This window comes from Macrococcus sp. DPC7161, assembly GCF_004117835.1.
GTDB lineage: Bacteria > Bacillota > Bacilli > Staphylococcales > Staphylococcaceae > SDSC01.
In genome coordinates this window covers 1-57,671 of sequence record NZ_SDSC01000005.1, presented here as the reverse complement: position 1 = coordinate 57,671, position 57,671 = coordinate 1, and the positions used below count along the sequence as shown (strand labels likewise).

Here is a 57,671-nt window from a genome sequence, read left to right as displayed (position 1 = left end):
AAGCACGTGGATTAACAAGCTCAAATATGGCAAGTAGCTATAATAGTGAAGCATTTGAAACAGGCCTATTAAATATCAGTAAAAAACAATTTTCACCAGATGATTATTTGTATAGAGATGGTCAATTATTAACAAAAACTGAAGTCGAAAGTTACTTAGAGCCACAATATACTAAGGAAGAAATCGATAAAATGAGTAAAGATGAGCGTATTGAAAAGAATGCATATGCTAACTTTGGTTTAAATCCTTCACGTAAAGGTGAAACAAACCCAGAAAAGATTGCAGAAAATTCACCAACTTATTTATCACATATTCTCGAACAAGATTTCTTCACAGAAAAAGATGCTAAAAGTGAAACCATTTCAGGGATGACAATTGGTCTTGCCATGAATAGTGTTTATTACTATCAAAAGGAAGAATATGGTGAAACATATAGTAAAAAGTTAGACGAAAAAGAAGTTGAGAAAAAAGGAAAAGAAATGGCTAAAGAAATTCTTTCAAGACTTCGTGTAAAACAATCATTAAAAGACATTCCTATTACTTTTGCAATCTTTATTCAATCTTCAGCTGAAAGTATTAAGCCTGGTCATTTTGTGTCTTATGCTGTGAGTAAAGAAGGCAGTAATAAACTAGGCAGTTGGGATAGCATCAATGAACAATATGTATTGTTACCATCATCTGAAGCAAGTGATTTAGACAAAAAATTAAACAATAACTTCAAACAATTTAATGATCAATTACAACAATACTTTCCTAATTTTACACAATCTATCGGTACAGGTTATTTTGTAGATAACGAATTAAAGTCAATGTCGATTAATGTGCCATTAGATTATTATGGTAAAGCAGAAGTTGTAGGTGTAACACAATACATCGCTGACCTTGCTATGAATCATTTTAGAGGCGTAGATGATGTTGAAATTTCAATTGTGGATAATGATAAACCTCTTGCATTGATTGTAAAAGAAAAAGGGAAATCAGATCCATACATTCACGTATATGGCCAATAATTTAAATCAAATAAACTGTTTTTAAAGCAAAGTAAAAGGAGCGAGATTAGTCTCACTCCTTTTATTTATGTCATATTATGATTTTAAAATTTGTTCCATTTCATCAAACTCATCTAAAATACGTTGTTCAGGTTGTTTAGTTACTAATGATACTAACACTGTTGAAACTAAACTTACGATAAATCCTGGAATGATTTCATAAAATTCAAAGATACCAGGGTTATCTTTAAAGATACCTTTCATAACAATCCAGAAGATAACTGTAGCAGATCCTAATAACATACCTGTAATGGCACCGTATTTTGTTAGACGTTTCCAGAATAATGATAATAATACTAAAGGTCCGAATGCAGCACCAAATCCTGCCCATGCGTTACCTACTAAGTTTAAGATTGTATCATTAGGTGTCCAAGCAATTGCCATCGATACAGCAGAAACGATTAATACAGATAAACGTCCTACTCTTACAAATTCTTTTTCACGATGTTTTTCTTGAATTGATGTTTTACGAATTAACATATAGAAATCTTGAGTTAATGAACTTGATGTTACTAATAATTGTGAAGAAATTGTACTCATAATCGCTGCTAAAATTGCTGCTAAGAAGAATCCAGCGATTAATGGATGGAACAACACTTGACTCATCACGACGAAAATTGTCTCAGCATTGTCTAATTTCATACCTGAATCATGAATAAATGCGATACCGATTAAACCAGTCATACAAGCACCGATTAACGATACAGCCATCCAAGAAATACCGATACGTCTTGCTGCTGATAATTGTTTATGTGATTTAATACTCATAAAACGAACAATAATATGTGGTTGGCCAAAGTAGCCTAATCCCCATGCCATTAAAGAAACGATACTTACAAATGATGTACCTTTAAACCAATCTAAATTTGTTGGTTTTAATTCTACGATTGTATCAAATGTATCTAAACCGTTTAATTTTAATAATGCAACGATAGGCACTAATACTAAAGCGATTAACATGATAACCCCTTGGAAGAAGTCGGTTAATGATACCGCTAAATAACCACCAAATAATGTGTAAATAATAACGATACTTGCTGTTAATATTAATCCTACATGATAATTTAATCCAAATGCACTTTCAAATAAAATCCCACCAGAAACCATACCTGCTTGAGTGTATAACGTAAAGAAAACAACGATAACTAAACCAGAAATGATTTTTAACATACGTGTATGGTCAGATACACGTTTTTCAAAGAAGTCAGGAATTGTAATTGCATTGTCAGCTAATTCTGTGTAAATACGTAATCTTGGTGCAACTAAAATATAGTTTAACCATGCCCCTAAAGTTAATCCAATTGCAATCCAAGTTGCAGATAAACCTGTTGAATAAACTGACCCAGGTAATCCCATTAACATCCAACCACTCATATCAGCAGCACCTGCTGATAGAGCAGTAACTAATGGTCCTAAACTTCGACCTCCAAGCATGTACTCATCTAAAGTACTTGTTGATTGTTTATATGCATAATAACCAATCCCAAGTAAGATAAGGAAGTACAGACCAATCATTACATAGGTCATCCATGATGCTTCAATTTTTACATTTTGAAACGTGTGTCCCAAAATAAACATAAAATCCACCCCTTCAATAAGATAATTTAATTATATACCACATTAAAGCGTTTTCAAGACTAAATTTTTTGATTTTTTTGACTGTTTGTGATATGAATTTAAATTTTCGCACATTTATTGATGTTTTTGTACAACTATTTTTAGATTTTTAATAAAAAGTTTGGTAAAATTTAATGATGATATAAAAGTAGGAGGTCACCAATGACAAACATATCAAATGATCAAGTAAAGCATGTTGCGCATTTAGCACGACTTGAAATTACTGAAGAAGAAGCAACAAAGTTCAGCTCTCAATTAGAAGCCATTTTAAATTTTGCAAATCAATTAGAAGAAGTAAATACTGATGATGTTGAACCAACATTCCACGTACTAGATCTTCAAAATGTATTGCGTGAAGATGTTGCTTCAATGAGCTTAACACAAGAAGAAGTTTTATCAAATGCGAAGAATATCGAAGATGGACAATTCAAAGTGCCATCAATTATTGATGGAGGAGAATAAGTATGTCATTAAGATATGAATCAATTCAAAGTTTATCAAACATGATTCAAAACAAAACACTTAAACCATCTGAATTGGTTGAAGATACTTTTAAAAATATCGAAGCAGATGATGCGAAAATCAATGCATTTTTAGCGTTAAATAAAGACGCAGCTTTAGAACAAGCAAAGGCTTTAGATAATCAAACACCAACTGGACGCTTATTTGGTATCCCTATGGGAATCAAAGACAATATCGTCACTAAAAACGTTGAAACAACTTGTGCATCTAAGATTTTAACTGGATTTAATCCTGTATACGATGCAACAGTAATGAATAAATTAAATGCTGAAAACGGTATTTTAGTTGGTAAATTAAATATGGATGAATTTGCAATGGGTGGTTCAACTGAAAACTCATTCTACAAAAAAACTGTGAATCCATTTGACCATACAGCAGTACCAGGTGGTTCTTCTGGTGGTTCAGCAGCAGCAGTAGCAGCAAGTTTAGTGCCATTCTCATTAGGTTCTGATACAGGTGGTTCAATCCGTCAGCCTGCATCATATTGCGGTATTGTTGGAATGAAACCAACTTATGGTCGTGTATCACGTTATGGTTTAGTTGCATTTGCATCTTCATTAGATCAAATTGGTCCAATGACACGTAATGTTGAAGACAACGCGACAATTTTAGAAATCATTTCAGGTCACGATAAAATGGATTCAACAAGTGCACCTGTTGATAATGTTGATTTTACTTCAACTTTAAAACAAGATATCAAAGGATTGAAAGTTGCCGTACCAACTGAATATTTAGGTGAAGGTGTATCTGAAGAAGTGCGTGCAAGCGTGAAACAAGCGATTGCTGAACTTGAAAAAATGGGCGCTGAAATTTCTGAAGTTTCTTTACCAAATTCTAAATACGGTGTAGCAACTTACTATATTCTTTCATCAAGTGAAGCAAGTGCAAACTTAGCACGTTTTGATGGTATTCGTTACGGTTATCAAACTGAAAATGCGAAGAACTTAGAAGAATTATATAAAAAGACACGTCAAGAAGGATTTGGCGATGAAGTAAAACGTCGTATTATGTTAGGAACTTATGCATTAAGTTCAGGTTACTATGATGCTTACTACAAAAAAGCACAAAAAGTACGTACATTAATTAAACAAGATTTCGAAAAAGTATTCGAAAATTACGATATTATTGTTGGACCAACTGCACCAACAACAGCATTCAATATTGGTTCACAAATTGACGATCCATTAACAATGTATGCAAATGATATTTTAACGATTCCTGTAAACTTAGCTGGATTACCATCATTATCAGTTCCTTGTGGTGAATCAAACGGCCGTCCGATTGGATTACAGTTAATTGGTAAACCATTTGATGAAAAATTATTATACAACGTTGCTTATAACTACGAACAAGTGTTTAACTTACAAGAACGTTATAAATCATTATAAGGAGAATATACTATGCATTTTGAAACGGTAATTGGACTAGAAGTCCACGTAGAATTAAAAACAGAATCAAAAATGTTCAGTAATTCACCAGCGCATTTTGGTGCAAACCCAAATACGAATGTCAATGTGATTGACTTAGGATATCCTGGTGTATTACCTGTTGTAAATAAAACGGCTGTTGATTGGGCAATGCGTGCTGCAATGGCATTAAATATGGATATTAGAACTGAAACAAAGTTCGACCGTAAAAACTATTTCTATCCGGATAATCCGAAAGCTTACCAAATTTCACAATTTGATGAGCCAATTGGTGAGAACGGTTATATTGATATTGAAGTTAATGGTGAAACAAAACGTATTGGTATTACGCGTTTACATATGGAAGAAGATGCAGGTAAATTAAGCCATAAAGATGGTTATTCACTTGTCGATTTAAACCGTCAAGGTACACCATTAGTTGAAATCGTATCTGAACCAGATATTCGTACACCTGAAGAAGCGTATGCTTATTTAGAGAAGTTAAAAGCCATCATTCAATATACAGGCGTTTCTGACTGTAAGATGGAAGAAGGCTCACTACGTTGTGATGCAAATATTTCAATTCGTCCTATAGGACAAAAAGAATTTGGTACAAAGGCAGAACTAAAAAACTTAAACTCATTCAACTACGTACGCCGTGGATTAGAATATGAAGAAAAACGTCAAGCAGAAGTATTATTAAACGGTGGCGAAATTCTGCAAGAAACACGTCGATTTGATGAGTCTACAGGTAAAACAATCTTAATGCGTGTTAAAGAAGGTTCAGATGATTACAGATACTTCCCTGAACCTGACTTAGTACCTTTATACATTGATGAAGCTTGGAAAGAACGTGTTCGTGCGACAATTCCTGAGTTACCAGATGTACGTAAAGCGAAGTATGTTTCTGAATTTGGATTACCAGCATACGATGCACACGTATTAACATTAACAAAAGAAATGTCAGATTTCTTTGAAGCAATGGTAGCACTTGGTGCGGATGCTAAATTATCTTCAAACTGGTTAATGGGTGGCGTGAACGAGTATTTAAATAAAAACCAAAAGGATTTATTAGAAACACAATTAACGCCAGAAAACTTATCAGAAATGGTGAAGTTATTAGCTGATGGTACAATTTCATCAAAAATTGCGAAACAAGTATTTGCTGACATGGTGGAATCAGGTAAAGCACCTAAAGTCATCATGGAAGAAAAAGGATTGGTTCAAATTTCAGATCCAGAAACGTTACGTGGGTTTGTAAATGAGGCATTAGATAATAATCCACAATCGATTGAAGACTTTAAAAATGGTAAAGGAAGAGCTATGGGCTTCTTAGTAGGTCAAATTATGAAAATCTCTAAAGGCCAAGCAAATCCTCAATTAGTAAACCAATACTTAAAAGAAGAATTAGAAAAACGTTAAACTGCCTTATTATCATTATAGGATTGGGACAAATGTCTCAATCCTTTTTTACAATGAATATAAATATACTTACTTGCGGTGTATTCATTGAGTTGATATATTTTTCTTAAAGGAGTGATTAAAATGATTGATATCCATAATCATATTTTGTTTGGTATTGATGATGGTGCCCAAACAGAAGAAGATACATTAAATATGGCAAGACGTGCTGTAGAACAAGGCATTACTGATATTATCGCAACACCACACCATAAAATTGGTGTATATGAAAACTTTGGACCAAAAATTATTGCGCTTACCGAAAAAGTTAATACATTATTACAAACACATCAAATCCCATTAAAGGTACATCCATCACAAGAAGTGCGTATATATGGAGATATGATTAAAGATTTAAAAGAAGGTATTGCATTACCTTTAAATTCTAATGCACCATATGTATTAGTAGAGTTCCCTTCACACGAAGTGCCAGTTTATACTGAGCAACTCTTTACACAAATGGCGTTAGAAGGTTATGTACCAATCATTGCACATCCAGAACGTAATAGTGAACTTCAAAAAAATCCAAATAAATTAGCGGAATTGATTGAACTTGGTGCGTTAGCACAAGTTACAGCTGGTGTCGTTATTGGTAAACTTGGTGAATACAATAAGCAAATTGCACATTTAATGATTGAGCATAATATGATTCATTTTGTTGCGAGTGATGCACATAATGTAACAACGAGAGATTTCTTTATGAAAGAAGCCTATGCTCATATTGAAGCGACTTTCGGTGAGGCAATCGTACAAAAGTTAGATGACAATGCTAAGAAAGTATTGAATGGAGAGAATATTCGTTATTCTAGTCCAAGAGAAGTCGCTAAAGAAGATAAAATTGAAAAATCAGATGTGAAAAAGAAGAAGAAAAAGAAAAAGTTTTTAGGGTTATTTTAAATATAATATAAACTAAATATTTGATGCAAAGTAACATATAAAAACCAATCGAATAAATTTGATATGCACCTCCAAAGTTGAAACTTATAAATCAACTTTAGGGGTGTTTATTTTTGAAAAATAGTATGAACTTTACTTTAAATTAGGAAAAAGTTTTAGGAACACGTTCAAAATTGTACAATATAGTCAATTTATAACTGGCTTTTAAAAATAAATCATATAAAATAGAATTTAATCAAGAAAAAATGTTTAACTCAATGTATTTTGGTAATAATATTATTATTTAATGCATTTTTCAAAGGGTTAACGACGTATTATTGTAAAATGTAGAAATTTTACATATTGTGTGGTAAAATACGGATAATATTTAAATAATAAAAAATTTTTCGTATCATCAATCAAAGTGCTACTAAGCATTTTTGGAGGAATTGTATGATAGAGTATTATAATGTCAAATCAAAGTATGAAGCCATGTTTATTGAGGAGTCTAAACAGCTAATTGAAATATTTAGAAATGAAATTGTTGAAATTCATCATTTTGGTAGCAGTGCAATAGGTGATCATACATTAATAGATTCATTAGATATATTACCAGTGGTGAAAGATTTATCACGTGTTTTAGAGTATCAAGAAGAAATGGAAGCGATTGGCTATCAATTAATCCATAATGATTTGGAAAAAGAACGTAATGTAATGTTTGTTAAATCGAGTGGTCAATTGAATACATATATCATCTTAGTGGAACGCCATGACTTCTATGCGATAGATCGTCGCTTAGCAGTAAGAGATTATTTACGTACACATAAAGAAGAACGTGCAGCTTATACAAACTTAAAAGTAAGATTGGCAAAACAATATCCAAATCAATATGATATGTATAAAAAAGTGAAAGACGATTATATTGCTAAGTTAGAACGTGTCGCTATTGAGTGGTATAAATTAAATAAACAATTTAATAAGTAATCAAATCAATCAACCAAAGGAATGAAAATTTCATTCCTTTTTTTGTACGTTAAAAATTGCATAATCAATTCGTTAATGTAAAATAAAAGTATTAACACTAATCAACTGAAAAGAGTGAGCATATGACAGCGATTAATATTGCAAAAAATGATAAAGATATCGTTTTAAATTTACAAATGGCGAATAGACACGGTCTTATTGCGGGTGCTACTGGTACTGGAAAAACCATTACTTTAAAAGTAATGGCAGAACAATTCTCAAAATCAGGTGTACCTGTATTTTTAGCGGATATTAAAGGTGATTTGGCGAGTATCGCAGAAGCTATAACGGTAAACGAGAAAGTTCAAGAGCGATTAACAAATCTTAATATTACGGATTATAATCCACAAACTTTCCCTGTACGTTTATGGGACATTTTCGGTAAAGACGGTACGCCAGTACGTGCGACAATTTCAGAAATGGGGCCATTATTGCTATCGCGTTTATTAGAATTAAATGATGTACAAACAGGCGTATTGAATATCGCATTTAAAATTAGTGATGAAAATGGCTTATTACTTCTAGATTTAAAAGATTTACAATGTTTATTAAAAGACATGGGAGACCATGCAGATCAATATTCAAGCCAATATGGTAATGTATCTAAACAATCAATTGGTGCAATTCAGCGTAAGTTATTAGAATTAGAAGGACAAAATGCTGAAGATTTCTTTGGAGAGCCCGCTTTAAAATTAAGTGACTTCATGCAATTAGATGCATCAGGTAAAGGTGTTATTAACGTTTTAATGGCAAATCAATTGTATACAAAGCCTGTATTATATTCTACGTTCTTATTATGGTTATTAACGGAGTTATTTGAAGAGTTACCTGAAGTCGGAGATATGGATAAACCGAAACTTGTATTCTTCTTTGATGAGGCGCATTTATTATTTAAAGATGCACCAAAATCATTTGTAACGCAAGTTGAACAAGTGGTACGTTTAGTTCGTTCAAAAGGTGTAGGGGTGTACTTTATTACTCAAAATCCAATCGATATTCCAGATGAAGTATTAGGTCAATTAGGTAACCGTGTACAACATGCATTACGTTCATTCACACCACGTGACCAAAAAGCAGTGAAGAGTGCTGCTGAAACATTTAGACAAAATCCAGAACTTGATGTTGAAAGTGTTATTGGCGAATTAAAGACGGGTGAAGCTTTAATTTCAACGTTAAATGAAGAAGGTCAACCAAGTATCGTTGAGCGTGCATTTATTAGACCACCTGAAAGTAAAATTGGAGTTATTGATCCTACTGTACAAAAACAAGTGCTTGAAGGTAATCCATTCCACCAAACGTATTTAAATAGTGTGGACCGTGAAAGTGCATTTGAAATGTTACAAAAGAAATTCGACGAACAAACGAAAGCACAAGCTGCTGCAGAAGAACAAAAAGCACAAGAAAAAATTGAAAAAGAAACGCAAAAGGCAAAAAAATCTGAAAAACCTTCAGAATTACAACGTGTTGCAACTAACATTTTATCATCAGTAGGCCGTCAAATTGGTCGTGAAATTGTAAGAAACATCTTTGGTGGTAGAAGACGTTAATGCGATCGATTGTGTATATTGTATTGATGTTACTGAATTTTGGTTTGATGTATGGTTTATTTATATATGAACATGACGGTACAATGAAAAAAGGGTTTCAAATTGGTATTGTTGTTGTAACATTTATTTTATTTAGAATGTATTTAAAGGATCGAAATATCCTTAAAAAACAGTGATTGAGGTTTACTTATGAGAAAACGTGCAAGAATTATTTACAATCCAACTTCTGGTCGTGAGTTGTTTAAACGATCATTAGCTGACGTATTGATAAAGTTAGAAGACGCTGGATATGAAACAAGTGCATATGCAACAAAGGCAGCTGGAGATGCTATTAATGCAGCACGCTTTGCAGTCGAAGAACGCTTTGATTTAGTGATTGCTGCTGGTGGTGATGGAACGATTAATGAAGTTATTAATGGTATCGCTGAACAAGAACATCGTCCAAATATTGGTGTCATTCCAATGGGTACAGTCAATGACTTCGGTCGCGCTTTATTAATTCCTAGAGATATTATGGAAGCGGTAGATGTCATAATTCAAGGTGATACTGTGCCGGTTGATGTTGGTAAAATGAACAATCGATATTTTATTAATATCGCAGGTGGTGGTAAAATCACTGAAGTGAGTTATGAAGCACCAAGTAAACTTAAGACAGTACTTGGACCACTTGCGTATTACGTTAAAGGACTTGAAATGTTACCAGAAATAAAAGCGACAGATGTCCGTATTGAATATGATGGTGAAGTATTTAGTGGCGAGGCAATGTTATTTTTAATTGGTTTAACGAATTCAATCGGTGGTTTCGAGAAATTAGTACCGGATGCATCGATAAATGACGGTAAATTTACGTTATTAATCTTGGAGAAAGTAAACTTTGCAGAGTTCGGACATGTTATGACTTTAGCTGCAAGAGGAGATCATATCAAACATGCTAAAGTGCATTACCATAAAGCGAGCGACATCAAAGTATCTTCTTTTGAAAAAGTTCAATTGAATGTGGATGGAGAATTCGGTGGTATATTACCAGCACACTTCGTGAACTTAGAACGTCATATTAATGTTTACAGTCAGCTTGAAGTCATCAATCCTGATAAAAAACATGAAATTAAAGAGCAATACGAAACTTATGAAGAAGAGTAATATACACTTCAGTAAATAATTGGATAATAAATAAAAAACCAAACGAAAGTATCAATTGATGTTGATTGTCATTTCGTTTGGTTTTTATTTTTTATATTTCATCCGTAAATGATTCTAACAATTCATCATATTCAAAGTTACGGTGTGAAGGATATAAACTTAACCCGCCATCTGCGACGATAGTTTGTCCCGTTATGTATTTACTTTCCTTACTTGCTAAAAAGGCGGCGACACTTGCAATTTCTTCTGGTTCTGCAACATAACCCATTGGCACAAATAAATCAGCGTCTTTTTTATCTTGTGCTGTTTTAAAATTTTCAGCGTTAATAGGTGTATTGACACTGCCTGGAGCGATATTATTAATGCGAATTTGTACGCGTGCATATTCTAATGCCAAACTTTGCGTCATTAATTTCACGGCACCTTTACTTGCGCTGTAGTGGGTGTAATGAGGCCACGGTATAATTTCATGCACACTAGAAACGTTAATGATATTGCCTTTAAACTTTCGATCCATAAAGTGTTTGAGAGCGAGTTGACAACCAATGAAAGTACCACGTAAATTGACATTGATGACTTTATCAAAGTCTTCGATAGACATTTCATGACTGACGATATCACTTTGAATGCCGGCATTGTTCACTAATATATGAAATGCACCAAAATGGTTAATCGTTTCATTAATTAAGTTCTCAAAGTCATTTTTATTTGTCGTATCTGCTTGTACCATAATTGCATCCACTTTTTTATCTTTAATCACTTCAATTAATGCTTTCGCTTCATCACTTCTTGAACGATAATTCAATACGATATTGACCCCTTCATCTGCGAGTCTTAATGCAATTGCTTTACCTATACCTGATGCACCACCTGTAATGATGGCTACTTTACCTTTTAAATCTTGATACATCATATCACCTCATTTTCCAATTACCCGATATTTACATCATTATGCAATATAATGTGACACTTCTAATGATTTTTTATAGAATAAAAGGGAAAGGTGGCATATTATGTATCAATTATCCATTTTAGCACTGAGCGATGTGCACAGTCATATCAGTTTATACGATTATTTTTTAAATCAAGCATCAATGGAAAATGGCTTAATATTAGCTGGTAGTAAAATGAGGGCAATAAAAAAAGAAAATGAACAAAAAGGGATATTAACACTTTGTTTAGACAATGGCGATGTATTACAAGGGAATATTATTGCAGACTATGCAGCATCCAATGCACTAAAGATTCATCCTATGGCAGAAATGATGAATCAAATTCCGATGGATGTAAGTACATTTGGTAATCATGAATTTAACTATGGATTAAATTATTTAAACGACTATATCCATTCAACAACTTTTCCAATTGTGAATTGTAATGTCTTCGATAAAAATAACGAACCATTAACACAATCTTATACCATTTTAGAACGTACATTCCATGATGGCACACCTATTAAAATTGGGATTACAGGTGTCGTACCTGAAGAAATATTGAAATGGGACAAAGCGCATTTAGAAGATAAAGTGATTGTTAAACCAATGATTGAAGCGCTACAACAAACAACACAGCAATTAAAAACAGCGGGTTGTGACTTGATTATTGGCTTATTACATACTGGAATGAATACAAGTGATTTAGAGAAAACGACAGGTGAGAACTTAGTTTATCAACTTGCTAAAAACAGTGATTTAGATGCTCTAGTATTTGGTCATACACATCAAATGTTCCCAAGCGATGATTACAAAGACTTACCAAATGTAGATATTGAAAAAGGGAAAATCTTTAATACTTTTGCAGTGCAACCCGTTTCATTCGGAAGTCATTTAGGACAAATTGACTTCGAGTTGGACTTTGATAAACAAAGTAAAAAATTCTCTATACAAAATGGACAAAGTAAAGTCATCCATTTAAAAGAAGCGGCACTGCAAATAGATGAAGACTTAGTAAAATTAAATCAAAAAACACATGAAGCATTGTTAGCTTATATCGCACAACCGATAGGACATACAAATGTTCCAATACAAAGTTATTTCTCACAAATTGCACCAAGTCGTGCGGTTGAAATTGTTGCTAAAGCTGGCAAACATAAATTTATGGAAATCACGAAAGAGATGGATTTAGGTAGTGAAGGGATTATAAGTACAAGTGCACCGATAAAAGCAGGACGTGATGGTATTTATGATTACGTCGATATTCCTGCAGGCCCGCTTACTTTAAAGGATGCAATTAGTATATACCGATTCCCAAATACGATGGCTGCATGTAATGTGACTGGCAAAGTATTAAAAGAATGGTTAGAATGGTCAGTATCGTGTTTCAATACACTAGATCAACCATTGATTTTAAAGGAAAATCAATCAACAGAACCAGGGTTTCCAAGTTACAATCAAGACATCTTTTACGAATTATCATATACAATCGATTTAAGTGTGCCAGCAAGATATTCTAACATTGGGGAAAAGATTAACAATACAAATCGAGTAAATGATGTTATATTTAATGGTGCACCTGTAAATGATGAAGCGATTTTTACAGTATTAACAAATGATTATCGATTAAGTTTTTGTCCAATATTACAAGATAATATGACGATAATACCAATAGAAACTTTAGAAGTAAGGCAAGTTGTCATTGATTATATAAAATCATATGGCTTAGATTTTGAACCTAGTATTCCATTTAAATTTAAACATAATGGTCCTTATCCATTTATTACAAGCCCAAATGCTAAAGAAGCATCTAATATACGTGCAACAAATCAAATGCATGGTGAATACCAAGTATTTGAAATAACGAACCAATAGGAGAACACATGAAACAAATTAATTTTAAGAAAAATGATGAATTGCAAGGGAAAGTTGTTGATTTAACACACGAAGGATCAGGTGTCGTTAAAATCGATGATTACCCATTTTTCGTCGAAGGTGCTTTGCCAGGAGAAGACGTTACCATTAAAGTCATGAAAGTCGGAAAGACATTTGGATTTGCTAGATTGGTATCGATTCAAACGGAAAGCGAAGATCGAGTTGCTGAAAAGGATATTAAAGGTCGACAAATTGGTACGATGACATTGCAACATTTATCATATCCAGCACAATTAAAGTTTAAACAGCATTTAGTAGAAAGTGCATTTAAACGTTTAGGTCACTTTAAAAACATTAAAGTCGCTGAAACTTTAGGCATGGAAGTACCTTATGAATACCGTAACAAAGCTCAAATTCCTGTAAGATCAGTGAATGGTATGCTTGAAACAGGATTCTTCCGTAAGAATTCACATCAATTAGTGCCAATTGAGAATTTCTATATTCAGCATAAAGCAATTGATGAAGCGATTGTGAAAGTGAGAGATATTTTACGTAAATATGATATCGTACCTTATAACGAGCGTAATCATAACGGGGAAGTGCGTCATATCGTAGTGAAACGTGGTCATTATACAGGGCAGTTAATGATTATTTTAGTAACGAACAAGAAGCGTCTACAAAATATCGAATCTATTACACATGATATTGTAAATACGATTGATAACGTGGAAAGCGTTGTATTGAATTTCAATAATCAAGAAGGTAATGCGATATTAGGACGTAATAATACTGTGTTACATGGTACACCGTATTATACGGATAAAATGTTAGGATTAGAATTTAGAGTATCTCCAAACTCATTCTTCCAAGTCAATACACCGCAAGCAGAAGAACTTTATAAATTGGCACTTGAAGCGGCTGATTTAAACGGTACAGAAACTGTGTTGGATGCTTATTGTGGTATCGGTACAATTTCATTAGCATTAGCAAAAGAAGCAAAACAAGTCTATGCAATGGAAATTGTCCATGAATCAATTAAGATGGCGAAACAGAACGCGAAACTTAATGGTATTGAAAATGCGCATTTTGAAACAGGTGCTGCAGATGAAATCTTACCGAAGTGGAGTGAAGAAGGCGTGAAGTTTGATGTTGCGGTTGTCGATCCACCTCGTAAAGGATTAGACGACGACTTCATCCAAACACTTATTAAACAAAATCCTAAAAAGATCGTCTACGTAAGCTGTAATCCATCAACATGTGCCCGCGACTGCCGTAAATTTGCAGATGCAGGATACAAAATCGAAACAGTGAAACCAGTTGACTTATTCCCACAAACAGCGCATGTAGAATGTGTTGTTAGATTAACAAAATAATATCATTGAAACACAGACCAATATGAGGTCTGTGTTTTTTTGTGAAGGTGTGGTAAAACAGGTTAAAAATAGTAACGACTGGCTAGTATTAACGAAATACTAGCCACCCAACCACAAAAGTCCTTGTTCAAAATTATAGGCATATCAATTATTATAAATTTAATCCCCATCATTATCTTCTTTCTCACAATTCATATATAATAAATTTACGAGTAAATAAAAGAAGTGATGAAATGGAAAGAAGAATTATTCATATTGATATGGATGCTTTCTTTGCGCAAGTTGAGGAAAGGGATCATCCTGAATATAAAGGGAAACCGATAATAGTAGGTGGACTAAGTCGTCATCGTGGTGTTGTTGCGACTTGTAATTATGCTGCACGTAAATTCGGAGTACACTCAGCAATGCCCACTTCACGTGCGCATCAACTTTGTCCAGACGGTATTTATGTGAAACCAAGGTTTGATGTGTATCAAGCCGTTTCTAAAATATTTATGGATATCTTTAAAAGTTATACCGAGTTAGTTCAACCGTTATCTTTAGATGAAGCCTATTTAGATATTACCCACCTTGTCAGAAGAGACTTAAGTGCATCACAAATTGCAATGCATATTAAACAAGATGTATATAACGCAACTAAGCTTACATGTTCAGCAGGAGTTTCATATAATAAGTACTTAGCCAAAATCGCATCTGGTATGAACAAACCGAACGGCTTAACCATTATTTCACATGATAATGTGTTAGACATATTACATCAACTTGATATTGGTGAATTTCCAGGTGTCGGAAAAGTAACGAAAGAGAAAATGACACGATTAGGCATTTATACAGGCAAAGACTTATATGAAAAAACTAAAGGTGAACTGACCGAGTTATTTGGTAAACATGGAGAAAGCTTGTACAATAAAGCTAGAGGTATTGGTACAGATATTGTGGAACCTACAAGAGTAAGAAAATCAATAGGAAAAGAAACCACATTTTCATATGACGTATCAGATGAAACATTCCTATTACAAAAACTCGATCAACTCAGTGAACGCGTCGCTGAGAAGTTACAAGAAAAGCATATGGTCGGAGATGTTGTGACGGTTAAAATAAAAACAACTGACTTTAAAACACATACAAAACAAACCAAACTCATGAACAAAACAGACCAACATCAAACCATATATCAAACAGCAGTGTTACTATATACAGAATTAAAAGACCCAAATGAAAATTTACGTTTAATTGGTATACAAATCGGGAATATAAATAATAAAACATACGAAAATTTAACCATCTATGATTTTCTATAAGCGAGGAAGTGTGAAAAATGAAATTTAAATTTGCGATCATTGGAATTACAGCATTGTTATTAATTATGTTTGTGAAGCAAACAATGGAACATGGATTTAACGTGTTAAATTTAATCGGTATTATTGTCGTAGCAGTATTCTTATTCTGGATTGACCATAAATTAGAAAGACCTGTAACAAAAGAAAGTTTAAAACAAAACATTAAACGTACGAGACATAAATAATTTTAAGCCATCCTATATTAGTAGGATGGTTTTTTATTGGGTGAACGGGATCTGCGGCTCAAGTGTGAGCGCCAGATGAGCTACAGATGAAACTGCAGCTCAAGTGAGAGCACCAGATGAGCTACAGATGGATCTGCAGCTCAAGTGTTAGCAAGAGATGAGCCACAGCCGAATCTGCAGCTCAAGTGTGGGCACTAGATGAGCTACAGATGGATCTGCAGCTCAAGTGTGTGGACCAGATGAGCCACAGCCGAATCTGCAGCCCAAGTGTAGGGACCAGATGAGCCACAGATGATTCTTTGATTCAAGTATTACTGAAGGAATTGGCAACCAATAACTATAAGTAGTCAGAATTATAAGATAACTATATAATGCTATAAAGGGGGAATATTTAATGAAGCATTATATTTTTATTTTTAAAGAATGCGCGCTATTTGAAGTTGTTTTGTTGGCAAATTTCTTATCCAGTCAAAATGAACAGGTTGTTATTGTAGGGGAAGAAGAAACAGTAAAAGTACATGAGGGATTCAAAATACAAGTTGATATGCTATTAAAAGATATTGATATTGAAACTATCAAATCATTTACTATAACGGGTGGTAATCCTTCAAATTTAGTTGATAAAGCATCATTAAAATCATTATTGTTGAAGCTTCAGAACAATTCGGATGTATTGATTGGAGCAATTTGTGGTGGTGTATATATCATTAGTGAATTACTTGAAATTGATTTTAATAAAATCAATAAACCAGATGTATTTCTATATGAAAATATTCTATTAAGTCCACCCAACAAATATGTCGACTTTGCAATTCAAATGTTAAAAGAAATGAATTTATATAAAAATGAAGAGGATTATTTAGAAACTATAAAATTTTTTAAAGAGTTTAAAGCAGAATGATAGTTTCTATAATTTTAATATGAATTCTTAAAGATGCTATGAATATTTAAGAAAAAAACTTAGTGGGGATGTTAATTTGAAGTATAGAATTATCTGGATAAATGGTGCGTTTGGTACAGGAAAAACTACTTGTGTTGAAATGTTAAATAAAATAATTAATAATAGTATCATTTTTGATCCAGAAATATCTGGGAATATGATAAATTCAATTTTACCATCGAAATTAAAGCTTTATGATTTTCAAGATTATAAAGAATGGTGGATTATTAATAATTTATTATTGAAAAAACTCTTTTATGAAACAACGAAAATAATATTAATTCCTATGACTATTACCAATCAGGTGTATTTTTATGAAATTCTTAAGGAATACCACATAACGAATGTAAACAATTTATATTAATTGCTAGTCATAAAACTATTGTTGAAAGGTTAGAAAACCGAGGAGAACCGATAGGCTCATGGCCATATCAACAAATAGACAATTGTATTTCATCGTTCAAAAGAATGAATGATATTACAACAATAAATACAGATAATTTAGGGATAAATGATGTTACAGAAATAATTTTTAAATTGTTAATATAGGGAGGAAATAATGCTAAAAACAAACAGATTACTAATTGATGTCCCTAAAGAAAAATATTTTAAAAAAATATTTGAAATTCATGCAGATCCAGTAGCAAATCAATTTAATCCAAATGGACCTGAATCATCAATTGAAGATTTTCATAATACTTATCAACAATGGCAAGAACACCACGATAGACACAGATATGGATATTATGTATTAATTGATAATACAGACAATATACCATTTGGAGTGTGTGGTTTAAGAAGAAAAGAATTAAAAAATGAAATAGTATTAAATATCTATTATAGAATTTCTTCTCAAAAAACAAGAAAAGGGTTTGTAAAAGAAGCCGCGGAAGTAATTATCAATCATGTTAATTCAATTACTCAAAATAAGTTTAGATTAGTAGCACAAACAAAGTATAATAATTATCCTTCTATAAAAACAGCAGAATCATTAGGATTTGTATATGATGTGAGTTATGATAATTATAATGTGTATTTATTTAGATAATATAAATGTAAGTGTAAGAAAGTAAATTTAAAGCCAAGTATTGATAAAAATTCAATACTTGGCTTTTTTATGAGAATAGCTCATCAACTGTAACATTAAAACATTTTGCTAATTTAAAAGCGAGAGATAATGTTGGATCATATTTATCATTTTCAATAGCATTAATTGTTTGACGAGATACCTCCATTTTCTTGCTTAATTCAGCTTGAGACATTCCTATTTGTTTTCTTAATTCTTTTATTTTATTCTTCAATGCAATCATCCCTTAGCACTATACTTATATTTAGTATAAACAAAACTAAGTAAAAGCATAATAATAATGATAATTAAATAAAATACTTCTGGATACTCTGGTAAAATACTTTTTTCGGGATGTCCTATACCGAATAATTTTAAAATTATTGCTAGTATTAAGGCATATACTGTCCATACTAAAGTATATGAAAAAGCTTCTAGAATTATTTTAGTTTGACGTTCATCAATTTTTTTATTGGTCCCTTCAATTATATCTTTAGGCAAATATTTTTTTGTTAAAAAAGTCCATAAAGCACTAAAAATAAATATGCAAATCAATCCGAATATATTCATGTTAGTCACTCCTAGACATTGTATTTTTTGTTGATACTTATGTAATTTATTACTAGTAAAGCTAAGGTTAAACCAAGATTTGCAACTTCTTTATACTCATTTAAAAAATCAAAATCTAAATTTTTAAATCCTATTGTTTTAAAGATGATAATGATGAACCAAATGGCAATTAAATAAATCAGTGTATTTGAGAATACTTCAATAAGTATTCTTTGTTTTCTTTCATCATATACTTTTGTTGGTGCGTCTAATGTTAAGTATTTTATGAAGAAAATGAATATACCGATCAAAAGCAACAAGGCAATAACTAATTTTAATATCAAATTTTAAACCTCCTTAAATGTCAAATCTTTTTTACATTTTTAATATAACAACAACCTAATATAATGTCAAAAGTTTTTGACATTTAAAGTAGACAATATTAATAAATTGTCTATTTTTAAACTATATACCTGTTGATATAATCATCAAAAGAGGTGATGTTATGATTACGGATTCATTTGATATTGATTCAGAAGGGATTGTAAATCTTGAGATGTTTTATGGAAAGAGTAAACAATTGATAGATACTTGTTTTATCATTCTTTCTAAAAAAATACATGACACAATCCTACAAAATTATGAATGTGAATTGATTGGAGAGATTGGTGCATGTAATGGGAAAACACCGATTTATAAGATGAAACATGAGGGATTAGAAATTGGATTTTATTTATCGGGTATTGGATCTGCTGTAGCTTCTCATATGTGTGTTGAAGCGAATTGGCTTACGGGTGCGTCTCATTTTATTATGTTTGGTTCAGCTGGCAGTTTAAATAAAAATTTAACTGAAAATAAATATGTTTTATCTACAGAAACTTATAGGGATGAAGGGATGTCATATCATTATAAAAAACCAAGTGATTATATAAAGATTAAAAATAGTAATCGATTGGCAGAATGGTTTAATGAAATGAATATTCCTTATATCCAAGGTAAAACTTGGACGACCGATGCGATGTTAAGAGAGACAAAGAATAATGTAAATAAACGTATAGATGATGGCTGTATTGCAGTAGATATGGAATTGGCTGGTGTTCAAGCTATTTGTGATTTTCACGAATTTGAATTGTATAATTTTTTAGCCACTGGTGATGTATTATCTGAACATAGTTACGAAGTAGAAGGACTATCGAATGCGAATCATGATATGGATAAATTTTATATTGGGTTAGAAGTAGCTAAAAGAATCAAGAAGTTATTATAATTTTGATGGAGTTCACTTTTTATTATCCTAGTCTTCAATTTATGCTATACTCATATCACTAAAGTGAGGTATTTATTATGATTAAAGCATACGAATTTGCACAAGTGATGATTAAGGTGAGTCAATTACTTAAGATTTATAAAACGAATGATCCAACGACGAATAAGGCACAGAAGAATATTATTTTAGATGAGATTCGTACGATTTTTATTGTAAATGATATTGATGCTTCTTCTCAAATTGAAAAGTTTGATGATATTAGGCTTTCGAAGCAGAGAGCTGCGAGTATTATTTCTGAGTTAAAGCAGTTTGTTGAACCGTTTGAGATGCCTTCTATAAAGCAGGTTGAGAAGCTTTTCAAAAAGGTGAAGAAGTTAAAGACACCACCAAGTGATCAATTGGATTTACAGATGATGAGTTATTTAGGGTGGAATGATCCTGCTGCTAATCGTAAATATATGATTTATAAAGATCAATCTGATACGTTTAAAGGGATGTATGGTGAATTGTCACCGACGAAGGTAAAAGGGTTTTGTTCGATTTGTCAAAATGAGTCTGATGTTGCATTATTTCTAAATAAGACAAAATCGAATAGTGATGGTACTTATACGAAAAAGGGTGATTACATTTGTTATGATAGTAACGTTTGTAATCAACATTTAGATGATATCGAAAAGTTATATCAATTTGTTAATAAAGTGCAATAGAAGTTAGTATGTATAGTTTGAAGCTTAAAAATTAATAAATGTCCGAAGTCACGATTAATTTCGGACATTTCAAACGAAATGACACACAGAAAGTAACCAAAATGTCCGAAGTCACGATTAATTTCGGACATTTCAAACGAAATGACACACAGAAAGTAACCAAAATGTCCGAAGTCACGATTAATTTCGGACATTTCAAACGAAATGACACACAGAAAGTAACCAAAATGTCCGAAGTCACGATTAATTTCGGACATTTCAAACGAAATGACACACAGAAAGTAACCAAAATGTCCGAAGTCATGTTGTACTTCGGACATTTTTATTGATTTTCTTTAAATGGCAGAGAAGCACCTTTTTAATTGAAAAACATCATCATGGCTTTTAATTTTTCTTCGTTGATGAGTGTTATGTCGCTACCGAGTGCGATTTTATTTCTTATGATGCCTTCTTTTTTGGATGCTTTGTCTTCTTTTTGTTTACCATGTATAAAGTAGTCGATGGGTTCGTTGACGTCTTCGATATAGGTGCCACCTTGATTGACAATGTATTGTACGATTTTCTTTCTTGGTAAATGCAAGGTGCCAGATATGCCAATCTTCTTTTGATAGAAGGGGTGATCAGGGTTGGCGTTTGTTTCGGGTTGTATTTGCATTAAGTCTCGTATGTATTTATTTCTTGTTTGTGTGGCATTGTTTTTCATATTGCTTAAATATTTTTTATTGTGTTTTAAATAATCATCCAGGCTGTCGTATGACTTTAATAGTCTAACTGCAATCATCGCACATGCTTTTGCATCGTTTAATGCATGGTGGTGACCATGAAAATCGATGTGATAGTAGTTCATTAAGTTCTTAAGTGAATAGCTGTATGTTGAGATTGTCTTTCTTGCCATGATACGTGTGCAGAAGTATTTCAATGTTGGTATTTCGATATTGTTTTTCTTTAATGTTTGGTAGATGACATTCATATCAAATTGCGCATTGTGTGCAACGACTGGTAAATCGCCAATGAAATCTAACATGTGTGGCCATACTTCATTGAATGTCGGTGCGTTTGTAACGTCGCTTGGTTTGATATGATGAATGGCGATATTGGATGGTGAGAAGTGTGTTTTCGGATTAATCATGGTATAAAATTCTTCTACCATCATATTGTCGATAATTTTTACCATACCAATACTACAAGGTGATGCGAAGGATGAATTGGCTGTTTCAAAGTCTAATGCAACGAATGCGTTCATGTGATGCTCCTTTTTGTTCATAATAAAAAAGATAAGCTATCGCTTATCTTTTATTGTATCAATATTGATTTGTGTTTCACAATGGCAATTCGAACTGCATGTGTTGCATTTGCCTTCTTTTGATTTTTTGAAGAATTTAATGAGTGTATATGCTGCATAGCCAAAGATTGCTAATATAAGTACTGCATTAATTAATAGTGTCATAAAATCCTCCTTATATGAATTGTTGTCCGATTTGATAAACAAGCATCGATAATAAATATGCGATTGCTATTGGATAAGTCATTGCAAATATCGTCCATTTCCATGATGTTGTTTCTTTTCGAATGGCTGCGACTGTTGATAAACATGGTATGTATAACAAAATAAATAACATAAAGCTATATGCTGATAATGGAGTGAATTGTTCTCTAATTGTATGGATTAAAGCATTATCATCTACTGCATAAATGATGGCCATTGCACTAACAACAACTTCTTTTGCTAAGAATCCAGGGATTAAAGTAGCACCTGCTTGCCATGAACTGAATCCAAGTGGCAATAGTAATGGTGCAATAACACCACCAATGATGCTTAAGAAACTATGATCAATATCAACACCAAATCCACCTGGACCAGCATAGTTTAATAACCAAATAACTACTGAACCACCAAAGATAAATGTACCGGCTTTTTTAACGAATCCTTTACCTTTCTCCCATGTGCTACGCCATAAGGTTTTTACAGCAGGGAGACGGTAAGGTGGTAATTCAACGATGAATACGGATGAATCATTTTTTAATATTGTTTTTGATAGGATATAACTTACGATTAACGCAACAACAATACCAATAACGTATAAACTTAATACGATGGTTGCTTGGTTTTCTTTAAAGAATACACCTGCAAATAATGCATACACAGGTAATCGTGCAGAACATGACATAAATGGTGCAATTAAAATAGTTGTCATGCGTTCTTTTTCTTCTTCAATACTGCGTGCTGCCATAATACCAGGTACGTTACATCCAAATCCAATAATCATTGGAATAAATGATTTACCGTTTAACCCGAATACTTCCATAACACGGTCCATAATGACAGCAATTCTTGCCATGTATCCAGAGTCTTCAAGTAAAGAGATGAAGAAGAATAATACAAGGATTTGTGGCACGAATACCAATACGCCACCAACCCCAGCAATGATTCCGTCTGTAATTAAATCTTGTAAAAAAGGCATGACATGCACTTGCTGCATGATTGATTTCGTGAAATCAGTAACCGTGCCACCTATAAAACCATCTAACATATCAGATAGCGGTGTACCAATCCATGTAAATGTTGTTTGGAAAATCAACCACATCACAAATAAGAAGATAGGTATACCAAAAATACGGTGTGTTAAAAGTTTATCCACTTTGTCAGTTAGTGGTGTTTGATTTTCCTTCGTATAAGTGACAACACCAGATAAAAGCGTATCTAAATAACTGTTTCTGCTATTTTGAATTGATTGTTTAATGTTGATATCACTTTGCACTAATTCTGTCTTAATTTGATTAAGTACATTGAGGTCTTCATTTGATAATTGTTGGTTAAAATAATCTATTACAGCTTTGTTATCTAATAAATATTGAATGCTTAAGAATCTAAAGTGGATGGGATTTAGACGAACTTTATTTTGAATCGTCTTTGAAATACGTTCAATGCTTGATTCGATTACTTGATCATAACGAATGATTAAAGGTCTTGCTTTAATATCATGAGATTTTAACGCGTCTAATACTTCATTTGTCCCTTTACCACTTCTTGCGATGATTGGCAGAATTGGTGTTTTTAGTTTACGCATGAGCAATTGATAATCTACTTTTATACCACGATTCAATGCAACGTCCATCATGTTTAATCCTATAATCATTGGTGCTCCATATTCTAACATTTGAATCGTTAATAATAAATTACGTTTGATTTGTGCAGCATCTACAATATTTAGGACGCCATCAAATTGATCGTGAATTAAAAAATTTGTTACCACTGTTTCATCTTTAGAAATAGGTAACAAATCATATATCCCCGGTAAATCTACCATCGTACCGATATTTTGTTTTAAGTTCCCAACTTTCTTTTCAACGGTTACACCACTCCAGTTACCCACATATTCATAATTACCTGTTAACGCATTGAATAAAGATGTTTTTCCTACGTTTGGATTTCCGATTAAACAATAATTAAGCATCACACTGCTCCAATTTAATGCAACATGCATCGCAATTTCTTATACAAATATGTTGACCATTCACTTCTAAAGTACAAGGTCCTTTAAATAATTTCTTGTTACATACTTTTACAACTGCACCTTCTGTGAATCCTAAGGCATTCAAGCGGTGGGCAAGCATTTGATTTACAAAATCTAAAGATTTAATTTTATATAGCGTATTTAATTTTGCTGTACTAACGTTCATTATGAACACCTCTAAACAATTAATGATTATCATTCTCAATTAGAAGAATAGCATATAAGAGCGTTCAAAACAAGTAAATTTTTGAGGTTTTCCTTGAGAGAATTATAATAAGAATAAAGTAATGACAATAGGATATTTTAAACAGTAATGCTATAATAAATTGTTGATAATAGGAGGTAGTTATGAGTATCTTTTTAGCGAAAAATGTTGCCAAATTGGCAAGACGTGCAAGCATTATGGCGGGTAAACGCGGAACAGATTTACCTGGACAAATTGCGCGCAAAATAGACCCACAAATTTTAAGAAAACTAAGTCATCAAGTTGATGAGATTGTATTCATTTCTGGTACAAATGGAAAAACGACAACGAGCAATTTAATAGGACATACATTAAAAGCCAATGGCATCTCTATTATTCATAACACTGAAGGTGCGAATATGGCAGCAGGCATCACTGCGAGCTTTATTGTGCAGTCGAAAAAAGACACGAAACTCGCAATTATTGAAATTGATGAAGGATCAATTGAACGTGTGATGAAAGAAATGACACCAACAAAAATGGTGTTTACAAACTTTTTCCGTGACCAAATGGATCGCTTTGGTGAAATTGATATTTTAGTAGATAAAATTGCGGATAATATTAAAGGGCGTGGCATTCAGCTTATTTTAAATGCAGATGATCCATTTGTATCAAGATTAAAGATAGCAAGTCAAAATGTCGTTTACTACGGTATGAAGGACGGTATTCATACATTTGAAGAAAGTACGATGATTGAAAGTAAATATTGTCCAAACTGCGGTAAGTTACTTGAATATGATCATATTCATTACAATCAAATCGGTCACTATCATTGTTCTTGTGGCTTTAAACGTGAAACACCGAAATATGAAATTACAAAGTTAACAGAAACACCATACTTAAACCCAACGATCAATGGTAAGACATTTAACACAAAACTTGCTGGTGATTTTAACGTATTTAATATGATTGCGGCATACAGTGTATTAAGAGAACTTGGTTTGAACGATGATTCTATTGAAAAAGGATTCTCAACATATCAATCAGATAACGGGCGTATGCAACATTATGACAATGGGACAAAGCAAGCCATCATTAACCTTGCAAAAAATCCAGCAGGTTTAAATGCAAGCTTATCCGTTGGTGAAAAGATTGAAGGTACGAAAAGTTATTTAATTAGCTTAAACGACAATGGTGCTGATGGACGTGATGTATCTTGGATTTGGGATGCTGATTTTGAAAAGTTAAGTCGCCAAAACATCGATAAGATTATGTGTACTGGTCAACGTGCTGAAGAATTAGCACTTCGATTAAAATATGCAGAAATTAATGCAGATATCATGGTAAACCAAGACATTAAAGCAGCGACAAAAGCCATTTTAGATCAGTCGGATTATACAGTTTGTGTACCAAACTATACGTCTTTAGAACCGATGCACCAAGCGTTAAATCATTACTTTGAGGAGGCACACAATGGATAAAACAATTAATATATTTCATTTTATGCCTGATAAATTAAATTTATATGGTGATATCGGTAATGTCATTGCACTTAAACAACGTGCAAAATGGGCTGGTGTCGATGTTACTGTTACAGATATCAATTCAACAGCAGGTATTCAATTATCTGATGCAGATATTTTATTTATTGGTGGCGGCAGTGACCGCGAACAAAAAATAGCGACAGATGATTTATTTAGAATTAAAGATGAATTTAAAGCAGCTATTGAAGATGGCATGCCAGCATTAACGATTTGTGGTGGCTATCAATTTTTAGGTGAGAAGTACATTACGTTGGATGGCCAAGAATTAAAAGGGCTAAACATTTTAGACTTTTATACAGAATCAAAAAAGGACCGCTTAATTGGTAATATTGTTATAGAATCTGAGACATTTGGTCAAATCGTAGGCTTTGAGAATCACGGTGGTAGAACATATCATCAATATAACACACTTGGTAATGTCGTAAGTGGTTATGGTAATAATGATACCGATAAAAAAGAAGGCATTCATTATAAAAACTTATTAGGTACATATTTACATGGACCAATCTTACCGAAAAATCATGAAATTACCGATTATTTATTACGTGCAGCTTGCGAACGTAAAGGGATTAAATTTGATAATCAAATGATTGATAACCGTGTTGAAGAAGCGGCAAAAAGCGTTATTGTTAAGCGCTTGTTAGAAAATAAATAATGTAAATGGAGAGGCTGGGACATAAGTGTTCTGCCACAAGCATAAACCGAGCAAAACGTATAAATCGCTTTTTGATTTATCGTTTTTGTTCGGTTTTTGTAGTAGTGGCAACTTATGTTCCGCCGTTTAGTCTGTTTATCATTAGGGGACATAATCAATCACTCATTTTTTGTCATGTTTTTGTCCCAGTCTTCTAATCAACGGTACAAAAACAGCAACTTCGGTAAAGAACTTCACATTCACTCAAAATCAAAAAGCGATTTTGGTTCATGTTCAGTTTTTACTTGTTGCTGAACGTTTTTGTCCCAGTCTCCAATTTTATTTGTGACAATATTAAAAACAAACTTAAAGATGTATTTAAAATGTAACTTTTAGGTGTATAATCATAATTGTAAATATCGACGAGGTGATAAGATGCTGGATTATAACGAAAAACCGTTTATCGTAATTTGGGAAGTAACAAGAGCTTGTGAACTACATTGTTTACATTGTCGAGCTGAAGCTCAAGTTAATCGCAATCCATATGAATTAACGACACAAGAAGGTAAAGCATTAATTGATGATATTGCTAAGATGGATGGCCCAATGCTTGTTTTTACTGGCGGAGATCCATTGATGCGTGAAGATATTTTTGAACTGAGCGAATATGCAGTTAAAAAAGGTGTGAGAGTGTCAATGACACCAAGTGCGACACCTAATGTGACTAAGGAAAATATGGAACGTGCTAAAAATGTAGGTTTATCACGCTGGGCATTTAGTATTGATGGGCATACGAAAGAGATTCATGATCATTTTCGTGGCACTGAAGGTAGTTTTGATTTAACGATGAACGCCATTCAATACTTAAAAGAGCTTAAAATGCCATTACAAATCAACACGGTAATTAGCAGATACAATATTGATTATTTAGAAGAAATGGCACAAATGGTTGAAGATTTAGGTTGTGTTTTATGGAGTGTCTTTTTCTTAGTGCCAACTGGCCGTGGCAAGACAGAAGATATGGTTTCGCCTGAAGATCATGAACGCGTGTTTAGATTTTTAAATCAATTAAGAAAGACAGCATCATTTGGTATTAAAACAACTTCAGCACAACATTATCGTCGCGTTGTATTACAAGAGAAAATACGAGAAATGAAAAAATCGGGTACATTTGATGCGATTAAATACGAAGACAGCTTATCTACAATGGATATTAATACAATTGATGGCTTAGGGCGTGCGCCTAAAGGTGTTAATGATGGCAATGGTTTTGTATTTGTATCTCATTTAGGTCATGTTTATCCGAGTGGCTTATTGCCAGTGAATTGTGGCAATGTGAGAGAAAAGCCTTTAAGTGATATTTATGTGAATTCACCAATACTTAAAAATTTAAGAAATCCAGATCTATTTAGTGGTAAATGTGGCATGTGTGAATTCCGTTATGTATGTGGGGGCTCTAGAAGTCGTGCATACGCTGTTACTGGCGATTACATGGCGTCAGAACCGTATTGTGTATACAATCCAAAAGAATGGATTAAGCATCAAAGAGCATTAAAAAAAGCATAGTTTAAAAAATTAATAAGCAATGTTGGGTTAAAAAATATAAAAAAGTAAGTTAAAATTTGGAGGAATTATAATGATTACAAAAGATATGAAAGTTTCAGAAATCGTAAAAGCTTTACCAAAATCAGCAGATATTTTCCGTGCAAACCGCATTGATTTTTGTTGTGGAGGGAATATTGCATTAGAAGAAGCCATTAATGAAAAAAGTAAACCATTAGATGCATTATTAGAAGAAATTAATAGTTTAGACCAAGGTAGTAATGATGGATTAGATGTTCAATATTTAGATAATAGAAGTTTAATTATCTATATTCAAAATAAATTCCATAAACCACTTGAAGAAGAATTTAAAAACTTAATGCCGTACGTAACAAAAGTAGCAAAAGTTCATGGTGAAAGACACCCACACTTACTTGAATTAAAAGTATTAGTAATGAAATTACGTGATGAATTATTAGATCATACGAAAGATGAAGATGAAAATGTATTCCCATTAGTAATTGCTTATTCAGAAAATCCAACAGATGAATTAAAAGCTCAACTTGCACCACACATCGAAGAACTAGAATCTGAACATGATGGGGCAGGAGACATATTAAAACGTATGCGTGAAATTACAAATGATTTCACACCACCGATGGATGCATGTGGTACATACAGAGTAGTATACCAACGTTTAGCAATGTTAGAGGCGGCTACTTTCCAACATGTGCATTTAGAAAATAATGTGTTATTTGAAAGATTAAAATAATTTAATTATTTATGTCAAACATATGAAAAAACAAACGCCGATGACTGTCATCGGCGTTTGTTTGGGTGTTGCTCTAATAATTTATTAATCATTAATATTTCATATATCATATGATTTTTAAATTGGTTTTCATCAAATTCATCAAGATGTTTGACACTCATTTTAAGTAGGCTCAGTGATGGTTTGTGAGGCTCATAAATTCTCGTTTCACCAAATTGATGAAATGATTGAATTAAGTGATTCATCGCTGTTTGTTCTTCTTCACTGAAATGCAGCTGTATATCATGTGGCAACATAATCAAATGATTGATATGTAATTGTATTAAACGATTGACGTTTAAACGATGCGTAATTTGAGCCAGCTCTAATTGTTTTTCAGTGTTTTTATGAAATTGTAATTCTTCTTTCTGATAGCCTTTTAATTGTTCAATCTTAGAGATTAATTTATCTGTTTCAACCATTAATTGCTCAGTTGTGTTAGAAGTAATTTTTTCATTAGTAATCTCATTGATGCGTGTATTTAAAGTATTCATCATTTTTGTTTCAAATATATCTAGCAATTGTTTAATTTGATTGATGTACTTTGGTGGCAATACAAAGAAATTGACCACACCTGCAGTACCTAGGCCAATTGTAGTTGTTGCGAGTCTTGAAAAGAAATTATAAGCAAAGTCTGTATGTATGTTAGGTACCATGGCAACGGCTGTAAGGCTGGCTACGAGTAAGCCATCATATAATTTCAATTTATAGCAAACAAAGATAGTTACTGTAGCAGCAATACTGTAACTCAGCGCTGATTCTCCTAAAAAGTAGGTGCTCGTTACGGCGATAAATGCACCAAGGATTGAAGCGGGGAACCTGACATAAGCTTTTCTAAGCGATGCTTTTGCTGTAGGTTCGATGGATACAATGGACGTAATCACAGCAAATATCGCAGGTAAAGTCAGCAACTGACAAAACAAAGCAGTTAAAAATGTAGCAAGACCAGTTTTAATGGTACGTGCACCAATCAATTTGTTGAGCCATTTGATTTTCATATTTATTTAATCCTTTATTCTAAAAAATTTTTGATATAATAGAAGTAATGTATCTATATTAGTCATATTTTTGGATAAAATCAACCAATCACTTGTATACTAATAAAGTAAAGACATAAATAGTAAAGGACGGTCAATATGATAGTAAAAACAGCTGAAGAACTTGAAGGATTAAAGGAAATTGGACGTATTTGTGCCATTATTCGTGATACGATGCAAAAAGAAACAAAAGCAGGCATGACTACGAAAGAAATCGATATGATTGCTAAAAGACTTTTTGAAGAATATGATGCGAAATCTGCACCAATCACAGAATACGACTTCCCAGGATATACTTGTATTAGTGTGAACGAAGAAGTTGCACACGGTATTCCAGGTACAAGAATTATCAATAATGGTGATTTAGTTAACATTGATGTTTCTGCATGCAAAAATGGATATTATGCAGACACAGGTATTTCATTCGTAGTGGGGGAATCAACAGATCCTTTAAAACAAAAAGTTTGTGATGTTGCTTTAATGGCATTTAATGAAGCGATGAAGAAGGTTAAAATTGGTTCTAAAATTTCTCAAATTGGGAAAGCTGTGAATGCAACTGCACGTAAAAATGATTTAACTGTTATTAAAAATTTAACGGGTCACGGTATCGGTAAAAGCTTACATGAAGAACCGAAGCATATTTTAAATTATTATGATGCTTTCGAAAAAGATTTATTTAAAGAAGGTATGGTACTTGCTGTTGAACCATTTATTTCAACGAAAGCTACCGTTGTCACAGATGGTAAAGATGAATGGGCGTTTGAAACGAAAGATCACAGTTACGTTGCGCAAATTGAACATACGATTGTTGTAACAAAAGAAGGACCATTATTATTAACAAAATTAGAAGATTAATCTACAACTAAAGACCGAGTGCAATTTCGTTCCAAAGCCTCTTAATCGGCTTTGGAACTTTTTTTATAATGGAGTATGATAAATTTGCACAGGAGGCAATCGTATGCAAAAATTAAGAAAGTATATGAATATGACAGCACGTAAGTGTGTACAAAATACAATGCTCATTCATTTAAGCGATTACTATAAAAAAATTACTGAAATCAATTTATTAAAACAAATGAAGCATGTTGAAATTAAACAATTATCAACACAAAAGTCTTTAGTACAGGAATCTTTAGAATCAATAGAAGTTTCATGTACTGATCATTTACGTCATAATCGATTGCCATTAGTTAAAGCCATTTCAGCAATTGATGAAGAAATTGAAAGTATTGAAGCCATGCTCCAAACTTTGGAACAAGAGAAGCAGCAAGTACAATTACAAATTATTATGTTGTCTAAATTAGGATTGAGGTGAATATGTGAAACAAATAGTAAACTCAGAAATATTGATCGCCTTTATATTACTGTTTTGTTTATCTAATTTATATTATTTATTTTTTGAACGTACAGGAATGATCTTAGTATTATTGGTAGGTTGTGTCTTTATTTATTTGAGTCGTTATTTAAAGGAGAAGCTAAGAGGGCTTATTTTATTTTGGTTAGGTATTATAATTTTATCATTTGGATTTCTATCGAATCCATATACATTAATTGTTTTATTTAGCTTTCTTGTCATTGTCGGTATTCGTTATATGATTTATAAAAGTAGACCGATGAAGGTGATTCAAACCGCTCATAATGAAATGTCTGTAGAACGTTTATCGTGGTTTTCATTTAAAGTGACACCACCACATGTTTATTTATTTGAGGATATGCATATTCAGCATGCAATTGGCGACTTGTCCATTGATTTAACCAATGCAGCCCATTTACAATCACAAAATTTAATTATCGTAAGAACGATTATCGGGAAAACGACCATCACAGTTCCATATCATTATCAAGTTAAAGTAGATTATACGTCACTTTATGGGCAACTTCATATCGAAGATACGTATACTAAAAAATTACGTAATGAACGTATGACTTATCAAACGCCAGCGTATGACAATGGTGTGCAGATTAAAATATTTGCCTCTTCCATTATTGGAGATTTAGAGGTGAGATATCGATGAATAACTACATACGAATGATAGGTTCGATGCTTATTTTAGTATATACACTTTCAATAATTTTCTTTTTTTTAGATCGTATTTTTACAAACATCATTTATTTTCAAGGCATGTTATATACGCAAATTATTGGTGTACCTGCATTTATCTTTTTAAATGTCGTGGTTATTCTTGCATGTATTATTATGGGATCAATCGTTGCTTATAGCCAAAATGAAGAGACTGAGTATTTAACAGAACAAATCGAAAAAATTAATCAAGGGGAGCCTTTATCACAAGATAAATCTTTATCTCTTGAAGCAAGTACGTTATATCAAGCAGTGCTTCAAGTTGATCAAAGAATCAATGATATTAAACGTCAAAGTCAATCTGTCATTAATGATGCACATCAATTAAACGAAGAAATTGTAAAGCAAATCGTTGAAAGTGAGCGACAACGTTTAGCGCGTGAATTGCATGACTCAGTGTCTCAGCAATTATTTGCAGCAAGTATGATGTTGTCAGCTTTAAAAAGTGCAACAACTGAAACCAAAGTTCAGCAGCAATTGAATTTGCTAGAAAAAATGATTCAAGATTCTCAACTTGAAATGAGAGCATTGTTATTACATTTAAGACCACTTGGCCTTAAGAATAAAACATTAAAGCAAGGTATCAGTGACTTAGTGCTAGAATTAAAGCAAAAAATTCCGTTAAATGTGAATACTTCTATTGAAGAAGTAGCTTTGAAAAAAGGCGTAGAAGACCACTTGTTTAGAATATTACAAGAAGCAATTTCAAATACTTTAAGGCATGCAAAAGCGACAACTATTACAATTGAATTATTTAAAGTGAATCAAAGTGTCATTTTAAGGATTGTTGATGATGGTGTTGGATTTGATATGAATGCTATTGATGACACAAGATATGGCTTAAATACAATGAAAGAACGTGCCTTAGAAATTGGAGGCGCATGTCATATTGTTTCAATGAAAAATAGTGGTACGAGAATTGAAGTTAAAGTTGGAATAGAGGAGTGATGTCATGAAAGTATTATTTGTCGATGATCACGAGATGGTTCGAATTGGCATTTCAAGCTATTTATCAATGCAAGATGAAATTGAAATTATCGGAGAAGCTTCGAATGGTCAAGAAGGTATAGAGAAAGCAAGACAATTAAATCCAGACGTTATTTTAATGGATATGGTAATGGATGGTATGAATGGCATTGAAGCGACGAAGATAATTAAGCAAACAATGCCACATATTAAAGTAGTGATGTTAACAAGTTTTATCGATGACAAAGAAGTATATCAAGCATTAGATGCTGGCGTTGATAGCTATGTATTGAAAACAAGTAGTGCAGAAGAAATTAAAAATGCCATCATTAAAACATATCAAGGTAATTCTGTATTCGAAAAAGAAGTGATGACTAAAATGAGACAAAGAATGCATCATCAAACAGAATTACATGAGATGCTTACGGAACGTGAAAAAGAAATCTTATTACTCATTGCTAAAGGCTATTCAAATCAGGAAATCGCTGATGCCAGTCATATTACCATCAAAACGGTAAAGACACATGTGAGTAATATTTTAAGTAAGTTAGAAGTACAAGATAGAACACAAGCTGTTATTTACGCGTTTCAACATGACTTAATTGAATAACAAAACACCGTACAAGTTGATGCTTCAACAAGTACGGTGTTTCTTTTTATTTATAAAATTCTTTTTTATAACCATCGTATACTAATTCAACAGCACCAGTATGAGGATCAATAACTAATCCATGTACAGGGACGTTTGTATCAAATAACGGATGATTAATCACTGTTTGTATATTTGACTTTACACTTTCATATACATCAGAAAATCCTGATAAGAAATGATTAACATCAATGCCTGAATAATTTAATGTATCGATGACTTCTTGTCTGATGCCACGTGATTTCATTGCTTCTAAAACAACATCTACATCAATACTACCCATACCACAATCTTTATGACCCATAATAATGATTTCTTCAGCACCTAACGCATATATACCTACTAATAAACTTTTCATTGTAGAACCATAAGGATGAGAAATAACAGCACCTGCATTTTTAACAACTTTTACATCACCATTTTTCATGCCAAGTGCACGTGTTGATAATTCTTGTAAACGTGTATCCATACAAGTTAATAATACTGCTTTCATAGATGGCACTTTAGACGTTTCAAATTGTTCGTATTCTTTGCCAGCTACAAATTTGTTGTTATACTCCAAAATCTCTGATAATAGCGTCATGATAGCCTCCGTATATGTTAATATTATCTGTTATTATGAATGGTTTAAATTTCTAATTTTGTCACGGTGAATGATGGCATTAATTTGTCCACCAACAATAATAATAAATCCAGTTAAATATAACCAAAGCATTAAGATGATGACACCACCGATACTACCGTAAGTTTTAGAATAGTTGGCAAAGTTACTTACATAGAAACCAAATAAGAAACTTGCACCTAACCATACAACAGTTGCAAATAATGCACCTGGTAAAACAGACTTCCATTTTAGTTTAACATGAGGTGCAAGGGCATATAAAGTTGTGAACACTATAAATGTAACTAAGATAGGTAATACAACTTTAACTAAATTAAAGACCCATTTAAACTGTGCATCTAAGCCGACTTTTTCAAATAATAAAGTGCCTAATTGACCACCGAATACAGGTAGTGCTAATGCAATTGCAAATACGACAACCATAATTACAGTAAATAAAACACTCATTAATTTTGAAACAATAGCATTACGTGAATCTTCAACATCATAGGCAACGTTAAATGCGTTCATTAAGGCAGTCATTCCATTAGATGCAGACCATAAAGCGGCAATTAAACCGAATGATAATAATCCACCAGAACCATTGCTCATAACGTCTTTAATTATATTTGTAATCATTTTAGCAGTAGAACCAGGTGCATTTTTAGCAATCATATCCGTAATTGTTTCCGGTTTAATTTGAAATAGCGGAATAAGTGTTAATAAGAAAATTAACATTGGGAATAAAGACAATAAGAAGTAATATGCTAATTGTGCTGAAAGACCAGAAACATCATCTTTACCAATTCGGAATAAAAGTTTGCTTAAAAAATTACTGTTTTCTTTGTATTTTGCTGGTTTGTTTATTTTTGAAACGTAAAATGTTTGATCATCTTTCTTAGGTTGTTTTGATTTAAATTTTTGCATTGAAACATAGTTTTCATTACTTGCTTTTTGTTCTTCTTTAAAACTTTTTGTTTTTGATGTTTGCTCTTCTAAAAAATTAGACTCAAGGGGATTTCCTTGAGTCCTGTTTTCAGAAGGTGATGTTTGTTTTGTCATAACGTTCACCTCTAATTTTTAATATTTAATACTTATTGGTTTGGACCTGATAATTTCTTTTGGTTTTTCTTTTCAATGAATGTATCTTTTGCATCCATAATTGCTTTTTCTAATTCTGGATTTTTACGACGAATTTCTTCAATAACATCTTTCCAATACATTACTTCATCTTTAATATTAGAAATTTTAGTTTTTGTACTTGGTGTTGAAGATGTAACACCATTTGTGTTATTTGATGAGATTTTTCCTTTTACAGAAGTGCGTGTCTTTTTGTCTAACATTGAAATTGCAGCACCTACAGCTGCACCAGCGATAACTGCTGGGACTAATTTGTTGTTCATACTTATTTTCCCCTCTCAAGAAAGTTTAAAAAATTGATGTTACCATCTATTAATTATTATATACCCAAATGTATAGCAGTGTTAAACTTTGAAATTAAAAATTTTTATTTTAATCTTTATAGTGTTAAAACGCACAGATAAAAAGTATACAAATGATTCAGACTATTATATTCTTATTATTAGAAGTTATACAAAGATGAATAAAATTTTTTAAAAGAGAAAAAGGAATGATTAAATTTGGATAAAGCAGCATTAATTAACGGTATTGCAGAAAAATTAAAATTAGTTAATATCGGTGTAATTAACCCAGATGATATTGATGATAATAAATTAGAAGACTTACAAGATTTATATGATTATGTACAAAAGAAATCAAATTTTTCACCAAATGAAATGGCAGCAATTACTGATGAAATCGGTAATTTACGCAAATAATATTAAACAACAATAGACAAAGGGGAGAAATCAATGAAGCGAGAAGAGCAATTACAAAAGTATGCAACATTACTTGTTAAAGTGGGGATGAATGTTCAAGAGGATCAAAAAGTATTTGTACGTGCGTCAGTTGATGCAAGTCCATTTATTCGAATCGTCGTTGAAGAAGCATATAAAGCGGGGGCGAGTGATGTTCGTGTACAATATACTGATGATGTTTTAACGCAATTAAACTTTAAGTACCGTGACTTATCAACATTTGAAACACATCCACAATATTTAGTAGATGAGCGAATGACTTATGCGCGTGATAATGCGGCACAATTAGTTGTTGTTTCTGTAAGTCCTGAAAATTTAAAGGAGGCAGATCCTAAAAAGGTTTCTGCAAATATGCAATCTTACGGTAAAGCTTACAACGAATACATGAAAATGATGCAAACAGATCAATTCAGTTGGACTGTTTCAGCTTATCCATCATATGAATGGGCACAATTGGTTTTTCCTGAATTAGAGAAAGAAGCGGCATTTGATCGATTACTTGAAGCAATTTTAGAAGCCGTTCGAGTGAATCATGAAGATCCTGTAGCAGCATGGCAACAACATAATGACAATTTACATGAAAAAGCAGATTACTTAAATAAGAAAGCATACCGCTATATAAAATACCAAGGTGAAGGCACTGACTTAACTATTGGATTACCTAAAGGTCATATTTGGTGTGGGGCTTCAAGTGTGAATTCAGATGGTGTTTCTTTTATGGCCAATATGCCTACTGAAGAAGTATTTACCGTTCCACATAAATATGAAGTGGATGGTTATGTATCAAGTACAAAGCCATTAAGCTATGCAAGTAACATCATCGATGACTTTAAATTAACTTTTGAAAAAGGAAAAGTAGTCGAATATGAAGCGCGTGTAGGGTATGATACGTTAAAAGCATTATTAGAAACGGATGAAAATGCAGTTTATTTAGGAGAAGTTGCATTAGTACCACATGATTCACCAATTTCAAACAGTAATATCTTATACTACAACACGTTATTTGATGAAAATGCCTCATGCCACTTAGCGTTAGGTGCAGCTTATCCATTCTGCTTAGAAGGCGGCAAAGCATTAGATGAAGCAGGATTAGAGTCTGTTGGATTAAATAGTTCAATCACACATGAAGACTTTATGATTGGTGGACCAACATTAAATATTGTTGGTATTACAGAAGATGGACAAGAAGAAGCAATCTTTACAAATGGTAACTGGGCTTTTTAAAATTAAAAATTGATATTTTAATTGTGTCATAAAAATGATATAGTAATATTATTAACGGTTTTGAGGAGGATGAACATGTCAGTAGCAATGATGTGGCTAGTCGTAATTGCATTTGTATTTGCAATTTTCGGTATTGGAGCAACAATTATGCATTTCTTAATAAATGCGTTTGATTCAAAAGAAGCAGATCGTATCGATACGCCTGAAGAAGCGTTAGAGAAAAAAGTATTTGCAGATGACGTTCATTAATTAACTATATAGTTGATAACTTTGGTATGTAGGAATGAGATTAATCTCGTTCCTTTTTTCTATGAATTCTAGATGAAATCAAGTTTAGAGAGGAAATTCAATATGACAGAACGATTAACCAAGACAATGCAAGCTTCAAAAAGCACGAAAACAACACAAATATTTCCAGGACATACAAATCATCATCATACATTATTCGGTGGAAAATTAATGGCGGAAATTGATGATATCGCATCGATTGCTGCAACACGTCATAGTGAACGACCGGTAGTTACTGCATCATCTGACGCATTGCATTTCTTAGCTCCGGTCAGATCTGGAGAGATATTAAATTTAGTAGCTATGGTGACACATACAGGTACATCTTCTATGGAAATTTGTACGAAAGTATATAAAGAAAACCCATTAACAACGGAGAAAACTTTAGCTGCAATCAGTTTCTTAACATTTGTAGCATTAGGTAGTGATCAACGCCCAACAGAAGTGCCTTTGATTATTGCTGAAACTGAAGAAGAAGCATGGCTCATCGAAACAGGTGCAAAACGCGCCGAACAAAGAAAAGCATCACGCAATGAAACAAAAGCTTTAGTCGAGCACTTTACGAAAATGATTCAATAATCGATGAAAATAAAAATCCGAACATACGATATATCGTATGTTCGGATTTTTTTATATCTGCAGCTCAAGTGTAAGTACCAGGCGAGCCACAGATGGGTCTGCAGCTCAAGTGTGAGTGACAGATGAGCCACAGATGGATTTGCAGCTCAAGTGTAAGTGACAGATGAGCCACAGATGGATCTGCAGCTCAAGTGTAAGTAGCAGATGAGCCACAGATGAATCTGCAGCTCAAGTGTAAGTACCAGATGAGCCACAGATGGATCTGCAGCTCAAGTGTAAGTATCAGGCGAGCCACAGATGAATCTGCAGCTCAAGTGTAAGTACCAGATGAGCCACAGATGGATCTGCAGCTCAAGTGTGAGTGACAGATGAGCCACAGATGGATCTGCAGCTCAAGTGTAAGTACCAGATGAGCCACAGATGGATCTGTAGCTCAATTGTAAGTATCAGATGAGCTGCAAACTGAACTAAGGCTGAGTGATGTGCATACGTTTTTCGTTTGCTTTAAAGTCCACATCTGGATAATACATATTTTTAACTAATAAGTTTGGTCCTAGACATTGCACACTTGGGCAATGACAATTTAATGTTTTGTATAGTGCTGATTGTTTCCATTTGTCATAAATGTCTTGAAGTGAAGTATGATGAATATTCTCAATTGAACCTGTTTCATCACCAAAATCTGTTACAATCACATCACCTGTAAATACATTGACATTTAATCTAGAACGGCCATCTGGATCATTTCGTACAGTCACGTTATTAGCTTGATTAATTTCATCTAAGAAGGCTAAGTCATCTGGGTTCATTGAACATGGTAATATCGGTAATGTTCCAAATAACATCCAAGTTGCTTCATCACGAAATGTTAATAATTTGCGAATGGTTGATTTTGTTTCTTCTATAGATAAGATGTTTAAATCGCTTGCGAAGTCTGATGGATACATTGGGTGCACTTCATGTCTCGCACATTTCATATCATGAACGATTTCATTATGTATTTTCTCTAAATATGGAATCGTACTTTTGTTTAACATCGTTTCTGCAGATACAAACATACCAGCTTCTGATAATTTTCTTGAGTTCTCTATGATTTGTTCATAAAGTTTGTAGCGCATTTTTAAAGGTGGTTGTTTTTCCATCACTTTAAAGCCAACTTCTGCGAATTCATCGATTGTGCCCCAGTTATGAGAAATATGCATCACATCAATTAAATCAATTAATGGTTCATAACGGTTATAATCAATCGTTAAGTTGGAATTCATTTGCGTATATATCCCACGTGATTTGGCATACTCTAAAATAGGCGTAACCGTTTCTTTTATCGATTTTTTCGAAAACATCGGCTCTCCGCCTGTAATACTTAATGTTTTTAAATGTTCGACTTCATCTAAACGTTTTAATATTAAGTTCATATCCATGACTTCTGGATCTTTTACTTGTAATGTATATCCAACGGCACAATGTGCACATCTCATATTACATAAAGTCGTCGTTGTAAATTCTATATTTGACAGTTTAGTTTCCCCATATGCTTTTACATCTTCATACGCTTCCCATGGGTCATTTGTAATACTGATTGGTTTTTTCGTAAGTAACAAATTAAATCCTTCTTTCAATTTTATTCATGTACCATTATCCACCATATCATAAATTAGTCAACTTCAATAAAAATCTTTACTGATAAAACAATTGAAAATTAATGGATTGTACTTCATAATGAGTACAATATGAAACCTTATCAAATGATAAGTAAATAAGGAGAAGACTATGTCAAAACAATCATTAGAAGAAATTAAAGTAAAATTATCAGACTTTATGGAGACAATCGAATCGGTAGACCCAGAAACAACAGACATCAATGATATTGATGAGTGGTTAAGTTTATTAGATCAATTAGAAGAAAAAGTGAAGTCAATTAAAAACTAAGGAGCAAATATGGCAGATATATTCGTAAAAGTAGGGCAACAATTTCCTTTAACCATTAAACGTTTAGGAATCAATGGAGAAGGAATTGGTTATTTTAAAAGAAAGATTACTTTTGTAAAGGGTGCTTTACCTGGTGAAGTTATTCTTGCTCAAGTAACCAATGTTAATCCTAAGTTTCTTGAAGCTAAGCTTGTAAAAATAAGAGAGAGATCAAACGAGCGTGTTGAAGCACCTTGTAAAGTATTTGATTTATGTGGTGGCTGTCAATTACAGCATTTAGATTATGACGCGCAATTAAAGTATAAGAAGCAAATTGTAGAAGATGCGATTACAAAATATGCACCACATATTAAATTAGATAAAATTAGAGACGTTAAAGGTATGGCATCGCCATTCTATTACCGTAATAAAAACCAGTTCCCAGTTGAAAAATCTGGTCGCAAAATTCGCGCGGGATTATACAAAGAGAGTTCAAACCAATTAATCGATTTACATGAATGTTTAGTTCAAGATAAGCGCACAATGAACACAACAAACGAAATTAAAAAGATCATGTCAGAATTAAACATTGCAGTTTGTAAAAATCCGACAAAAGACCGTGGTGTGCGTCATATTGTGACGCGTGTTGCATTAAGCACCGGTGAAATACAAGTGGTCTTTGTAACGAACGATGCAAAACTTCTTAAACAAGATTTATTAGCTGAACGCGTCTTACGTTTACCAGGCGTGAAAAGTGTTGCATTAAATATCAATAGAGAAAAAACGTCAATTGTAATGGGTCGTGAAACGATTGTTATTGGCGGTAGTGATACGATTCGTGAACAATTAGAAGAACATATTTATGATTTATCAGCAGAAAGTTTCTTCCAATTGAATCCAAAACAAACTGTTGTGTTATATAACGAAATTAAAAAAGCAGCAGCTTTAAAAGGTTCAGAACAAGTTGTAGACGCGTTTTGTGGTACAGGTACGATTGGTATTTGGTTAGCAGATAGTGCAAAAGAAGTGCGTGGTATGGATACGAATGAAGATGGCATTGTTAATGCAATTTATAATGCTTCTATGAATGGCAAAGATAATTGTACATTCGAGCTTGGAGAAGCAAGTGAAAAGTTACATGAATGGATTGAGTCAGGATTCTATCCGGATGTCATTACTGTTGACCCACCAAGAACAGGTTTAGATAAAGAAACAATACAATTAATCAATGAAATTAAACCGAAAACTTTCGTTTATACAAGTTGTAATCCATCAACTTTAGCAAAGGATTTAGCACATTTAACGAAAGCATTTACAGTAGAATACATTCAACCTGTTGATATGTTCCCGCATACTGCTCAAGTAGAGGCAGTTGTGAGATTAGTTCGTAAAAGAAGATTAGGTTAATAAAATGAAGAGACTAGGACGATTGTTCTAGTCTTTTCTTATATGCATTTTCAAGCAGCAATGTTTTACGATATTTAAGAAGGGTAAATAATACTATAACGATTTTAGGAGGAATGAATATTATGACTAAGAAAATCGCAGTAGTATTAGAAAATTTATTTGAAGACTCAGAATATACAAGCCCAGTAGAGGCGTTTAAAAAAGAAGGTCATGATGTGACTGTTATCGGTAAAGAAGCTGGCAGTACGGTTAAAGGTAAAAAAGACAATACTGAAGTAACGATTGATAAAGCAATCAATGATGTGAAACCTGAAGATTTTGATGCATTGCTTATTCCTGGTGGTTTCTCACCGGATTTATTACGTGGTGATGAACAAGGTCGTTTTGGTACATTTGCAAAAGCTTTTGTAGAAAAAGAAAAACCAGTATTTGCAATTTGTCACGGACCACAATTGTTAATTGATACTGATTTATTAAAAGGTAAGAAATTGACAAGTTATCTTTCAATCCGTAAAGATTTAGAGAATGCTGGTGCAACAGTAGTAGATGAATCTGTCGTAGTAGACAGCAATATTGTAACATCACGTACACCAGACGATCTTCCAGACTTTAACCGTGAAGCACTCGCTTTATTGAAATAAATATATGATTAGCCAGCTGATATTTATCAGCTGGTTTTTTGATTTGGTTTTGATACATCTTAAGACGGATTTTTTACTATTTCTATCATTTAAAATACAAAACAAAACAACGTAGTGGTAATATGTATGTAAGAAAGAGGTGCATACATTTTGAAAAGAAGAAAGCGAGGTTTTGGGTGTTTTGGTTGTGCATCAATCCTACTCATTCCATTACTGATACTCGTATTATATATAGGTTTTAATGTTTATAAAGGGACTACTATCGATATTAATAAAGTCCAACAAATTGAAACGAAACAAAATTATGTTGCGACTAAAGATATGCAAAAGTATGTTAAAAATGCATTTGTTGCTGTTGAAGATAAACGATTTTATAAACACGATGGTGTTGATTGGTTTGGTACGATGCGTGCACTTTTTGTGAGTTTAAAAAACGGTGAAATGTCACAAGGTGGCAGTTCAATCACCCAGCAACTTGTTAAAAATTATTATTTCTCTCAAGAGAAAAGCTTATCTCGAAAAATTCAAGAAATCGTTGTTGCTAAACGATTAGAAAACAATTATTCCAAAGATCAAATTTTGAGTTATTATTTAAATACCATTTATTTTGGAGATAATAATTATACGATTGAAGATGCTGCGAATTATTATTTTAAAGCGAGTAGTCATATACAAAACCAATATTACAAACAACTAACAGTTTTAGAAGCTGCAATGCTAGCATCTACAATTAATGCACCATCAACATATGATGTTGAAAATTATAAACAAGATAGTGCTTTAATCAGTCGCACGAAATCAACTTTGAAGAAAATGCTTGATCAAGGTTATATTAATCAATCTGATTATAATAATGGTTTAAATGGGTTATAATAGAATAAACAAAAATAGCGCTTTAATGAAGCGTTATTTTTTATGGAGGCAGTTATGCATAAAATAACAAAGATTGAAGTCCAAAAAAATAACAAAGATCGTTTTAATCTTTACATTGATAACAATTTCTTTGCAGGAATAGATGCTGCTACCTATGTCTTTTATAATTTAAAGAAAGGACAAGAACTGACGGATGATATGCTCCAAGCGATTGGAGATTATGATAATTATCGACGCGCCATCAATCTTGCTTTAAATTATTTATCTTATAAGAAAAGAACAGAGCAAGAAGTAAGACAATATTTAAATAAAGCCGAAGTAAGTGAAAATCACATCCATCAAACGATTGATTATTGTATAAAAAATCAATACATTAATCATGAGGATTATTGTTTAAGTTATATGAACACATTATTAAATACAACAGATAAAGGACCAAATCATTTTGAAGCGGAACTTAAAAGTTTAGGCGTTGAGCATGATTTAATCGAAAAGTATAAAGCGAAATTTATTGATGCAATTGATGCTGAACGTATTACTAAGATTGCTCAAAAAGTCCAAAAGAAATACAGTCATAAATTATCACAACGCATGTTAGAACAAAAATTAATGCAAACCTTCTATCAAAAAGGTTATAATTTTGATATTGTGAGTGACTATTTAGCAGACGTATTCGTTGAACAACAAGATGGTGTTTTAATGGCACAACTTGAAAAATCAGTAACAAAATTAAGTCGTAAATACACAGGGAAAGCATTGTATCAAAAAGTAATTGAACAAATGATGCGTAAAGGGTTTCAATATGACCAAATACAAAGCGCATTAAAAGAAAGTGGCATGGAAGATGAGTGAAGATAAAAAATTAATTGAAATGAATACATATGAATTACAACAAGTGGTGTCTAACTACCGTGAAAAAGCACGTAAAGCAGAAATGATGGGTATCGTAAATGAGTATGAAGTTTGGCAAAGAAAAGCACTTATTGCTGAGAGCTATCTTGTTGATACGAATCAAATTGAAATTGGTAAGGTTTATGCACTCATTGGTGCAGAGAAACAATATTTTAAAGTAGAACGCATAAAAGGTGTATTTGCTTGGGGATTTAGACTTGGTTCAAATTTAAGTGAAGAGGGAATTCCTGTGGCATTATTGCAATTAAAATAAGGAGGCCGCTATGTCTGAAGATATTTTAGTAAGGCTAGTCAATGTAACAAAATATTTTAGAAATGTTAGTGGTTTTTCTAAAGTACGTGATTTAATTTTACCTAAAACACAAAACCACTCGATAGAAGTAAAAAACATCACCATTCACTTATATCGTAGTGAAGTATTAGGTTTAGTGGGTTTACCGGGTTCAGGTAAATCAGTCGTCGGGAAATTAATGGCGAAAGTTGTTGCACCATCTGAAGGTAAAGTGAAGAATGAGCATTCGACTTTTTTAGCGAGTCATAATCACATTTTTGGTAGCAATGCGTCCTTAAATGAATTGTTAGATACGATTTTCATTGCATTCAATGTACAATCCTCATTAAAGGAAAAACGCAAACATGTATTAGAATTTGCTGAAATGGATGCATCAAAAACATACAACGATTTATCAGATTTTGAGAAGTCAAAATTAATGATCAGTCTTGCTTATTTCTTAAAACCTGAAGTCGTTATTTTTGATGATTTATATCGCCATTTAGATGCACCATTCAAAGAGAAATTTGCGATGGTCATTGATTTACTTGTGAAAGAACAAAAATCAATTGTTTTAATGGATTCTGAGTTATCCTTTATTGAACAGAAAGCCAACTATATTACTTGGTTATCACATGGGCAAATTAGAAAAGCAGGGTTACCAAAAGAAGTTTTACCACTTTATAAAAATTATATTAAAGATTATGAAAGCTGTAGAACTGATGAAGAACGTGAATTGTTTGATTTAGACTATAAAATGAAGCGTGCTAATGCAAAAGAAGATTCTACGGGCTTTAGTAGAAAAGAAAAGTATGGTTATGCCATTATTGATGAAAAAATACAACGCTTATTTTTTGTTTCATTTATGTTGATGACAGCTGTGCTTTTGGCATTTGTATTAATGATTAATGGCATCGGCGTTTCTGAAAGACAAGTCATTAATGAGGATCAAAGTATTCTCAAAAAAGAAGGTGCAACATTTACTGACAAATATGCGTATGCATTAATGTTAGGCAATAACGACATTAAAGGGCCGACAAACTTTAAAGTACCTTATGGAACAGTATTTCCGATATCAGGATACAACGATCAATTGTACCGTCTTGATTTAAATAAAAAGACATATACAACACCGAAGAAAAATATTGTCTATATCAACCCTGCAGCATTATATGATGAAGTGACTTTAAGTGAACTTGAACCATATATATACGATAATTATATAAACTATCGTGACTTTTTTAATGCTTATTTAGGAAAAAGCCATGCAACCATTAATAAAGAGTTGTATCCAGAAACAAATGATCGTTATAGTGTGAAATTAACGAAAAATAATATTTATTTGCATTTTGATGATTACAATGAATTGAATGCATTCAGTTTCCCAATGAAGAATGAGAAGAAACTGATAGATAAATATAAAATTAAAGATGATTATTGGATTTCGAAAGTAGGACAAGGCTTTATTGTTGCGGATTTCAAGAAAAATACATGGATTTATATCCAAATGTAGGTGTGAAAATGAATGAATTAATTGATAGTCTTAAACAGTTACCATATACCATAAAGAATGCAAGTTTAGAATCAAGATACAGTAAAAAATTATATACACTTTATTTAGTGGTGAACTTAGCATTAATCAGTTTTGTATTTTTACTGTTGAATTTAACTTCTAGTTTGCCAATTGATAAATCAACGCGACTTTGGCAACTTTCAGGGTTATTAATGTTTGCTTGGATATCATCTGCAATTTATTTTTCTAGTTTAAAAATTAAAGCAAGAGGATTTTTGTTAAACATTTCAAATATTCCAATCTATATTTTATCTAATGTACAAATCATTAATTTCTTTGTATTGTTTTTTGTATCGTTCATACTTTTACAATGGATACGCCTCTCAAATCAAATTGATGTAGAGATGAGTTTTTGGGGAATAGTATATTTCATAGTGTTGACGATGTTATTGTTAATCCCAATCTGCACATTATTTGCTTTGACGATGCATATTCGTAAAAATATGAAATGGTTTGTGATTGGGACTTTAGTTGTTTTATTTTTAAGTTTACCAATATTATGGGTGCCTTCAAATGTGCCTGAAATACTTGTGAACTTACTGAGATTAAATCCATTTTATTTTGTAGTGAATGGATTTCAAGAGTCTGTTGTATTAGGAAGTTCGGCATTTTATAATATACCAAGTCATCTTATTTTTTGGATTGAATTGGCATTTATCTATATTTGGTTTAATTATATTTATGAATTGTTAAAAGATGAAATAAACGTGAATAAGCAGTAAAAATTAGTGAATCAATTGCTATTATTAACATGAAAGAGAGGAAGACAATCTTTATCATAGGATTGTCTTCCTCTCTTTTAAGTTGGTTTGAATAGCTTTTTTTGTAATTTTTCTTCTGAAAATACCCACCCCGTATAACTGTGAGTAACATGATTTAAATCATCTAAATTTAATATGGCAACAAATGAATAATGGCCATCCTTTAAATAGCGTAAATCAATGAATCTTAATTCTGTACCATTGTTTGTTGGTACAACAGTCCAACGGTATATTGAACTAAATCTTAAAAATGCTTTTAAATTATTATCGTGTTTAGCATATGCCATTATCGCTTCAGTTGGAAAAGGCGTACGTTTAAATTTATCACTAAAGTTAACAGAAGTTTTATAACTACGACCTATATAATCATATTGATCGGTTTGAATAGCAACACGCCATTCAAAAAAACGCATAGTAGGTGCAACAAATGTTTTAATGACGTGTTCATTTTTTGGAATCAAATTTAATGCACGTTTCTTAATCGATTGTTGTAATGTGCGTCTAATGATATAGTATACAACGAGTAAAATATATAAAGTTATGAAACACCATTTTGGATGAACACCTAAGTACCATGCAAAAATGGCAAGAAGATGGCCAACGAAAATAATTGGGTCAAACGTATTAATAATACCGATTTGAATCCATTTCTTTGTAAATGGACGCATTGCTTGCGTGCCATAAGAATTAAACATATCTACAAAGACATGTAAAAATACAGCGAGTTGTGCCCACATCCATAAATGTAAATAGTTAATATTAACACCATGAAACATTAAAGCAACAAATAATACCAATGCAATCGGCCAAAACAATGTAAATGGAATTGAATGTGTGATGCCGCGATGATGTGTGATATAAACGGCATTGTTTTTTAATTTAAGCACGGTATCAATATCTGGTATTTGGGAACCGAGCATTACGGCAGTAACGACAGCTGGATACATTTCAACAGCAGCTGGGTCCATAGTCGCAAACCCCGCAAGCGCAACACCCATTACAACATGAGTAGCAGTGTCCATAACATTCACCTCAATTCTATTATATCAAGATTTTTTAATAATCAATACGAATAACATTTAAAGGAAGGTAATATTTTTTGAAACGAAATTCACAAACATTAAGTCAAGATTTACTACAATGGTTTTATGAAAATAAACGGCAAATGCCATGGCGAGAAACCAATGATCCATATAAAATCTGGTTATCAGAAGTGATGTTGCAGCAAACGCAAGTCGCAACAGTGATTAATTATTACAATAGGTTTATCGAAAGGTTTCCGACCATTGAATCCCTGGCAAAAACGCCAATTGATGAAGTCAGAAAATATTGGGAAGGTTTAGGCTATTATTCGCGTATTAAAAACTTTTATGAAGCGGTACAAACTGTACACAAAGACTTTAATGGTCAAGTACCAAACGATCCTAAACAATTTTTAAATTTAAAAGGAGTAGGGCCGTACACACAAGGTGCGGTGATGAGTATTGCATTTAATCATCCTTTGCCAGCTGTTGATGGGAATGTTTATCGCGTTTATTCTCGGTTAGATAATGACGCATTTGATATTGCTAGTGCAAAAGCACGTCTGCATTTTGAAGAAAAAGTGCTTGAGGACATGCCTGAAGCAGCGGGAGATTTTAATGAAGCGCTTATGGAATTAGGAGCTGTTATTTGTACGCCGAAGAAACCGTTGTGCATGCTATGTCCAGTTCAACAACATTGTGAAAGCTTTGAAGTGGGGAATGTTTTAGAACGCCCTGTTAAACTCAAAAAAATTAAAAAGCGTGTGGAACATTATGATGTATATTTGATAGAAAATGATGGTGAACTTTTGATTGAAAGAAGACCTGATGGATTGTTAGCATCTATGTTTCAATTTCCAATGTTTGACACTGAAACCCATATATCCAATGTTGAATCTCAATTGGATATGTCACTTACATTATTCAATGAGCCACTCATGACTTTAAAGCATCAATTCACTCATTTAACATGGCATTTAACCGTATATATTGCACATACCAATGATAAGAAAAAAGCTTCACAACATTGGATGAGTCGTGAGGAAAAATCACAATTAACTTTCCCAACATCTATGAATAAAATTTATGAACGTTATTTATCATCGCTTTAAGATTAAATCCGTTTATTACCACTTAAGTTGTGCTATAATGTAAAAGTAAAATAAATCATAGGTGGTGTGGAATATGGTCAAAGAATCCATACCAAAAGAAGGCCAGAACGTACAAATTCAAAGTTATAAACATAATGGCAAGATTCATCGTGTCTGGTCGGAAACAACGATTTTAAAGGGGACTAATCATGTTATTATTGGAGGGAATAATCGAACATTAGTAACGGAAAGCGATGGTAGAACATGGATCACTCGTGAACCAGCCATTGTTTATTTTCATGCTGAGTATTGGTTTAATGTAATATGTATGTTTCGTGAAGATGGTATTTATTATTATTGCAATCTTTCTTCACCGTTTGTTTATGATACAGAAGCGATTAAGTATATCGATTATGACCTTGATATTAAAGTATATCCTAATGGAAAATATCATTTACTTGATGAAGATGAATATGAACAACATATGAAACAAATGAATTATCCTAAAGATATCGATTATATCCTTAGAAAAAACGTTGATATTTTGCAACAGTGGATTGAGAGAAAAAAAGGACCGTTTGCGCCGGACTTCATTAAAGTTTGGCAAGAAAGATTTCATTTGCAAAAAAGAATAATGGAAGATTGATTCGAGGTAAGACATTGTCTTTTCCTCGTTTCTTATTTTAAAAAAGTTAGGTGACAATATGTTAAAACGCTATATGCAATTTGTAAAACCCTATTCATGGTTAATCGTATTAACCATCATTGTTGGGATATTAAAGTTTGGAATTCCATTATTAATTCCATTATTGATTAAATATGTTATCGATGATGTTATTAATAATAATAGTTTATCCGTACAAGAGAAAAAAGATGCTTTAGTGCATGCACTCTTATTGTTCGGCTTTATCTTTGTGGTGATTCGTCCGCCTGTTGAATATTACAGACAATATTTAGCGCAATGGACGAGTAATAAAATTTTATATGATATTCGAAAAAAATTATATGCACATTTACAAAAGTTAAGTGTGAAGTTTTATGCCAACAATAAAGTTGGAGAAGTCATCTCTCGAGTGATTAATGATGTGGAATCTACAAAAGACTTTATTGTGACGGGATTAATGAATGTTTGGTTAGATTTAGTAACAATCATAATTGCACTTGTCATCATGTTTACGATGGATGTAAAGCTGACCTTGATTTCGTTAATTGTATTTCCGTTTTATATCTTTTCGGTGTATTACTTCTTTGGCAATTTAAGAAGGTTAACACGCGAACGTTCGCAAAGTCTTGCAGAGGTGCAAGGATATTTACATGAACGTGTACAAGGGATGACAGTAATAAAAAGTTTCGCAATTGAGAATCATGAAGCGAAACGCTTTAACAAGCGTAACCAAAATTTCTTTAATAAAGCATTAGCACATACGAAATGGAACGCGAAAAGTTTTGCGGTCATTAATACGGTAACAGATATTGGACCATTATTGGTTGTCGGTTTTGGTGCATATTTAGTTATCGGAGATGGATTAACTGTAGGTAGTTTAGCTGCTTTTATCGCATACCTTGACCGTTTATACGGCCCATTACGTCGACTTGTTTCATCATCAACGACACTTACACAAAGTTTGGCATCAATGGATAGAATGTTCCACTTGTTTGATGAAATTTATGATATTGAAGATACACCAACTGCAAGACCAGTGAAAGTAACGAATGGGGAAATAGAATTTAAACAAGTTGGTTTCAAATATAATGAAGAAGACCAAGAAGTATTACACGATATTAATTTAAAAATTAATCCTGGAGAAACCGTTGCATTTGTTGGGATGAGTGGTGGTGGTAAATCAACTATGATCAGTTTGATTCCTCGTTTTTATGATGTGACAAGTGGTGAAATATTAATAGATGAAACACCAATTAAAGACTTTACGATTGAAAGTTTAAGAAATCAAATCGGTATGGTGATGCAGGATAATATTTTATTTTCAGAATCGATTAGAGAAAATATTTTATTAGGTAAGCCTGAAGCAACTGAAGAAGAAATGATTTACGCTGCGAAGCTTGCTAATGCACACGACTTTATTATGAGTCTGCCTGCTGGCTACGATACAGAAGTCGGTGAACGTGGTGTGAAATTATCTGGTGGACAAAAACAACGTGTAGCAATTGCTCGTGTATTCTTAAAAAATCCACCAATTTTAATTTTAGATGAAGCGACAAGTGCACTTGATTTAGAAAGTGAAGCAGTTATTCAAGAAGCTTTAGAGACATTGTCTAAAGACCGAACAACTGTGATTGTTGCACACCGTTTATCAACGATTACACATGCTGATAAAATAGTGGTTATTCAAAATGGTGAAATTAAAGAAATGGGTACACATCAAGAGTTAATGAACAATCAACATGAATACTACAACTTATATACAATACAGCATTTAGAAGATTAAGTATGAGAGTACGGGACAAAAGCGTTCAGAGTTGCTTTTGAACCGCTGATAAGAGGACGGGACAAAATCAAGGTTGAGACATCAAATGATGTCTCAACTTCTTTTTTAGGAGGGCATTCATGGATTTATCATTTTTAAAAAGGGATACAATAGAAGCGGCGAAAGCTTTATTAGGGATGGAAATCATTACGACGATTGATGGTGTTGTTACGAGTGGCTACATTACTGAAACAGAAGCGTACCTTGGTGTTCATGATAAAGCTGCACATACGTACCAAGGTAAACGTACTAAGAAAAATGAAATGATGTATCGCGATTTCGGTGGCATATATGTTTATACAATGCATGGACATCATTGTATGAACTTTATTACTAAAGACGCACAAACGCCTGAAGGTGTATTGATTCGTGCGATTGAACCGCATATAGGTATATGTGAAATGGAACAAAGAAGGGGTAGAAGTACTGATTTATCTAATGGGCCAGGTAAACTGACACAATGTTTAGGTGTAAAAAGAGACTTACATAATGGTAAACGATTGAATGAAGATGCGATTCAATTACAATTGGGTAAAGTACCAAAAGCGATAATAAGTAGTAAACGTATTGGTATCGACAATAAAGAAGAAGCAGTGGATTATTTATATCGATTTACCGTTGCAGGGAATCCATTTGTATCTAAAGATAAAGTAATAATAGATGAAAATAACGGCTGGGCATAAGCCCAGCCGTTATTTTTATAAATCCAAGTTTTCATTAGTAATATTAATTTTTCTATCGTCTTTATGGTATTTGTAGAAACTGTGAGATAAACGATCTAAATGTTGCAATTGTTCGCGATATTCAAACATTGCACCAAGTACTTGGAAGATGTGTTCTTTATTGTATTCAACGTCAGATTCATCTTTTCTAAGCTCTACTAAAAAAGCATCGATCAAATTGATTTTATACACTCGAATTAATGAGTGATCTTCCAATTTTGTATTAGGGATTTTTTCAGTGACACGCATTAATATTTCTTCATGGTGCGTCATTAACTCATCTAACTCAAATTTAATTTGGATTTTTAATTCTTCTGGTAAATTTAACACGTCATTTTCATAGCGATTTAACTTTCTTAATACGTCATAAGCCCTACGTGTTGAACGTATCATTTCTTTAAATAATATTTTTTTTCGTGTATTTCTTAATGCACGTCTTTTCGTATACGCACGTTCTTCCTTATACAAAGAAAATTGTGTTTCTAGCTTTTCAATACGAGATTTAATGTCATCTAAATCTCTTTTTACGACGTGATATTCAGTCGTTCCATTGATTTCAAGACGAATCCATTTAAAGATATCACCACAAATATTTAAACAGTTAACATACATTTTCGTTTCAAACTTTGGTGGTAAGAACAGTGTATTTACAACAAATGCACTTAAAACACCAATCATAACAAATGAGAACCTTAATAATGCTGTCGTATAAAAATTACCATCATGAGCATCCATAATGATCAGTTGCGTCACCACGGCGAGCCCAACAACATTAGATAAATTTAATTTGAGTAATAACGATATCAAGATGATTGATGTCAAACCTGATATTAATATATTAAAACCAAAGAAGTGTACCATTAAAATGGCGAGTAATGCACCGATAGTATTACCTTGCAATTGCTCTATGATGGTTCTGTATGATTTATACACTGAAGGTTGCATCGCGAATAACGCTGAAATGCCTGCGACAATGCCGCCTGGTGCATCAATAAACGATGCTGAAAATAAAGCAAGTACAATTGCGATTCCTGTTTTGAGTATTCTGGCACCTAATTTCATATAACGCTCCTAATTATTGATAGTACACTTATACAATGTTACTGGTTATTTTTCAAGTGAAAGAGATTTAAATGCGTTTTCAACTGCGACTAAAGTCTTTTCAATATCTTCTTTAGTATGTTCTGTTGTTAAGAACCATGCCTCATATTTAGAAGGTGCTAAGTTAATACCTTGGTTCAACATTAATTTAAAGAACTTCGCAAAGATTTCTCCATCTGTGTTTTCAGCTTGTTCATAATTGCTTACTTTTTCATCTGTAAAGTAAATCGTTAATGCGCCTTTAAGACGATTGATTGTCGCTTTAATGTTGTATTTTTTAATTAATTCAAGCATACCCGTTTCTAACATTTCACCAAGCTCATCAAGTTTTTCATAAACGCCAGGTTGTTGAATCACTTCAAGTAATGCAATACCAGCTTGCATACTTAAAGGGTTACCTGCCATCGTACCCGCTTGATATGTTGGGCCTAGTGGTGCAACACTTTCCATAATGTCTTGACGTCCGCCATATGCTCCGATTGGTAATCCACCACCGATAATTTTACCGAAAGCTGTTAAGTCAGGTGTCACACCAAGCATATTTTGTGCACCACCATAGCAGAATCTAAATGCAGTAATGACTTCATCATAAATGACTAAAGTGCCGTTTGCATGTGCTATTTCATTCACAGCTTCTAAAAATCCTGGCGCAGGTTCTACGATACCAAAGTTACCAACAATCGGTTCTACTAAAACTGCTGCGATTTGATCACTGAAGTGGTTAATCGCTTCTTTAAATGAATCAATATCATTAAAAGGTACTGTAATCACTTCTTGTGCAACACTTTTTGGAACACCTGCTGAATCAGGAGTACCTAATTGTGATGGACCACTACCAGCAGCAACTAATACTAAGTCTGAATGCCCATGGTAACAACCAGCAAATTTAATGATTTTATCACGATTAGTAAAACCACGAGCGACACGAATTGTTGTCATGACAGCTTCAGTACCAGAGTTAACAAAGCGGACTTTTTCTAAACTTGGAATGGCTTCACGTAACATTTTTGCAAATTTAACTTCATGCGTTGTTGGTGTACCATATAATACACCGTTTTCAGCTGCACGTTTAATGGCTTCAGTAATATGTGGATGTGCGTGTCCGGTAATAATTGGACCATATGCTGCTAAATAGTCAATGTACTTGTTACCATCAACGTCGTAGAAATAAGCACCTTCACCACGTTCCATTACAACAGGTGCACCGCCTCCAACTGCTTTATAACTTCTAGAAGGTGAGTTGACACCTCCTAATATATATTCATTTGCGTCTTTTTGAATTATTTCAGAATTTGTAAAATTCATAAATAGGCCCTCTTTCTTGTAGTGTTTTCGTATTCTATACTATCATAAAGTGAAGACAAATTTAAAAGGAGTGTTATGAATATGTTAAGGATTGGTGAACAATTACCTAATTTTGTGATGAAGAATCAAAATGGAGAAGCGGTGACAAGTCACTCTCTTTTAGGGAGTAAAACAGTATTGTATTTTTATCCGAAAGACAATACACCTACGTGTTCAGATCAAGCTTGTGATTTTAATAACCATTTAGATATGTTTAATGAACTTGGTGTTAAAGTGTATGGAGTAAGTAGTGATTCAGAGAAAAAGCATCAAAATTTTATCAAAAAATATGATTTAAAATTCGATTTACTTGTTGATGAAGATTATAAATACAGTGAATCGATTGAAGTTTATCGCCTTAAAAAAGTTTTTGGCAAAGAGAGTAAGGGTATTGTAAGAACAACGATTATTTTAGACGAAGAAAATAAGATTATGGCAATATTTGATCAAGTGAAAGTCAAAACACAAATTGAAGCGATAAAGCAAGTGCTAGAAACACACGAATAAGAGGTGTATTCATGTATATTATTTCTACAGTAAAGTTAGGGAATATACTAGATGATTTAAAACATAAGTTTCCAAACCACCAATTTAAACAGTGCAAACTAGATGAACTAACAGACAAAGATAAAGAGAATGTCGAAATTCTGATTTCGTATGATAATAAAGTTGATGAAAAATTCCTTAAATCATGCAAAAACTTAAAATGGATTGCTTGGTATGCTGCAGGTGTGAATCATTTACCATTAGATTACATTAAATCAAGAGACATTATCTTAACGAATGCGAAAGGTGTACACAAAATACAAATTTCAGAATACATCATGTCATACATTATGACGGATTATAAATCGGTAATTGATTTTTATGAATTGCAACAAGAAAAAGGTTATCAAACGAAAATTAGACATAAAGAACTTTTCAATGAAACGATCTGTTTCTTAGGGACAGGTCAAATCGCGCAAGCTGCGGCACAAAAGTGCAAAGCATTTGACATGCATGTTATTGGGGTTAATACAGATGGTAGAGCAGTAGATAGTTTTGATGAAACATATCCGACCGATGATAGACAAACGGCCTTTAAAAAATCCAATATCATCGTTAACGTATTACCAGAAACAAAGGATACTTTCCATTTGATAAGTAAACAAGATTTTGAGGCAATGGGAGACGAAGCGTTGTTTATCAATGTTGGTCGAGGATCAATTGTTGAAGAAAAGGTACTTGTAGATGTCTTAAAAAATAATATTATTAGAAAAGCTGCTATAGATGTGTATGAAAATGAGCCACTTTCACCTGAAAATGATTTATATACATTGAAAAATATAATCATGACGCCGCATATTACAGGTCTAAGTCAACATTATAATACCCGAGCAACTGAAATCTTTGAGTTTAATCTCGATTTAGGTATAGAAAATAAACAAGCATTTAAAAATCTTGTAAATTTAGAAGCCGGTTATTAGGAGATAATCAATACTAAATAATAATGATTATAAACAAGACAATTGACATTGAATGGATACTCACTGTAATATAAATGTATTAAGAATGAAAGTAGGTGAAGTGATGGCAGTAGAATATACGCATGAAGAACAATTACAAGATGCTATAAAGACGTTACGTGAAACAGGTGTGCGTATAACACCACAAAGACAAGCCGTACTTCAATATTTAATCGAACATCACACACATCCTACAGCTGATGAAATATATAAGGCATTGGCATCACAATTCAGTAATATGAGTGTTGCCACAGTATACAATAATTTAAAGGTGTTCAAAGAGACTGGCCTGATTAAAGAACTCACTTATGGAGATGCAGCGAGTCGATTCGATTTTGATAATTCAAATCATTATCATATCATTTGTAGTGAATGTGGTAAGATTTCAGATTTCCATTATCCGAGATTAGATGAAGTTGAAAGTATCGCTGAACATATTACAAGCTATGCAGTAACACATCACCGCATGGAGATTTACGGTATTTGTCCTGAATGTCAAAGTAAAAAGAAAAAATAAAAACAAAAAGAGAAACGACGTCAATGTCGTTTCTCTTTTTTTGGGCTTATTATTTCGTTAAATCATGTGATTTTTCTTTTTCTTCTAATGCTTTACTTTTACGTTTGTTGTTATAGTCTTGATCAAATGCTTTTCCTTCTAAATCGGGATCAAGTGTTAGTGGCTGATTACAGTGCGTACATATGTCAGCACGACCTAACATTTTAGTATAGTTTTCACAATTTGGACATCTGACTTGAATGGTTTTCATGGAGAACATACCAATCCAGAAGTATACGACCAAACTAAACAATAACATGATCATTCCAATAATAATAAATATGCCTAAAATAACAGGTGATTTAAAGAAATACATTAAACATACACCGATGTACATTAAAATAAAACCTATAAAAATAAGACCAAGTGCCCATGAACGAATACGATTAATTTTACTTTGTGGCTTTCGGTTAAACAATTTCATATGATCATCTCCTCATAACTTCAAATGAGATTATAACATAATTACACAAAAGATGGTGAGTCTACTTTATTTATTCAAATGCATTGTTTGTGTAAATATAACGCTCAAGTGTAATGAGTAACACACGCTATTTATGAATAAAAAACAACCATAAGAAATTTTAAAAATGCATATAATAGAAGAAAAATAAAATATAGAAGTTTATAAAAAAAGTTTAGTAAAAAGTATTGACCAAAATTGTGGGACTTGATATTATATAAAAGTCGTCAAAACGACGTGAACAAAATAGCCGAAACGAGCTTAAAAAAAGAATTTCAAAAGTGTAAAAGTAACACTTGCGAAACACTTTCAAAGCTAGTAATATTTATAAGGCAGCAACGAGATAACAACAAGCGAAATGAAAGAGTGTAAAACTTCTTCAAAATAAAGCTTGACCAAAGGTTTTGAACCTGATAAAATTGTTTCTTGTAGCAACAAAAATGAACATTGAAAACTGAATGACAATATGTCAACGTTAATTCCAATAATTTGAGTGAACTTGGTTCACTCCCAAAGAGTGATTGGCTTAACCAATCAAGAGCTTATATCAAGCAATCTTTCATGGAGAGTTTGATCCTGGCTCAGGATGAACGCTGGCGGCGTGCCTAATACATGCAAGTCGAGCGAAC

General features: G+C 32.8%; 63 protein-coding genes, 1 rRNA gene and 1 pseudogene (1 of these 65 running past the window's edge). 47 read left to right on the top strand and 18 right to left on the bottom strand.

The features are described 5' to 3' along the window. Positions 1-1,010, top strand: the 3' portion of a protein-coding gene (locus ER639_RS08340; protein ID WP_129065330.1) for a CamS family sex pheromone protein. 163 nt of this gene lie to the left of the window's left edge; the window shows 1,010 of its 1,173 coding nt (coding positions 164-1,173); its start codon lies off the left edge, out of view; the stop codon is at positions 1,008-1,010. A gap of 75 nt (positions 1,011-1,085) precedes the next feature. On the opposite strand, the gene putP is transcribed toward ER639_RS08340, so the two are convergent. Next, positions 1,086-2,627, bottom strand: a complete 1,542-nt coding sequence (putP, locus tag ER639_RS08335; protein WP_129065329.1) for a sodium/proline symporter PutP — start codon at positions 2,625-2,627, stop codon at positions 1,086-1,088. A 201-nt stretch (positions 2,628-2,828) separates the two neighbouring features. On the opposite strand from putP, the gene gatC reads away from it, so the two are divergent. The 8 genes from gatC to ER639_RS08300 all read left to right on the top strand — a co-directional run bounded on the left by gatC (position 2,829) and on the right by ER639_RS08300 (position 10,641). After that, positions 2,829-3,128, top strand: a complete 300-nt coding sequence (gene gatC, locus ER639_RS08330; protein ID WP_129065328.1) for an Asp-tRNA(Asn)/Glu-tRNA(Gln) amidotransferase subunit GatC — start codon at positions 2,829-2,831, stop codon at positions 3,126-3,128. Between the two features lie 2 nt (positions 3,129-3,130). Then, the gene (gene gatA, locus ER639_RS08325; protein WP_129065327.1) at positions 3,131-4,576 is read left to right on the top strand and encodes an Asp-tRNA(Asn)/Glu-tRNA(Gln) amidotransferase subunit GatA; all 1,446 of its coding nucleotides are present in this window, start codon (positions 3,131-3,133) and stop codon (positions 4,574-4,576) included. A 12-nt stretch (positions 4,577-4,588) separates the two neighbouring features. Further along, the gene (gatB, locus tag ER639_RS08320) at positions 4,589-6,016 is read left to right on the top strand and encodes an Asp-tRNA(Asn)/Glu-tRNA(Gln) amidotransferase subunit GatB (RefSeq protein WP_129065326.1); all 1,428 of its coding nucleotides are present in this window, start codon (positions 4,589-4,591) and stop codon (positions 6,014-6,016) included. 123 nt (positions 6,017-6,139) lie between these two features. After that, positions 6,140-6,952 (top strand): tyrosine-protein phosphatase, encoded by an 813-nt coding sequence (locus tag ER639_RS08315; protein ID WP_129065325.1) that lies wholly within the window; start codon positions 6,140-6,142, stop codon positions 6,950-6,952. Between the two features lie 432 nt (positions 6,953-7,384). Then, the gene (locus ER639_RS08310; protein WP_129065324.1) at positions 7,385-7,915 is read left to right on the top strand and encodes a GrpB family protein; all 531 of its coding nucleotides are present in this window, start codon (positions 7,385-7,387) and stop codon (positions 7,913-7,915) included. Between the two features lie 122 nt (positions 7,916-8,037). Next, positions 8,038-9,501 (top strand): helicase HerA-like domain-containing protein, encoded by a 1,464-nt coding sequence (locus tag ER639_RS08305; protein ID WP_129065323.1) that lies wholly within the window; start codon positions 8,038-8,040, stop codon positions 9,499-9,501. Then, entirely contained in the window at positions 9,501-9,677 is a 177-nt protein-coding gene (locus tag ER639_RS12295) for a hypothetical protein (RefSeq protein WP_164993400.1), read from the top strand. Before ER639_RS08305 ends, ER639_RS12295 begins: the two co-directional genes overlap by 1 nt. Positions 9,678-9,690: 13 nt before the next feature. Next, positions 9,691-10,641: a diacylglycerol kinase gene (locus tag ER639_RS08300; protein ID WP_129065322.1), complete on the top strand. Its 951-nt coding sequence runs from the start codon at positions 9,691-9,693 to the stop codon at positions 10,639-10,641. A 91-nt stretch (positions 10,642-10,732) separates the two neighbouring features. On the opposite strand, the gene ER639_RS08295 is transcribed toward ER639_RS08300, so the two are convergent. Further along, positions 10,733-11,551, bottom strand: a complete 819-nt coding sequence (locus tag ER639_RS08295) for a glucose 1-dehydrogenase (protein ID WP_129065321.1) — start codon at positions 11,549-11,551, stop codon at positions 10,733-10,735. 103 nt (positions 11,552-11,654) lie between these two features. On the opposite strand from ER639_RS08295, the gene ER639_RS08290 reads away from it, so the two are divergent. From ER639_RS08290 to ER639_RS08260, 7 genes are all read left to right on the top strand, one after another. Then, the gene (locus ER639_RS08290) at positions 11,655-13,448 is read left to right on the top strand and encodes a 5'-nucleotidase C-terminal domain-containing protein (RefSeq protein ID WP_129065320.1); all 1,794 of its coding nucleotides are present in this window, start codon (positions 11,655-11,657) and stop codon (positions 13,446-13,448) included. Positions 13,449-13,456: 8 nt separating this feature from the next. Then, entirely contained in the window at positions 13,457-14,821 is a 1,365-nt protein-coding gene (rlmD, locus tag ER639_RS08285; protein WP_129065319.1) for a 23S rRNA (uracil(1939)-C(5))-methyltransferase RlmD, read from the top strand. A gap of 233 nt (positions 14,822-15,054) precedes the next feature. Continuing rightward, on the top strand, positions 15,055-16,122 hold the full coding sequence (gene dinB, locus ER639_RS08280; protein ID WP_129065318.1) for a DNA polymerase IV: 1,068 nt from the start codon (positions 15,055-15,057) through the stop codon (positions 16,120-16,122). Between the two features lie 17 nt (positions 16,123-16,139). Beyond that, positions 16,140-16,346, top strand: a complete 207-nt coding sequence (locus ER639_RS08275; RefSeq protein ID WP_129065317.1) for a hypothetical protein — start codon at positions 16,140-16,142, stop codon at positions 16,344-16,346. Positions 16,347-16,740: 394 nt separating this feature from the next. After that, positions 16,741-17,247 carry a DJ-1/PfpI family protein gene (locus ER639_RS08270; protein ID WP_129065316.1) on the top strand — a complete coding sequence of 169 codons (507 nt, stop codon included), beginning with the start codon at positions 16,741-16,743 and terminating at the stop codon, positions 17,245-17,247. 76 nt (positions 17,248-17,323) lie between these two features. Next, entirely contained in the window at positions 17,324-17,650 is a 327-nt protein-coding gene (locus ER639_RS08265) for a hypothetical protein (RefSeq protein WP_129065315.1), read from the top strand. A 195-nt stretch (positions 17,651-17,845) separates the two neighbouring features. Next, positions 17,846-18,334, top strand: a complete 489-nt coding sequence (locus tag ER639_RS08260) for a GNAT family N-acetyltransferase (RefSeq protein WP_129065314.1) — start codon at positions 17,846-17,848, stop codon at positions 18,332-18,334. A 67-nt stretch (positions 18,335-18,401) separates the two neighbouring features. On the opposite strand, the gene ER639_RS08255 is transcribed toward ER639_RS08260, so the two are convergent. From ER639_RS08255 to ER639_RS08245, 3 genes are read right to left on the bottom strand one after another with little or no spacing between them, the layout of a single operon-like run. Beyond that, positions 18,402-18,587 (bottom strand): helix-turn-helix transcriptional regulator, encoded by a 186-nt coding sequence (locus tag ER639_RS08255; protein WP_129065313.1) that lies wholly within the window; start codon positions 18,585-18,587, stop codon positions 18,402-18,404. A 5-nt stretch (positions 18,588-18,592) separates the two neighbouring features. Then, the gene (locus ER639_RS08250) at positions 18,593-18,922 is read right to left on the bottom strand and encodes a hypothetical protein (protein ID WP_129065312.1); all 330 of its coding nucleotides are present in this window, start codon (positions 18,920-18,922) and stop codon (positions 18,593-18,595) included. An 11-nt stretch (positions 18,923-18,933) separates the two neighbouring features. Next, positions 18,934-19,245 (bottom strand): hypothetical protein, encoded by a 312-nt coding sequence (locus ER639_RS08245; protein WP_129065311.1) that lies wholly within the window; start codon positions 19,243-19,245, stop codon positions 18,934-18,936. Positions 19,246-19,406: 161 nt separating this feature from the next. Here ER639_RS08245 and ER639_RS08240 point away from each other — a divergent pair, with 161 nt between their 5' ends. Then, positions 19,407-20,168, top strand: coding sequence for a nucleoside phosphorylase (locus ER639_RS08240; protein ID WP_129065310.1), 762 nt, complete (start codon positions 19,407-19,409; stop codon positions 20,166-20,168). 77 nt (positions 20,169-20,245) lie between these two features. Continuing rightward, the gene (locus tag ER639_RS08235; RefSeq protein ID WP_129065309.1) at positions 20,246-20,875 is read left to right on the top strand and encodes a FusB/FusC family EF-G-binding protein; all 630 of its coding nucleotides are present in this window, start codon (positions 20,246-20,248) and stop codon (positions 20,873-20,875) included. A 703-nt stretch (positions 20,876-21,578) separates the two neighbouring features. Here ER639_RS08235 and ER639_RS12430 read toward each other — a convergent pair. The 4 genes and pseudogenes from ER639_RS12430 to ER639_RS08215 all read right to left on the bottom strand — a co-directional run. Next, positions 21,579-22,118, bottom strand: a pseudogene (locus ER639_RS12430) (3'-5' exonuclease); the annotation flags it as partial. A gap of 36 nt (positions 22,119-22,154) precedes the next feature. Beyond that, the gene (locus ER639_RS08225) at positions 22,155-22,322 is read right to left on the bottom strand and encodes a FeoB-associated Cys-rich membrane protein (protein ID WP_129065308.1); all 168 of its coding nucleotides are present in this window, start codon (positions 22,320-22,322) and stop codon (positions 22,155-22,157) included. Positions 22,323-22,332: 10 nt separating this feature from the next. After that, positions 22,333-24,330, bottom strand: coding sequence for a ferrous iron transport protein B (feoB, locus tag ER639_RS08220; RefSeq protein WP_129065307.1), 1,998 nt, complete (start codon positions 24,328-24,330; stop codon positions 22,333-22,335). After that, the gene (locus ER639_RS08215; protein WP_368665664.1) at positions 24,323-24,556 is read right to left on the bottom strand and encodes a FeoA family protein; all 234 of its coding nucleotides are present in this window, start codon (positions 24,554-24,556) and stop codon (positions 24,323-24,325) included. The genes feoB and ER639_RS08215 overlap by 8 nt, the downstream gene beginning before the upstream one ends. Before the next feature lie 182 nt (positions 24,557-24,738). Between ER639_RS08215 and murT the strand changes: the two genes are divergently transcribed. The 4 genes from murT (at position 24,739) to scdA (ending at position 29,066) form a co-directional block, all read left to right on the top strand. Continuing rightward, complete coding sequence (murT, locus tag ER639_RS08210; protein ID WP_129065306.1) at positions 24,739-26,055, top strand: lipid II isoglutaminyl synthase subunit MurT; 1,317 nt, start codon at positions 24,739-24,741, stop codon at positions 26,053-26,055. Continuing rightward, complete coding sequence (gatD, locus tag ER639_RS08205; RefSeq protein ID WP_129065305.1) at positions 26,048-26,773, top strand: lipid II isoglutaminyl synthase subunit GatD; 726 nt, start codon at positions 26,048-26,050, stop codon at positions 26,771-26,773. Before murT ends, gatD begins: the two co-directional genes overlap by 8 nt. A gap of 414 nt (positions 26,774-27,187) precedes the next feature. Beyond that, entirely contained in the window at positions 27,188-28,318 is a 1,131-nt protein-coding gene (locus ER639_RS08200) for a TIGR04053 family radical SAM/SPASM domain-containing protein (RefSeq protein WP_129065304.1), read from the top strand. Between the two features lie 70 nt (positions 28,319-28,388). Further along, positions 28,389-29,066 carry an iron-sulfur cluster repair di-iron protein ScdA gene (gene scdA, locus ER639_RS08195; RefSeq protein ID WP_129065303.1) on the top strand — a complete coding sequence of 226 codons (678 nt, stop codon included), beginning with the start codon at positions 28,389-28,391 and terminating at the stop codon, positions 29,064-29,066. 47 nt (positions 29,067-29,113) lie between these two features. Here the strand turns inward: scdA and ER639_RS08190 are convergent, their stop codons facing one another. After that, positions 29,114-30,103 (bottom strand): FUSC family protein, encoded by a 990-nt coding sequence (locus ER639_RS08190; RefSeq protein WP_129065302.1) that lies wholly within the window; start codon positions 30,101-30,103, stop codon positions 29,114-29,116. A 138-nt stretch (positions 30,104-30,241) separates the two neighbouring features. Between ER639_RS08190 and map the strand changes: the two genes are divergently transcribed. From map to ER639_RS08165, 5 genes are all read left to right on the top strand, one after another. After that, positions 30,242-30,997, top strand: a complete 756-nt coding sequence (gene map / locus ER639_RS08185) for a type I methionyl aminopeptidase (RefSeq protein ID WP_129065301.1) — start codon at positions 30,242-30,244, stop codon at positions 30,995-30,997. 103 nt (positions 30,998-31,100) lie between these two features. Then, positions 31,101-31,457 (top strand): restriction endonuclease subunit S domain-containing protein, encoded by a 357-nt coding sequence (locus ER639_RS08180; protein ID WP_129065300.1) that lies wholly within the window; start codon positions 31,101-31,103, stop codon positions 31,455-31,457. A 4-nt stretch (positions 31,458-31,461) separates the two neighbouring features. Continuing rightward, positions 31,462-32,157 carry a cell wall-active antibiotics response protein LiaF gene (liaF, locus tag ER639_RS08175; protein WP_129065299.1) on the top strand — a complete coding sequence of 232 codons (696 nt, stop codon included), beginning with the start codon at positions 31,462-31,464 and terminating at the stop codon, positions 32,155-32,157. Then, complete coding sequence (locus ER639_RS08170; protein WP_129065298.1) at positions 32,154-33,170, top strand: sensor histidine kinase; 1,017 nt, start codon at positions 32,154-32,156, stop codon at positions 33,168-33,170. Before liaF ends, ER639_RS08170 begins: the two co-directional genes overlap by 4 nt. Positions 33,171-33,174: 4 nt before the next feature. After that, positions 33,175-33,798, top strand: coding sequence for a response regulator (locus ER639_RS08165; protein WP_129065297.1), 624 nt, complete (start codon positions 33,175-33,177; stop codon positions 33,796-33,798). Positions 33,799-33,844: 46 nt separating this feature from the next. Here the strand turns inward: ER639_RS08165 and ER639_RS08160 are convergent, their stop codons facing one another. From ER639_RS08160 to ER639_RS08150, 3 genes are read right to left on the bottom strand one after another with little or no spacing between them, the layout of a single operon-like run. Continuing rightward, on the bottom strand, positions 33,845-34,420 hold the full coding sequence (locus ER639_RS08160) for a beta-class carbonic anhydrase (RefSeq protein ID WP_129065296.1): 576 nt from the start codon (positions 34,418-34,420) through the stop codon (positions 33,845-33,847). A 33-nt stretch (positions 34,421-34,453) separates the two neighbouring features. Beyond that, positions 34,454-35,500: a YihY/virulence factor BrkB family protein gene (locus tag ER639_RS08155; protein WP_129065295.1), complete on the bottom strand. Its 1,047-nt coding sequence runs from the start codon at positions 35,498-35,500 to the stop codon at positions 34,454-34,456. Positions 35,501-35,532: 32 nt separating this feature from the next. Then, complete coding sequence (locus ER639_RS08150; protein WP_129065294.1) at positions 35,533-35,841, bottom strand: YtxH domain-containing protein; 309 nt, start codon at positions 35,839-35,841, stop codon at positions 35,533-35,535. 237 nt (positions 35,842-36,078) lie between these two features. On the opposite strand from ER639_RS08150, the gene ER639_RS08145 reads away from it, so the two are divergent. The 4 genes from ER639_RS08145 (at position 36,079) to ER639_RS08135 (ending at position 38,406) form a co-directional block, all read left to right on the top strand. Then, positions 36,079-36,276 carry a DUF1128 domain-containing protein gene (locus tag ER639_RS08145; protein WP_129065293.1) on the top strand — a complete coding sequence of 66 codons (198 nt, stop codon included), beginning with the start codon at positions 36,079-36,081 and terminating at the stop codon, positions 36,274-36,276. Positions 36,277-36,309: 33 nt separating this feature from the next. Continuing rightward, positions 36,310-37,539, top strand: coding sequence for an aminopeptidase (locus ER639_RS08140; RefSeq protein WP_129065292.1), 1,230 nt, complete (start codon positions 36,310-36,312; stop codon positions 37,537-37,539). Positions 37,540-37,614: 75 nt separating this feature from the next. After that, on the top strand, positions 37,615-37,788 hold the full coding sequence (locus ER639_RS12285) for a hypothetical protein (RefSeq protein ID WP_164993398.1): 174 nt from the start codon (positions 37,615-37,617) through the stop codon (positions 37,786-37,788). 102 nt (positions 37,789-37,890) lie between these two features. Continuing rightward, complete coding sequence (locus ER639_RS08135) at positions 37,891-38,406, top strand: acyl-CoA thioesterase (RefSeq protein WP_129065291.1); 516 nt, start codon at positions 37,891-37,893, stop codon at positions 38,404-38,406. 467 nt (positions 38,407-38,873) lie between these two features. Here the strand turns inward: ER639_RS08135 and yfkAB are convergent, their stop codons facing one another. Then, positions 38,874-40,007 (bottom strand): radical SAM/CxCxxxxC motif protein YfkAB, encoded by a 1,134-nt coding sequence (gene yfkAB, locus ER639_RS08130; RefSeq protein WP_129065290.1) that lies wholly within the window; start codon positions 40,005-40,007, stop codon positions 38,874-38,876. 169 nt (positions 40,008-40,176) lie between these two features. Here yfkAB and ER639_RS12280 point away from each other — a divergent pair, with 169 nt between their 5' ends. The 8 genes from ER639_RS12280 to ER639_RS08095 all read left to right on the top strand — a co-directional run bounded on the left by ER639_RS12280 (position 40,177) and on the right by ER639_RS08095 (position 46,713). After that, complete coding sequence (locus ER639_RS12280; RefSeq protein ID WP_164993397.1) at positions 40,177-40,335, top strand: SE1561 family protein; 159 nt, start codon at positions 40,177-40,179, stop codon at positions 40,333-40,335. Positions 40,336-40,344: 9 nt separating this feature from the next. After that, on the top strand, positions 40,345-41,721 hold the full coding sequence (gene rlmD / locus ER639_RS08125; RefSeq protein WP_129065289.1) for a 23S rRNA (uracil(1939)-C(5))-methyltransferase RlmD: 1,377 nt from the start codon (positions 40,345-40,347) through the stop codon (positions 41,719-41,721). 122 nt (positions 41,722-41,843) lie between these two features. Next, positions 41,844-42,362 (top strand): type 1 glutamine amidotransferase domain-containing protein, encoded by a 519-nt coding sequence (locus ER639_RS08120; RefSeq protein WP_129065288.1) that lies wholly within the window; start codon positions 41,844-41,846, stop codon positions 42,360-42,362. 150 nt (positions 42,363-42,512) lie between these two features. Further along, positions 42,513-43,235, top strand: coding sequence for a glycosyltransferase (locus ER639_RS08115; protein ID WP_129065287.1), 723 nt, complete (start codon positions 42,513-42,515; stop codon positions 43,233-43,235). A gap of 54 nt (positions 43,236-43,289) precedes the next feature. Next, complete coding sequence (recX, locus tag ER639_RS08110) at positions 43,290-44,087, top strand: recombination regulator RecX (RefSeq protein ID WP_129065286.1); 798 nt, start codon at positions 43,290-43,292, stop codon at positions 44,085-44,087. Then, a complete protein-coding gene (locus ER639_RS08105; RefSeq protein WP_129065285.1) occupies positions 44,080-44,400 on the top strand; it encodes a YfhH family protein in 321 nt (106 codons plus the stop codon). The genes recX and ER639_RS08105 overlap by 8 nt, the downstream gene beginning before the upstream one ends. Before the next feature lie 10 nt (positions 44,401-44,410). After that, complete coding sequence (locus ER639_RS08100) at positions 44,411-45,931, top strand: ATP-binding cassette domain-containing protein (protein WP_129065284.1); 1,521 nt, start codon at positions 44,411-44,413, stop codon at positions 45,929-45,931. Between the two features lie 8 nt (positions 45,932-45,939). Beyond that, entirely contained in the window at positions 45,940-46,713 is a 774-nt protein-coding gene (locus tag ER639_RS08095) for a hypothetical protein (protein ID WP_129065283.1), read from the top strand. 77 nt (positions 46,714-46,790) lie between these two features. On the opposite strand, the gene ER639_RS08090 is transcribed toward ER639_RS08095, so the two are convergent. Further along, a complete protein-coding gene (locus tag ER639_RS08090) occupies positions 46,791-47,774 on the bottom strand; it encodes a metal-dependent hydrolase (protein ID WP_129065282.1) in 984 nt (327 codons plus the stop codon). Between the two features lie 77 nt (positions 47,775-47,851). Here ER639_RS08090 and mutY point away from each other — a divergent pair, with 77 nt between their 5' ends. From mutY to ER639_RS08070, 4 genes are all read left to right on the top strand, one after another. Further along, complete coding sequence (mutY, locus tag ER639_RS08085) at positions 47,852-48,886, top strand: A/G-specific adenine glycosylase (RefSeq protein WP_240664014.1); 1,035 nt, start codon at positions 47,852-47,854, stop codon at positions 48,884-48,886. Between the two features lie 73 nt (positions 48,887-48,959). Next, positions 48,960-49,511, top strand: a complete 552-nt coding sequence (gene ntdP, locus ER639_RS08080) for a nucleoside tri-diphosphate phosphatase (RefSeq protein ID WP_129065281.1) — start codon at positions 48,960-48,962, stop codon at positions 49,509-49,511. A gap of 58 nt (positions 49,512-49,569) precedes the next feature. Beyond that, a complete protein-coding gene (locus ER639_RS08075) occupies positions 49,570-51,312 on the top strand; it encodes an ABC transporter ATP-binding protein (RefSeq protein ID WP_129065280.1) in 1,743 nt (580 codons plus the stop codon). Between the two features lie 119 nt (positions 51,313-51,431). Beyond that, the gene (locus tag ER639_RS08070; protein ID WP_129065279.1) at positions 51,432-52,034 is read left to right on the top strand and encodes a DNA-3-methyladenine glycosylase; all 603 of its coding nucleotides are present in this window, start codon (positions 51,432-51,434) and stop codon (positions 52,032-52,034) included. Between the two features lie 15 nt (positions 52,035-52,049). On the opposite strand, the gene ER639_RS08065 is transcribed toward ER639_RS08070, so the two are convergent. Together ER639_RS08065 and ER639_RS08060 are read right to left on the bottom strand one after the other, a co-directional pair. Next, positions 52,050-53,135, bottom strand: a complete 1,086-nt coding sequence (locus ER639_RS08065) for an FUSC family protein (protein ID WP_129065278.1) — start codon at positions 53,133-53,135, stop codon at positions 52,050-52,052. A gap of 45 nt (positions 53,136-53,180) precedes the next feature. Next, on the bottom strand, positions 53,181-54,479 hold the full coding sequence (locus ER639_RS08060) for a glutamate-1-semialdehyde 2,1-aminomutase (protein WP_129065277.1): 1,299 nt from the start codon (positions 54,477-54,479) through the stop codon (positions 53,181-53,183). Between the two features lie 81 nt (positions 54,480-54,560). On the opposite strand from ER639_RS08060, the gene ER639_RS08055 reads away from it, so the two are divergent. The 3 genes from ER639_RS08055 (at position 54,561) to perR (ending at position 56,540) form a co-directional block, all read left to right on the top strand. Further along, the gene (locus tag ER639_RS08055) at positions 54,561-55,025 is read left to right on the top strand and encodes a peroxiredoxin (protein WP_129065276.1); all 465 of its coding nucleotides are present in this window, start codon (positions 54,561-54,563) and stop codon (positions 55,023-55,025) included. A gap of 11 nt (positions 55,026-55,036) precedes the next feature. Further along, complete coding sequence (locus ER639_RS08050) at positions 55,037-55,984, top strand: NAD(P)-dependent oxidoreductase (RefSeq protein WP_129065275.1); 948 nt, start codon at positions 55,037-55,039, stop codon at positions 55,982-55,984. 103 nt (positions 55,985-56,087) lie between these two features. Further along, entirely contained in the window at positions 56,088-56,540 is a 453-nt protein-coding gene (gene perR / locus ER639_RS08045; protein ID WP_129065274.1) for a peroxide-responsive transcriptional repressor PerR, read from the top strand. Positions 56,541-56,589: 49 nt separating this feature from the next. On the opposite strand, the gene ER639_RS08040 is transcribed toward perR, so the two are convergent. Then, complete coding sequence (locus ER639_RS08040) at positions 56,590-57,003, bottom strand: DUF2614 family zinc ribbon-containing protein (RefSeq protein ID WP_129065273.1); 414 nt, start codon at positions 57,001-57,003, stop codon at positions 56,590-56,592. A 597-nt stretch (positions 57,004-57,600) separates the two neighbouring features. Here ER639_RS08040 and ER639_RS08035 point away from each other — a divergent pair. Continuing rightward, positions 57,601-57,671: ribosomal RNA gene (locus tag ER639_RS08035) — 16S ribosomal RNA — on the top strand; the annotation flags it as partial.

Bases quoted from the DNA above. Each gene is read 5' to 3' on its own strand.
- putP (WP_129065329.1), bottom strand. From the start codon at position 2,627: ATGTTTATTTTGGGACACACGTTTCAAAATGTAAAAATTGAAGCATCA.
- gatC (WP_129065328.1), top strand. From the start codon at position 2,829: ATGACAAACATATCAAATGATCAAGTAAAGCATGTTGCGCATTTAGCA.
- gatA (WP_129065327.1), top strand. From the start codon at position 3,131: ATGTCATTAAGATATGAATCAATTCAAAGTTTATCAAACATGATTCAA.
- gatB (WP_129065326.1), top strand. From the start codon at position 4,589: ATGCATTTTGAAACGGTAATTGGACTAGAAGTCCACGTAGAATTAAAA.
- ER639_RS08315 (WP_129065325.1), top strand. From the start codon at position 6,140: ATGATTGATATCCATAATCATATTTTGTTTGGTATTGATGATGGTGCC.
- ER639_RS08310 (WP_129065324.1), top strand. From the start codon at position 7,385: ATGATAGAGTATTATAATGTCAAATCAAAGTATGAAGCCATGTTTATT.
- ER639_RS08305 (WP_129065323.1), top strand. From the start codon at position 8,038: ATGACAGCGATTAATATTGCAAAAAATGATAAAGATATCGTTTTAAAT.
- ER639_RS12295 (WP_164993400.1), top strand. From the start codon at position 9,501: ATGCGATCGATTGTGTATATTGTATTGATGTTACTGAATTTTGGTTTG.
- ER639_RS08300 (WP_129065322.1), top strand. From the start codon at position 9,691: ATGAGAAAACGTGCAAGAATTATTTACAATCCAACTTCTGGTCGTGAG.
- ER639_RS08295 (WP_129065321.1), bottom strand. From the start codon at position 11,551: ATGTATCAAGATTTAAAAGGTAAAGTAGCCATCATTACAGGTGGTGCA.
- ER639_RS08290 (WP_129065320.1), top strand. From the start codon at position 11,655: ATGTATCAATTATCCATTTTAGCACTGAGCGATGTGCACAGTCATATC.
- rlmD (WP_129065319.1), top strand. From the start codon at position 13,457: ATGAAACAAATTAATTTTAAGAAAAATGATGAATTGCAAGGGAAAGTT.
- dinB (WP_129065318.1), top strand. From the start codon at position 15,055: ATGGAAAGAAGAATTATTCATATTGATATGGATGCTTTCTTTGCGCAA.
- ER639_RS08275 (WP_129065317.1), top strand. From the start codon at position 16,140: ATGAAATTTAAATTTGCGATCATTGGAATTACAGCATTGTTATTAATT.
- ER639_RS08270 (WP_129065316.1), top strand. From the start codon at position 16,741: ATGAAGCATTATATTTTTATTTTTAAAGAATGCGCGCTATTTGAAGTT.
- ER639_RS08260 (WP_129065314.1), top strand. From the start codon at position 17,846: ATGCTAAAAACAAACAGATTACTAATTGATGTCCCTAAAGAAAAATAT.
- ER639_RS08250 (WP_129065312.1), bottom strand. From the start codon at position 18,922: ATGAATATATTCGGATTGATTTGCATATTTATTTTTAGTGCTTTATGG.
- ER639_RS08240 (WP_129065310.1), top strand. From the start codon at position 19,407: ATGATTACGGATTCATTTGATATTGATTCAGAAGGGATTGTAAATCTT.
- ER639_RS08235 (WP_129065309.1), top strand. From the start codon at position 20,246: ATGATTAAAGCATACGAATTTGCACAAGTGATGATTAAGGTGAGTCAA.
- ER639_RS08225 (WP_129065308.1), bottom strand. From the start codon at position 22,322: ATGACACTATTAATTAATGCAGTACTTATATTAGCAATCTTTGGCTAT.
- feoB (WP_129065307.1), bottom strand. From the start codon at position 24,330: ATGCTTAATTATTGTTTAATCGGAAATCCAAACGTAGGAAAAACATCT.
- ER639_RS08215 (WP_368665664.1), bottom strand. From the start codon at position 24,556: ATGAACGTTAGTACAGCAAAATTAAATACGCTATATAAAATTAAATCT.
- murT (WP_129065306.1), top strand. From the start codon at position 24,739: ATGAGTATCTTTTTAGCGAAAAATGTTGCCAAATTGGCAAGACGTGCA.
- gatD (WP_129065305.1), top strand. From the start codon at position 26,048: ATGGATAAAACAATTAATATATTTCATTTTATGCCTGATAAATTAAAT.
- ER639_RS08200 (WP_129065304.1), top strand. From the start codon at position 27,188: ATGCTGGATTATAACGAAAAACCGTTTATCGTAATTTGGGAAGTAACA.
- scdA (WP_129065303.1), top strand. From the start codon at position 28,389: ATGATTACAAAAGATATGAAAGTTTCAGAAATCGTAAAAGCTTTACCA.
- ER639_RS08190 (WP_129065302.1), bottom strand. From the start codon at position 30,103: ATGAAAATCAAATGGCTCAACAAATTGATTGGTGCACGTACCATTAAA.
- map (WP_129065301.1), top strand. From the start codon at position 30,242: ATGATAGTAAAAACAGCTGAAGAACTTGAAGGATTAAAGGAAATTGGA.
- ER639_RS08180 (WP_129065300.1), top strand. From the start codon at position 31,101: ATGCAAAAATTAAGAAAGTATATGAATATGACAGCACGTAAGTGTGTA.
- ER639_RS08170 (WP_129065298.1), top strand. From the start codon at position 32,154: ATGAATAACTACATACGAATGATAGGTTCGATGCTTATTTTAGTATAT.
- ER639_RS08165 (WP_129065297.1), top strand. From the start codon at position 33,175: ATGAAAGTATTATTTGTCGATGATCACGAGATGGTTCGAATTGGCATT.
- ER639_RS08160 (WP_129065296.1), bottom strand. From the start codon at position 34,420: ATGACGCTATTATCAGAGATTTTGGAGTATAACAACAAATTTGTAGCT.
- ER639_RS08155 (WP_129065295.1), bottom strand. From the start codon at position 35,500: ATGACAAAACAAACATCACCTTCTGAAAACAGGACTCAAGGAAATCCC.
- ER639_RS08150 (WP_129065294.1), bottom strand. From the start codon at position 35,841: ATGAACAACAAATTAGTCCCAGCAGTTATCGCTGGTGCAGCTGTAGGT.
- ER639_RS08140 (WP_129065292.1), top strand. From the start codon at position 36,310: ATGAAGCGAGAAGAGCAATTACAAAAGTATGCAACATTACTTGTTAAA.
- ER639_RS12285 (WP_164993398.1), top strand. From the start codon at position 37,615: ATGTCAGTAGCAATGATGTGGCTAGTCGTAATTGCATTTGTATTTGCA.
- ER639_RS08135 (WP_129065291.1), top strand. From the start codon at position 37,891: ATGACAGAACGATTAACCAAGACAATGCAAGCTTCAAAAAGCACGAAA.
- ER639_RS12280 (WP_164993397.1), top strand. From the start codon at position 40,177: ATGTCAAAACAATCATTAGAAGAAATTAAAGTAAAATTATCAGACTTT.
- rlmD (WP_129065289.1), top strand. From the start codon at position 40,345: ATGGCAGATATATTCGTAAAAGTAGGGCAACAATTTCCTTTAACCATT.
- ER639_RS08120 (WP_129065288.1), top strand. From the start codon at position 41,844: ATGACTAAGAAAATCGCAGTAGTATTAGAAAATTTATTTGAAGACTCA.
- recX (WP_129065286.1), top strand. From the start codon at position 43,290: ATGCATAAAATAACAAAGATTGAAGTCCAAAAAAATAACAAAGATCGT.
- ER639_RS08105 (WP_129065285.1), top strand. From the start codon at position 44,080: ATGAGTGAAGATAAAAAATTAATTGAAATGAATACATATGAATTACAA.
- ER639_RS08100 (WP_129065284.1), top strand. From the start codon at position 44,411: ATGTCTGAAGATATTTTAGTAAGGCTAGTCAATGTAACAAAATATTTT.
- ER639_RS08095 (WP_129065283.1), top strand. From the start codon at position 45,940: ATGAATGAATTAATTGATAGTCTTAAACAGTTACCATATACCATAAAG.
- ER639_RS08090 (WP_129065282.1), bottom strand. From the start codon at position 47,774: ATGGACACTGCTACTCATGTTGTAATGGGTGTTGCGCTTGCGGGGTTT.
- ntdP (WP_129065281.1), top strand. From the start codon at position 48,960: ATGGTCAAAGAATCCATACCAAAAGAAGGCCAGAACGTACAAATTCAA.
- ER639_RS08075 (WP_129065280.1), top strand. From the start codon at position 49,570: ATGTTAAAACGCTATATGCAATTTGTAAAACCCTATTCATGGTTAATC.
- ER639_RS08070 (WP_129065279.1), top strand. From the start codon at position 51,432: ATGGATTTATCATTTTTAAAAAGGGATACAATAGAAGCGGCGAAAGCT.
- ER639_RS08065 (WP_129065278.1), bottom strand. From the start codon at position 53,135: ATGAAATTAGGTGCCAGAATACTCAAAACAGGAATCGCAATTGTACTT.
- ER639_RS08060 (WP_129065277.1), bottom strand. From the start codon at position 54,479: ATGAATTTTACAAATTCTGAAATAATTCAAAAAGACGCAAATGAATAT.
- ER639_RS08055 (WP_129065276.1), top strand. From the start codon at position 54,561: ATGTTAAGGATTGGTGAACAATTACCTAATTTTGTGATGAAGAATCAA.
- ER639_RS08050 (WP_129065275.1), top strand. From the start codon at position 55,037: ATGTATATTATTTCTACAGTAAAGTTAGGGAATATACTAGATGATTTA.
- perR (WP_129065274.1), top strand. From the start codon at position 56,088: ATGGCAGTAGAATATACGCATGAAGAACAATTACAAGATGCTATAAAG.
- ER639_RS08040 (WP_129065273.1), bottom strand. From the start codon at position 57,003: ATGAAATTGTTTAACCGAAAGCCACAAAGTAAAATTAATCGTATTCGT.